We start from the raw sequence: 54,281 nt of genomic DNA, 5'->3' as shown, positions 1-54,281 counted from the left end.
GCCTTCCCGCGCCCTACAATGCGGGTGATCTCGACAACGGCCGTCGTGTATTTGCCCGCTGCCGGTCGTGTCACACCATCACCGATGGCGGTCCGAACATGACCGGCCCGAACCTGTACGGCCTGTTTGGCAGCACGGTCGGCACACATGAAAAATACCGCTACTCGGAGGCCCTGAAGACCGCAGACTTTGTCTGGGATGCCGAGAAACTGGATCACTGGCTGGAACGCCCGCGTGACTTCCTGCCCGGCAACAAGATGAGCTTTGTCGGCATTGCCGCCGAGCAGGACCGACGCGATGTCATCGCCTTTCTGAAGGTGGAAACCGGTTACGGGGCTCCGGCAACGCAAACACCGGCAGTGAACTGAACCATCGATCAGTGCCGGAACTAAAAAAGGGCGCTCCGAACAGGAGCGCCCTTTTCTGTCAGTGGCCCGGCGTCATGTCCGGTTCGCGGCCTGCGGCCTTTTCTTCGGCTTCCCACTTCTCGATCAGTCGACTGGTATATTCCGGCGACCGCGTGAAGCGGGCCAGAACGCCATAGATGACCGGCACAACGAACAGGGTCAGCAGCGTGGCGAACAAGGCCCCGCAGAAGATCACCGAACCGATCGTCTGACGGCTGCCCGCACCGGCACCCTGCCACAGCATCAGCGGCAAGGCCCCGAAGGCCGAGGCCAGCGAAGTCATGATGATCGGGCGCAGGCGCAGAGACGAAGCCTCTACGATCGCTTCGCGGACACTGCGGCCCTGGTCACGCAGCTGGTTGGCGAACTCCACGATCAGAATGCCGTTCTTGGCCGCGATACCGACCAGAATGATCAGACCGATCTGGCTGTAGATATTCAGGCTGGAACCGGTCATCAGCAAACCGAACAGCCCGCCCGCCGCCGCCAGCGGCACCGTAAGCATGATGACCGCAGGTGTAATCCAGCTTTCGAACTGGGCGGCCAGCACCAGGAACACCAGCATCAGCGCCAGAATGAAGGCCCACATCACAGCGCCGCCCGCCTCGGCCTGATCGCGTGCCGTGCCGCCCCAGCGGATGTTCACCACGCCCTGGGGTTGTTTGGCCGCCTCGTCGGTCAGGAACTGAACGGCGTCTGCAATGGTCATGCCGGGCGTCAGGTCTGCCGCAAGGGTGATGGCGCGCTGACGGTCAAGTCGGCGACGGTCAGGCGTATCGCCCGAGGTCTGCGTCGTCACCACCGACGACAGGGGCACCAGCTGGCCCGAACCCGTCGAGACATAGAGCCCCTCCAGATCCGAAATATTGCGGCGGTTGTCGCGGTCGGTTTGCAGGATGACGTCATATTCCTGACCACCCTTGATATAGGTGGTGGCACGACGCGAACCGAACATGGTTTCCAGGGTGCGGCCGATCTGCTGGCTGGATACGCCAAGCGCGGCGGCCTTTTGCGGATCGACATCCACCAGCAGGCGCGGCGCGTTCGGCTCATAGTTCAAGCGCGGACGCGACAGCCTGGGATTGGCCTGTGCCGCGGCCAGAACCGGCTGCAGCCAGTTGTAGATCTGGGCATAATCCGTACCGGTCACGATCATCTCGACAGAGTTGCTGCCGCCGCCGCCACCGCCGCGCTGGAAGGCACCGGGCGTGGAAGCATTGACCTGTGCGCCGGTCTGGCCGCGCAGACGACCGTTCAGTTCCTGCGCGATTTCGGAGGCCGCACGGTCGCGTTCGGACCAGTCGGCCAGATTGAGGATCACATTGCCCGAGTTGAACGAGCCGCCGCCAAAGCCCGGCGAGGTGATCAGGTAGTTATTGACCTCTCCGCTCTCGCGGTAATCCTCGAAGATCGGCTCCATGCCCAGCAGGATTTCGCGGATGTAGTCATAGCCCGCCCCTTCCGGACCCGAGACACGCACCATTACGCGGCCACGGTCTTCATCGGGCACCAGTTCGCTGGGCAGCAGCAGGGCCATGCCCACACCACCGGCACCGATCAAGACAACCGCCGCCACAACCCCGCCAATCGCCAGACGCCGTCCCATCAGCATGTTCAGCGAGTTGACGTAGGAGTTTTTCAGCCTGTCCATCGCATAATCGACCTTGCGGCCCAGCCAGCCGGTCGTGGTGGTCGGGCGCAGGATCTTCGACGACATCATCGGCGACAGGCTGAGCGCGAGGAAGGCCGAGAAGAAGACGGCCGCAGCAATCGCCGCCGCCAGCTCCACGAACAAACGGCCCACATAGCCCGGCAGGAACATCAGCGGTGCGAACACCGACAGCAGCACGATTGTGGTTGCCACAACGGCGAAGAACACCTGACGGGCCCCGCGCTCGGCGGCGACCAGCGGCGGCTCGCCCTGATCCAGACGGCGCTGGATATTCTCGACCACCACAATGGCGTCATCCACCACCAGACCGATCGCCAGCACCAGTGCCAGCAGGGTCAGCAGGTTCAGCGAGAAGCCCAGCGGAGCCAGAACGATGAACGTCGCCAGCAGACAGATCGGGGCCACCACCGACGGCACGATGGCCGCGCGCAGACTGCCCAGAAAGACGAAGTTGACCAGCGCCACCAGCGCCATAGCGATGCCGATGGTGATCCACACCTCGTCAATCGCGTGGGACGTAAAGACCGAGTTGTCAGAGCCGACTTCCAGCGTCGTACCCGCCGGCAGGCTGTCCTGAACCTCGTTCATAAGTTCGCGGACACCGGCGCTGATCTCAAGGTCGTTCGACTGGGCCTGACGGGTGATGGCAAGACCGATCTGGTCCACGCTGTTGCCGCGGAACAGACGGCGGTGCTCGACAGGACCTTCTTCCACGCGGGCGATATCGCCCAGGCGCGTCACATAGGTGGCCTGTCCCACCAGTTCGCCAGCCGCGGTCGAGGCCGACCCACGGGTGCCAATCGGCAGGTTGGCAAAGTCCTCGGGGCGCGAATAGTTACGCGCCACGCGGACGGTATAGTCCTTCTGGCTGGCTTCCAGCGAACCGGCGGGCAGCTCTACGTTCTGGCTCGACAGCGATTGCTCGACATCGGTCACCGTCAGCCCGCGCGCTGCGAGGGCCTGCGGGTCCAGCCAGATACGCATGGCATAGGTCTGGTCGCCGAAAATATTCACCTGCGCCACGCCCGGCACCGTCGCAAAACGGTCCACCAGATAGCGGTCGGCATAGTCCGTCAGTTCAAGACGGTTCAGCGTGGTCGAACGCAGGAACAGGATCATGATCGGCGACGAGTCGGAGTCGGCCTTCGACACCGTGGGCGGGTCGGCCTGATCCGGCAGACGCCCCATCACCCGCGAGACGCGGTCACGCACATCGTTGGCGGCATCGTCGATATTGCGGTCGAGAGAGAACTCGATGTTCACGTTCGAACGGCCGTCACGGCTGGTCGAGGTGATGCGTTCCACACCCTGGATACCGGCAATCTGCTGTTCGATCGGTTCGGTGATCCGGCTTTCGATAACCTCGGCAGAGGCACCGGCATAGCTGGTGCTGACCGACACCACCGGCGGATCGACGTCAGGAAGCTCGCGGACCGGCAGCATGAAGAAGGCCGCCACGCCGATCACACACAGCACAATGGCCGCAACCGCCGCAAATACGGGGCGGCGGACCGAAACATCCGACAGCATCATCGTGCAGCAGCCTTGGCCGGGGCCGCGCCCGCTGCGGGCGCAGCGCGACCGCGTCCGTTTCCACCGGTACCGGCCTCACGAACCGGAGCGCCCGGTTGGATGCGGTTCAGACCCGATGAGACGATACGGTCGTTCCCGCCAAGTCCCGAAACGATCTCGACAAAACCGTTTTCGACCGTTCCCGTTTCAACCTCGACGCGCTGGGCGATGGTGCCGTTATCCGCACCGGCCAGACGATAGACAAAGGCCCCCGCCCCTTCGTACTGGACCGCCGCTTCCGGCACGGCCAGCGCCTGACGCTGGCCGCGTTCAACGGCCACACGCATCATCATACCCGGACGGATACGACCACCGGGATTGGGGAACTCGGCCCGTGCCGTCACAGCGCGGGTCTGTTCGTTCACACGCACATCCATCAGGGCAATACGCCCCGAAAAAGTCTCGCCCGGATAGGCATCCGAGGTGGCGGTCAGCGGCGTACCGGACCGCAGATTGCCGAGATAACGCTCAGGCACCGCAAAATCGACACGCACGCTGCTGAGGTCATCCAGGGTGGTGATTACGGTCCCGGGACTGATCAGGGTTCCGGCGGTAACGGTGCTGAGCCCCAGCACGCCCGAGAACGGCGCACGAAGCACACGGTCGCCACGACGGGCCTCCGCGGCGGAAACCGCAGCACGGGCCGTTTGCAGGCGGGTTTCGGCCTGTTCGGCCAGAACGCGCGGGGCCACGCCACGCTCGCTGAGGATTTGATAGCGGTCGTATTCACGCTGCGCCTGCGTCAGCTCGGCACGGGCGCTGATGATAGCCGCATCCTCCTCACGGGCTTGCAGTTCGACCAGCGCCGTACCGGCGGCGACCTGCTGGCCGTCGGTGAACAGCACGCGGGTGACCAGTTCGGACGTGGAGGAAGTGATGTTGACCGAGCGCAGGCTGCGGGCCACGCCCAGCACCTTGAGCTGGTCGGCGAACTCGCGCGAAATCGGCGAGGTTACGGCCACTTCCTGACCACCACCGCGACCGCCACGCCCGCCGGGACCACCGGGGCCGCCCTGGGCGTCATTGCCGCCAAGCGTGATCTTCAAAAGAGCTGCAACAAGCATCAGTGCCACGACAGCACCGGCCACAATAATGAAAAAATGGCGCTTAAACACGCTCAAGACTCTCCCCGACGAACTGCGGTTTCGCATAGCGCCTGTGGCGACAGACGCAATTGAATCTCAATTAACGCGGGGAATACGCTTTTCCGTCGATTAAAAACGTCTCCACAAAGCCACAATGGGACCATCACCGGCATTGACCTTGCGGCCGGCTACGGTGGCCCTCCAGCCGAGTTGGGCCGACCATGCGTCCCAGTGGCGCACGGCCCCGATTTCCGCCGTCAGCCAGCGCGCACCTTTATCACCGGCCTCCTCATCACCCTGACCGGCATATATCTGGGATAAGAGCGTATAATCGTTAGATAAATGAACCCCGGCAGTGGCCTCGACACGCGTGTCGTCAGACAGGCTTTCGCGCCATCGGCGGGCCAATTGGACCTCGACAAACTTGGCTCGCCTGCCCTTGGTGAACGTGTGGCCCGCCAGTAGCCTGATATCCAATTCCTGCGCACCCTCGCCCGGCGATCCCCATGCGGCATTTCGCCCTTGGCTGTCCGAGACATAGGTTGACTGGACCGAGGCGACAGTCTGGCCGACGGACAGAAACTGCCAGCGGGCACCGATTTCTGTCGGACCGATACCGCGGTACGAGCGCACGCCGTCGTCCGCATCCTGCCAATCCGTTTTGAGCAGCAACGTCACCCGCTCGCTCAGGCCATACTCAGCCCACAGCGATACGACATGATCCACGCGCTCATGCTCCTGCATGAAACGGTCGCCGTCGGCATCAAAACGATGGATCGACCAGACCGGCTCGTATTTGACGATCAGCTGCCCCTGCCCCTTGGACTGGTTCCACGCGCCCGCCCGAACTGGATCCGCACCGAATGCCAGCACCGCCCCCAGCAGTGCAGAACACCACACCCCCCTGCGGTGTTTCATCAGGCATCGTAACCCGGCGACCGTCGGTCCAGCATGCGCAGTGCCCCCGGCCAGGCCAGGCTGGACACCATGCCGATGCCCTGTCCCTGATAGCGCGTCTCCTCCTGGGCCGCGTCCGGCGCATGCAAGACGTTTTCGACACCTGCCGAAAGCGCCGCGATCTGCTGGGCGCAGGCCCGTTCCAGGAAGAAGATGCGGACCCATGCCGCCGCGGCCGTCTCTCCGACCGTCAGCGTTCCGTGGTTTCTCAGCAGCATCATGTTCTTGTCGCCCATATCGGCGACCAGACGCTCACGCTCGTCATGATTGAGCGCAAGCCCCTCATAGCCATGATAGGCTACATCGTTCTGGAGCAGGCAGGCGTTCTGGCTGAGCGGCAGAAGACCATGTTTCTGGCCCGCCACGCCCACACCGGCCACGGTATGCAGATGGATGACGAAGTGGGCATCCGGGCGCGCGGCGTGGACGGCGGAATGGATGGTGAATCCTGCCGGATTGATGAAGCTGTCCGTTTCCTGGACGACGTTGCCGTCCAGATCGACCTTCACCAGGCAGGACGCGGTCATTTCCTCGAAATAATACCCGTAGGGATTGATGAGAAAGTGGGTTTCCGGGCCCGGCACGCGGGCGGATATATGGGTGAAGATCATGTCGTCCCACCCGTTCAACGCGACCAGCCGGTACAGCGCAGCCAGTTCCACCCGCGCGCGCCATTCCCCTTCTGAAACCGTGCTTCGGATGGTCGAAATCGCACCGTCGGCCATAACCGGACCTCCTATTGAAATATAGGTGAACAGTGTTCTGTGTTCTTCATGGCGTCAAGCCTCGGAAAGCTTTACAGTTAACCATGCTTTCACCGCCCGAATCGTAGCGTCATTCCCTGAACCTCGGAGTTTCGCGCGTTTGCCGTCCTCGACACCGCCATCATCAAAACCGGTTGATCCCCGCTCGCTGGACCAATTGGTTGTGGCGATAAGGTTACAGCCCGCGCCAGACCAGACGCGGTTGGTGATGACCGTTGCCGACCTCTATTCCCGACCGGACATCGAAGGTCCTGCTCTCGACAGGCTCGAGGCCATCTTCGTCGAGCTTGTGCGCACGGTCGAACAGCAAGTCCGGCGCGGCCTTTCCGAGCGCCTTGGGGCCTCCGACTGGCTGCCCCACCGACTGGTGCAGCTGCTGGCCAGCGACGAGATAGAGATCGCCCGCCCCGTCATCTCGGCCAGCCCGCTGTTGACCGACGAGGACCTGCTGAAACTGCTGGCCGAATGTTCGACCGAGCACAGACTGCAGGTCGCCCTGCGCCCCGGCGTCGGTCCTGTTGTCAGCGAAGCCATACTCAACACCGAGGAGCCTCTCTTGCTGGCGGCCCTGGCGGCAAACACCTGCGCTGTCCTGCCTCCGGACGGCATGTCACGGCTGGTGTCGGCCTCCGAACATGTGGTCAGTCTCAGACAGCCCTTGATCGACCACCCGGCCCTGACCGAGGAACTGGCCGAGCGTCTTTACGTCTGGGTTGGCGACGTGATGCAGCAGACCCTGTGCGCCCGCTTCCCCCATCATGCCGAACAGCTGAAACAGGCCATCAGCGATACGGTACAGACCCTGAATGACGCCCGTATCGCCCTGAAGCTTCACGACAGTGGCCGTCTGACACCTGCCAGCCTGCTGCGCTTCCTGCGCGAAGGCCGACATGGTCTGTTCCTGAACGGACTGGCCTTGCTGTCCGAGATCCGCGTGGACGAGGTGCGCATCATGATTTCGCGCCCGTCAGCACGCCAATTCTATCTGGTCTGTCTTGCCGCCGGTATCGATCGCGCAGCCTTCCCCGACGTTCTGGACGGTCTTCGCCGTTCAGGAATGAACGTACCGCCGCCCCTGATCGAAACCGAGCTGCGGCTTGGCGAACGCGACCGCTATCAGGCCAAGCTGGAACTGCGCGCCTTGGTGGACAGTCTCGGCACTTTTCCGATCATCCACTAGATGTCAGTACTATTTGACAGCCAGCCCAAGCTCGGCTTGCCTGTAGGGGTGACTCAGAACGCTCCTCTCCCGACCCTGCATTTCGTCGCCAGCGATCGCCCCGAAGCCCGCGAGGCATGCAAACGCCTCGAGGCACGCTATGGCGCGGTCCCTCTGGAGCAGGCTGACGTTATCGTGGCGCTGGGCGGTGACGGCTTCATGCTGGAAACCCTGCACACCAATCTGCATTCGCACAAGCCGGTTTACGGCATGAACTGGGGCTCGGTCGGCTTTCTGATGAACGACTTCGCTGAGGAAGACCTGCCCGCGCGGGTCGCCGATGCGGATCGCACCGTCATCCACCCCCTGCAGATGGATGCCTGGGTACAGACCGGCGAGGTCCACAGCGGATTGGCCATCAACGAAGTCTCCCTACTGCGACAAACCCGCCAGACAGCCAAAATCCGCGTCACTGTGAATGACCGGGTGCGTCTGGAGGAACTGACCTGTGACGGGTGTCTGGTCGCCACCCCCGCCGGATCCACGGCCTACAATCTGTCGGCGCACGGCCCGATCATTCCGCTGGATGCGCCCAGTCTGGCCCTGACCCCGATCAGTGCCTTCCGTCCGCGCCGCTGGCGCGGGGCGCTGCTGTCGCATACCGCCCGTGTCCGCTTCGATGTGCTGGAGGCCGACAAGCGCCCGGTTTCGGCAACAGCCGACAATTTCGAAGTGCGCAATGTCCGCACCGTCGAGGTACGCGAGCGTCGCGATATCAGCCTCGTCATGATGTTCGATGCGGGCCGCACCTATGAGGAGCGCGTGCTGGCCGAACAGTTCGCTGGCTAAGCTTACAGAAATTCTTAAGCCCGCTGGGCCATTGATTGTCAGGTGGAAACTGTAAGGATTGCGCCCGTGGCCCAACCGCCCGAATTGATCCGACGCCCTAACGCTCTGCGAAGCAAGCTTGGCGGGGGTTTTGGTGGCATTGATGCTGCGGCTGTTGCGCGCGCCGAAGAGGCTCTGAAGGCCCTCTCCAGCCAGTTCGACCAGTGGCTGCAGGACGAGATCGTCAAGCTGGACACGGCCGAGGCCGATATCCGCGCCGATGGCTACACCGAAAAGACAGCAGAGTACCTGTACCTGCGCGCCCATGACCTGAAAGGCCTGGGCACAACCTATCAATATCCGCTTGTCACCCGCATCGCGGGCAGCCTGTGCCGCCTGATGGACGATCCGTCACGCCGGATGGTGGCCCCGTGGCCCTTGGTCGAAGCCCATATCAACGCCATCCGCGCCGTTGTCCGTGACAGGATCCAGGCCGAGGACCATCCGGTCGGGACCGAGCTGGCCAATGCCCTCGAGGCCGAGGTTCGTGCCCTCGGCCTGTAATGTTTCAGGCGACGCGGCTCCTGAGTGCCACAGTGTCCGCTGAGGGCACCATATCCAGGCGCTCCATCAGATAGTCCAGATCGGCCCGTCCGAGGGTGTGTAGCTGGGTCATGAAGCGTTCCAGCATCCGCTGCCGGAACGCCTCGGCCTCCAGATTGGCCCCTTCGGCCTGTATCTCGCGCCATGTGTCCACGGCCGAGCGGAAGGCGGCAAACAGTCTGGGCGGCATCCCTGCCCGATCATAGATGGCACGCAGCCCCAACGGCCCCGCATCATGGATCATCAGCCACGCGCGATGGTGCGGCACATGGGCCAGCGCCGACAGTCCATGCTCGAACAAGGCCATTTGCCCACGGGCCACCGCCCTGAGCAGCAGCGAAGGCGTCAGAGCCTTGCGGGCATAAAGCCCCTGCACGAACTCGGGCAGGTTCTTGCTGCGAAACGCCTCGTCGATCAGATCCAGCGTCGCGCGCTCGCGTGCAAAGTCTGAAAGACGCACCGCCGTGGACAATGGCACCTGATGGCGTTCGATGAGGTGATGCTTCACCCTCTCGCTGGCCACAACCACCAGACGGTCCACGATGGACGGCGGCAGGATATGACGGTGCGCCAGATAGGTTACGAAGCCCTCGTCATGGGAGAAACGGTCAACCGCCAGACCCATCGCCCATTCCGAAAAATCGGCATTGTCATTGGCCGCAAGTGCACGAACAGCCTCGACGACAGCCTCGCCAGCAACGACTTCGGCCACATCGCGGCTGAGCGCGGGACGTGAAGCCACGGCAACCTGGGCATGGCTACGACCGGCCCGTACAATGGCGATCAGGTCATCATCCGAAAAAACCGGCGAGTTGCTGATGAGCGGAATGGCAATGGTCTCGACATCCTCGGCCATTCGCAGAGCCACATCATGTGGCATCAGGTCCGATGATCGAAGCGTAATCGCCAAGGCCCGCCGCACCAGTTCGGCGACATCGCGCGAAAGGAAGGCGATAATCTTTTGTGCCGCCGCGCGCTCCTCGGGGCTCAAATCAAGGCGCAGCATGCTGCGGCAGAGTTTGTGGGTTGCGGTGGCGCGCTCTTCTTCGACGTCCGAACGTATCAGGAGCGTCAGATCACTGTCGCTTAAAGCCAAGGCTTCATGGGTCATGATACCGCTCTCACACGGAAGGATGGGATCAAACCCTACCTTACCGATAACCATGTTAAGCGGTCGTTACGATTTGATACAGATAAAAACCTTAGTTTCATCTGTATCAAATCGGGACATTACGGGGCCTTGGCGCTATCGCTGAACGCCCCGCCAAAGTGGGAGCCGCCGTCCTGGCTCAGCAACAGCGACAGCAGTCCCTGATCCTGTTTCAAACGGTCCATACGTGCGGCCAGGGCCATGTCCTTGGCATCCATTGACGGCATGGCCGCAGCCTTGGACGGGTCCGGGGAAATGGATACAGAGCCGCCCGCCGTGCTCTGGAGATTGGCATAGACCTCGGCCACGGTCGCGGCCCTGCCCTGCCTGTAAAAGATGGATCGGTTCGCCGCCGCGGCTTCGGGAAACAGCGACGCGGCACTGCTGTTGGGGGACGAACGCATCGCCTCCATCAATTTGGCCGCGCCGGCAGGGCCCAGAAAATGCGCGGCGTACAGATCGCCCCCATTGGGCGTCATCCCTGTGCGCCCCCTGAGATAGGCGGCGTTGGATGCCGTCAGCTCCGCCGCCATGACCGAGGCCGCCTGAGGATCGAACCGCAGGTCCAGCACCACATTGCGGGCCGATCCCCTCACCTTCCAGCGGCCGTCGTTCCCCTGATAAATCAGGTCTGCATACTGGCCATAGCCATGCTTGGCACCATGCTGTTTGACGGTTGCCAGCCACGTCTGCTCGATGAACTGGAACAGGCCCGACGCCGATGAAGTCGGAGCCTTGGCGTCCGGGTTGAATCCGCTTTCACGACGCGCCGTCTTCATCAGGAAATCGAAATCGACTCCTGTCGTGGCAGAGGCCCGGCGAATGGCCGCCTCTACGCGAGATGAAGAAGGAATCGCGGTGACGCTCATGAAGTAACGGTCGCTAACCAAGGTTAACAGAACCCTAACACAGGACCGTGACCATTAACGAATCGGTATCTTCCCGACCAAGGTCGGCCACTTGTCCACAAAACGACGTAATTCAGGAAGCACCTTTGCCATAGGGCCCGGGGGGGCCTGCGATTGGAGGCGCAGATCATGATGATGATGACACGTGCCGCTGGCGGAGCCGACCTGTCGGCCCTGCTGGAGCCGAGACCGACTCAACTGTCTTCGCGCAAGACGTGGATTGCCGTGCTGTCTGTAGCACTGGCGGCTCACGTTGGCGTCGGCCTGTTCCTGTATCACCAGAAGTTCGAACTCGCGATGACGGCATCCGATGTGACCGAGGTGCCGCCTACAACGGTCATTCTGGATCGTCCGATCATCATACCGGAAACAAAACCGGAAACGCCGCGCCCCGCGGCGGCCCCTCCGCTGCACTGGCCGGACAATGTCATCGAGTCCGTAGTGCCGCCTCTGGTTGCCGTGCCGTCGCCGGTCACGACCGTCGATACGGGTCCGGTGTTCACGGTTACCGAACCGGCCACGACCTCCACACCGGGGGAAGTCGCCGCGCCTGCAGCCCCGCCAAGCAAGCCTTCGGTCATCACCAATCCCGACTGGATCAAACGCCCGACATCCGAACAACTGATGCGCGCCTACCCCGCCATCGCTTTGGAGAGGGGCCAGTCAGGCAGTGCTGATCTGAACTGTTCGGTGCGGGTGGACGGAACGCTGACCGATTGCCAGATCAGAAATGAAACGCCAGCGCGCATGGGCTTTGGCCGCGCGGCCATCAGCCTGTCGCGTCAGTTCAAAATGAGCCCGCGCACGGTTGACGGCGCCCCTGTTGACGGTGCCCGCGTGTCCGTCGCTATCCGCTTCAATGTGACGGATTAAACCGCAGAGGATCGAGGGCTGGCTCTGGCAGGGTCAGTCCCTCGATACCCGCCACCACCTGTCCGGCCACCAGCGGGGCCAACAGCCAGCCGTTGCGGCGCGGGGCCAGCGCCACATGCAGCCCATCGCCCACTGGACCTGCCATCGGCATGCCATCGGGCGATGCGCCACGGATACCCGCGCGCCATTTCATCTCGATCTCGACCGGCTCGTGTCCCAGCAGCGCCCACGCCGCGTTCATCATGCGCTCGCAGAGAGCCGCATCGGTGGCGAGTTCGCGCACACCCTCTTCCATCGTGGCCCCGACCACCGAGCCGCCCTCATAAGGGCCAGCGTTGACGGGCGCGATATAGGCCCCCGGTCCACGGATGACATGGTCGGAGAAACGCTCGTGCGTGATACCAATCTGGCCACGGATGGGCACGATCTTGCCGATCAGGTCCTTCACCGTTTCGGGCATGCCCTCGATGGCGGCTGCCGCGCCGCTGGCGATCACCATCTGCGGAGCCGAGGCCGCGCCCGTGCCGTAATCGACGGTCCAGACACCATCCTCGAACGCCACCGAACGGGCCAGCGCGTCGACACGCTCCACCCCCTCGGACAGCACCTCCAGCGCTGCCTCCGGATCCAGCTTGGCGTCCTCTTCGGTGACGATCCACTGGTGGTCGGGCATGTAGTTGTACTCGAACTCGTTGCGTTCCAGCGCGATGGCCAGACGGTCCGCCCCCTCGCCGCGCCATTCGGCGGGCATGTGCTGGAGATGAACACCCGTGCGCGTGGCAAAGTCCGCCCACAGGATGCGGCCCGCCTTCAGGATATTGGCCTGCTCGACCGACAGTCCGTCGATGGCCGTCTCGAACGCGGGCGCGATCATCCCCGCCGCCACCGCCGAGGCCGCACCGCCCCTGGGCGCGACCACCGCCACGCGATGTCCGCTCAGGCGCAGTTCCGCCGCTGTGGCCAGACCGAAGGCACCGGCACCGAGGATGATGAAGTCGAAACGGGTCATGGGAGAATTGATAAGGGGCACGGGCTGTCCTTCGACCTCCCGCGCCCCGATTTCAAGCCGTTTTTTGGTCGGACTTATTCTGCCGCCATACGCGCGGCACGGGCCTCTTCCAGACGCTTGGTCAGGGCGGCGTGCTGATCCCACAGAGCCTTCGGCAGGCGATCACCGAACTTCTCGTAGAAGGACGGGATCAGGCTGGCTTCCTCGGTCCAGACATCGGCATCGACGTCCAGCAGGGTCGAAAGCTGGGCTTCCGACAGCTCCAGACCCGACAGGTCCAGACCGTCACGGGCGGGCACATTGCCGACCGGTGTCGCGACCGCCGCGCCCTTGCCTTCCAGACGCTCGACGATCCACTTCAGCACGCGGGCGTTGTCGCCAAAACCCGGCCACACGAACTTGCCGTTCTCGTCCTTGCGGAACCAGTTGACGAAGAAGAAGCGCGGCAGCTTGGAAGCGTCCGATGCCGAAGCCCCGACCTTCAGCCAGTGACCGAAATAGTCACCCATGTTGTAGCCGCAGAATGGCAGCATGGCGAACGGGTCGCGGCGCAGCTCGCCGACCTTGTTCTCGGCGGCGGCGGTGCCTTCCGAAGCCACGGTCGAGCCGAGGAAGACGCCGTGTTCCCAATCGAACGCTTCGGTCACCAGCGGCACAGCCGAGGCCCGACGGCCACCGAACAGGATGGCGTCGATCGGCACGCCGGCGGGGTCTTCCCATTCCGGCGCGATGGACGGGCACTGTCCGGCCCAGACGGCAAAGCGGGCGTTCGGGTGGGCCGCAGGCTCGCCCGAGGCCGGGTCGTGCGGCTGGCCCTTCCAGTTGGTCATGCCTTGCGGCACTTCCTTGGTCAGACCTTCCCACCACACGTCGTTGTCGGCGGTCAGCGCCACGTTGGTGAAGATGGTGTCCTTCACCAGGGTGTCGAGCGCGTTCTTGTTGGTGTTGCGGCTGGTACCCGGTGCCACGCCAAAGAAGCCCGCTTCCGGGTTCACGGCATACAGGCGACCGTCCTGACCGAAACGCATCCAAGCGATGTCGTCACCGACCGTCTCGGCCTTCCAGCCGTCCAGCGCCGGTTGCAGCATGGCGAGGTTGGTCTTGCCGCAGGCCGACGGGAAGGCGGCGGCGACGTATTTCACCACGCCTTCCGGCGAGGTCAGCTTGAGGATGAGCATGTGCTCGGCCAGCCATCCCTCGTCGCGCGCCATGACCGAGGCGATACGCAGGGCGTAGCATTTCTTGCCCAGCAGGGCGTTGCCGCCGTAACCCGAGCCGTAGGACCAGATTTCGCGCGTTTCCGGATAGTGGACGATCCACTTGTCTTCGTTGCACGGCCAAGCGACGTCGGCCTGACCTTCGGCCAGCGGCACGCCCAGCGTATGGACCGCCGGAACGAACACGCCGTCGGTGCCCAGTTGGTCCAAAGCGCCCTTGCCCATACGGGTCATGACGCCCATCGATAGGGCCACATAGCCGCTGTCGGTGATCTCAACGCCCAGCGCCGAGATGTGGGAGCCCAGCGGGCCCATGCAGAACGGCACCACATACATGGTGCGGCCCTTCATGCAGCCGTCGAACAGCTTTTCCATGCGGTCGCGCATTTCGATGGGGTCGGCCCAGTTGTTGGTCGGGCCGGCATCGGCTTCATCTTCCGAGCAGATGAAGGTGCGGCTCTCGACGCGGGCGACGTCCTTGGGATCGGAGGCGGCATAGTAGCAGCCCGGACGCTTGGTCTGGTCCAGCGCCTTCAGCGTACCCTTGTCGATCAGGTCGGCAATGATCTGCTGCTTCTCGGCTTCCGAACCATCGCACCAGTGAACGCGGTCCGGCTTCGTCAGATTGGCGATCTGCTCCACCCAGGCCACAAGGCCCTGATGTTGCGTCGGGGCCGGATGAAGGCCGGGAATTGATTGGCTCACGTCTGCTCTCCTGGATCCTCTCCCCGGCCCGTACTCGGCCGTGGATCGCGTGCTGGATCACGCTTGGTTACGGGCGGAATGGCATTTTCATAAACGCTAGGTCAACCTCCGTAATGTCTTTCCGCAGCGCACCATTTATCAAAGGCTGTACAGGCTTACATTTTCCCGTTTTTCACGAGGCGTTTAGCTGCACGGTGGGGATAATCGGCCCATGTGGACAAGCGTGACAGTTACCGCTTGGCACAATGGCCGGTCTGGACCGCAGAGGGATTTGGCACTCCTGCAGCGCGCGAGATCACCGTTGCGACCATCACAAAACCCAGTACCACCAGCAGCGCCATCCGCAGGCCCCAGTGTTCGCCTGCAAGGCCCAGCAGGGGCGGCCCCGCCAGAAAGGCGCAATAGCCCATAACGGAAACCAGCTTCACTCGCTGTTCCGGATCGCCCGCACCCTGCCCCGCCGAAGAAATCGCCAGCGGGAAACTCATGGACACACCCAGCCCCCATGCCACGACGCCGGCAATCGCCATCCATGACTGGCTACCGAAGATGACCGCAACCATGCCGATTGCCGCCAGCACCGCGCCAAAGCCGATGACCCTGACCGGCCCCAGACGGTTCAGCACCGGCGTGCCCGCCAGTCGCCCCGTCGTTACCGAAGCGGCAAACATCACATAGACCAGAGAGGCCGCCGTTTTCGACACGCCGTACTCGTCCACCATCAGTATCGGCAGCCAGTCCGTGGCCGAGCCTTCGGCCAGCGCCACCGCCAGAACGATCAGGCCGATCAACAGCAAGCGTCCGTTGACCACCGACAGCATGGAGCCGCGCACCATGCCATCCGACGTCACCACACCTCTGCGTTGCCCCGTAGCGGGCGGCAGTTTGCGTACAAAGACCAGCACCACCGCCGCGAACAGCGCCGCGATAACCGACAGATGCAGTTCAAGCGGCACGCCAAGGCGTGTCAGCGCCAGTCCGACAAGCGCCCCGCCCAGCGTCCCCAGACTGAAACAACCGTGCAAAGTGTGCAGCACGTGCGTGCCCGTGGCACGCTCCACCGCTGTGCCTTCCAGATTGATGGCGATCTCGCACAGGCCGATGCCCAGCCCGAACAGGAACAGGCCCGCCATAGCCACATATTTGTCGCCGATAGACGTGCCGAGGCTCAGCACCAGAAGCGACAGGACCGCCGATGACATGCCGACAGCCGTGACCCTTCGTGCACCAAAATGACTGATGACCGGTCCAGCGCCCAATACGCCGGTCATGGCCCCAACAGACAGGCCGAACAGCACCATGCCCATCTCGGCCACATTGACCGACAGCATGTCGCGAATGGTGGGCGTGCGTGAAATCCACGACGCCAAGGCCACCCCCGGCATAAAAAACAAGACAAACAGCGACCACTTTATCTGGCGCATCTGTGTGGGCGGCATCGTGCGCTCCAGAACCATATGTACAAACGTACGCTTTAATGTACATATGTACACAATGGTTGCACGACAGGACACTGAAATGAACGCGCCTTCGACACGCACCCGACGCCATGACCCCAACCGCCGCGACCGCATTATCGCCTTGGCCCTCGATGTCATCGCGGAGACGGGCGTCGAAGGCGTGACACACCGCCATATCGCGTCTTTGGCCGATGTTTCACTGGGCTCGATGACCTATCATTTCCAGGGCATGGATGACCTGCTGGCATCCGCGTTCGCGCTCTATTCCCGGCAGGTTTCGGCCCACTATGCCCAGCATCTGGAAAGTGCCAGGAATGTCGATCAGGCCCGTGACGCAGTGGCCGACTATCTGTTCAGTCCCTTCTGGCAGGAAAAACGCAACTTCGTTCTGTTGATGGAGCTGTACAGCTATGTGGCCCGCCATCCGCCCATGCGCGAGCGGGTTCAGGACTGGCTCAGTGACGGCCGTGTCTTCCTGGAGCGCCATTTTGACAGCGTTACCGCCAAGATGCTGGACAGCTTTATCGAGGGCGTCACCCTGCACAGGGCCATTGATCCGGACCTTTTGGACCGCGAGAACGTACGCCGCTCCATTGAACGCCTCACATCATGAACGAGGCGGCAGTAGTCGCGCCTGCCCTTCCCGTTCTATCCTGAAGCCATGCAAACGATGGATTCCCTGGGCCTTGCCCCCACAGGCGCGCTGAACTCCCCGGCGGCAGAGCGCAATGCGCCGGCCATTCTGGCACGCCTCAAGCCCCATCTGCCTGCCAGCGGGCGCGTACTGGAGATCGCTTCCGGCTCGGGCCAACATGCCGTTGCCTTCGCCGGGGCACTGCCCGAAGTGGAATGGCACCCCTCGGACCCCAGCCCCGAAGCACGGCACAGCACCGATCTTTGGGCGGCACAGTCGGGTCTGAACAATCTGCGGCCCGCGCTGCATCTGGACATGCTGGACGAGGCCAGCTGGCCAGACGGAACCTATGACGCCATCGTGTGCATCAACATGGTGCACATAAGTCCCTGGGCCGCCACCGAAGGCTTGATGGCCCTCGCCCAAAGCCGTCTGGCACAGGGCGGGCTGCTGTATCTGTACGGCCCCTACCGCGAGCCCGACGTCGCGCTTGCCCCCTCCAATGCCGCCTTCGATGAGAGCCTGAAATCGCGCAATCCCGAATGGGGCCTGCGCGACCGCGATCAGGTCATCGAACTGGCCAAGCGTCACGGCCTGCGCTTCACGCTGCGCGCGGAGATGCCCGCCAACAACATCAGCCTGATGTTCCGGCGCTTCTGACGCTTTCTTTACAGGGCGGTACGGCCTAAACAGCCCGCCCTGACAGGAGACCCCGATGGCCTTTACCCGCACCTATGACGGCGACGAACCGGTCCGCATCAACAAGTGGCTGGGCCAGTCCGGCGTCTGCTCGCGCCGCGAGGCCGAAGGCCTGATCGCCGAGGGGCTGGTCAGCATCGATGGCGAGGTGGTCACCGATGCGGGTCGCAAGATCGAAAAGGGCCAGACGCTGACCCTGAACAACGACGCCGAGGAAGCTCTGGCGTCTGGCGTCACCATCCTGCTGCACAAGCCGGTCGGCTATGTCTCGGGCCAGCCGGAACCGGGCAAGATTCCCGCCGTGCGCCTGCTGTCCTTCAAGAACCGCGCGGACGAGGGCTATATCCCGCGTCGCGATGAATCCCTGCCGCCCATCGGTCGCCTCGACGAGGACTCGCGCGGGCTGCTGATGCTGTCGTCCGACGGCGTGGTGGCCAAGGCCGTGATCGGCCCGACATCCGAACTCGACAAGGAATACCTCGTTACCGTTTCGGGCACGATTACCGAGAGCAAGCTCGCCAAGCTGCGTCACGGTCTGGAACTGGATGGCCGCAAGCTGCGCCCCGCCAAGGTCACCCTGATCCGTGGCCAGAACCTGAAATTCATCCTGAAAGAAGGCCGCAAGCGCCAGATACGCCGCATGTGCGAACTGGTTGGGCTTGAGGTGACGGACCTGTTCCGCACCCGCATCGGCCCGATCCAGCTCGGCCCCCTGCCCGAAGGCCAGTGGCGCCACATCACCCCGGAGGAACGTGACGCCCTGATCAAGGCCAGCGCCGGTTAAACCGTCAGTTCGGCGGTGATCTTCACCAACCGCTCCAGCTCGGCCACATGGGCCTTGAACGCGGATTTGCCTTTGGCGGTCATGGACAGCCATGTCCGCGAGCGCCCCTCGAAGGGGGCCTTGCGGACGGCGACATAGCCCGCCTCTTCCAAAGCTTTCACGTGTTTGGACAGTACCGAGTCCGACACCTTGATGGCATCGCGCACCACCGCAAACTCGGCCTCTGCCGCAGACAGGATGGCGCAGATCTGCAACCGCCCCGGCGCGTGGATCAAAGGATCGAATACTGGCGCGGTCATTTCAGGTCCTTCACGTCTTTGCGGTACAGGGCCATCCAGACGCGCATGCCTGCCAGACCCAGAAGGCCCCCCAGTGCGCCGCACAGCAGCGGCACCCAGACCATGTCCTGCACACGGCCGAACCAGATGCTTATCCCCATCAGACCGATCAGCAAACCCGCCAGACCGAAAGCGGCCCAACGCGCCCGCTTGGGGGAATAACCGTTGACCCATACGCCGGTCTCTGACTGCCATTTGCGCATGATGATGACGAGAACGGCGATAGCGACTGCCGTACAAACCATACCAATGGCAGTGCCCAGCCCCTGCCCTGCGACCAGCAGCGCACACGACGCCGCATAGCCCGCATCGTACCACCAGGGCCAATAGTCCATCTTGCCCAGTGCCTGCGCACGCGTCTCGCGGATGCTGTTCAAAGCCTCCATCGCGCCAGCGCCATCAAACTTTTCATGGTCGTTGGTCATAGGCGTTTCCTCACTTTCCATATTGGAAAATGACACCTACTTTCCAACTTGGCAAGTCGTAAGTTTCCAGTTTGGAAAATAGCTACAGGTGACCTAACATTGTTCCATTCATTCACTCGGGGGAGATGAAAGAATGGCTATCAAGTGGAGCCCGGAAAAGCTGAAAGCCCTTTCGGTCCATGACCGCGGCGTGCTTTACAAAAATGCCTGTGCCAAGGCTGACAATCCTGAAGCCGCAGAACTCAAGGCCATGATCGAAATCGTGGGACTTCCTTATTCAGAGGAAGGCTCGGTCAGGATGGATGATCCACTGACGCTCAAGATGCAGGAGATCATCTATTCAGAAGCCGGAAAGGCGGCGGCAGTCAAAGGCGCAAAGGAGGGCATGCCTGCCCTCACCTATATCGATCCCATGCTGCAGGCCGCCCTTGGCGTGGATTACGGTGCACACAACCAGACCACCCACACCGCAGGGCTACTGGTCGCGCAACTCATGACATCTCTCGGCTACCGCAAGGACAGGTCCAAACTCTTGCCTTCCAACTGCGTGGCCAAGACTGCGGCGATGTGGAAATAGGCCCTCAGACGAGGGCCTTGAACCACTGCTCCAGCATTACCGTCTCGGCGCGTTGGGCGGCGGCGCGGGCGGCGGCTTCTTCGTCCACACCCCAGCGTTCTTCGGTAAAGGCTTCGTCCAGACGCGACAGATCATAGGCGGTCGCGCCGTCCAGTTCGCCCTGTTGCAGCGCCAGCCCCAGAATGGCCGAACCCAGAAGCGGCACAGCCATGGCCAGACCCGACAGCTGGAAGTGGTCCAGCGACAGGGCCAGCGCCTTTACCTTATCCAGCGAAGCCTGATCCTGCGGCTGGTGGACGATGCCCTGAACCGGAACCAGACGGATTCCGTGCTTGTCCTCGGCCCACTGACGCCATGCGCCCCATTCGCGTTCCTGACGCTCGATCAGGGACTGGGGAGCCTCGGCGAGGTAGCAGGTCAGGTCATTGCCCGCGTATGCGGTGATCTCATCGGCCACGGCCTCCATCACCTCGACCACACGGTCGATGGCGGTGGATGCGAGACGGGTGGCGGGCATGGTGCCCGGTTCCAGGTACTCGCCCTGCGCGGCCCATTCCGCCGCGACCATCCGTGCTGCCGCCTCGGTCGGCAGGATCATCTTGCGGTGCGCGGGCGTCTTGGGCGTGCGGCCATCCAGAACTACCGCCCAGCCATCATCGGTCCGCTCCACGCCCGCTTCCTTCCAGAAACGTTTGATACGCTCTTCGGATTCCTTGAAGCCTTTGCGGGCGGCGACGTTCGGGTCCAGCGGGGGAATGTGGCTCATGGGATAGTCTCGAACTCTCAGACCTTGGCGGCAAAGCGGTTCAGTGCCGCCTCAAGGTCGCTAAAATCATTGGCAACGTGGACGGCACCGGCAGCCAACTGTTCCTCCACCGTATGGAAGCCCCAGCCGACGCCCTGTCCCGTCACCTTGGCGTTTTTCGCCATCAGCATATCGTGGCTGGTGTCGCCGATCATCACCGTGCGTTCCAGCGTGGCACCGTTCCTGTATACAGCGGCCAGAAGCATGGACGGATCGGGCTTGCCCGGACCGTCCGAGGCACAGTGCGCCGAGGTGAACAGTTCGCTCCATTCAGGGCGCGCCATGTTGCGCGCCACGCCACGGCTGTTCTGGCCCGTAGCAATTGCCAGTTTCCAGCCGTCCTTCTTCAAATGACGCAGCGTGGGCATGACGCCGTCATATAGCGGCTCTTCGTGGCCCGCCTCATAGCGGTCGCGGAAGCTCTTTTGGAAGGCCGCCACGAACTCGGCCAGTTCGCCCATGGTCAGTTGCGGCTCCAGCGTATGCAGCGCCTTGTCCAGCGTCAGGCCGACAATCTGGCGCACACGGTCATAGCTGGGCTCCGGCAGACCCAGCACCTTGGCCGCCTCGCACGCGCCGATATGGATCGAGCTTCGGCTATCGACCAGTGTTCCGTCGACATCGAACACGGCCAGCGGAGCATCGGAAGCGGTCATACGGTCAGCAACTCAGACAGGGATCAGATCGAACGCGATGGTCAGGCGATGCCGCTCGTCCTCGAACGGCAGGGTTCCATGCCACATACAGGACGGAAACAATACCAGCTTGCCCGGTTCTGGCTTTTCGACCTTTAGCGGTTCCAGCGGGGTCGGCAGAGTATAGGGCGGCACACCGAACGCGATCCAGCCCTCTGTCCCGCCTCGATCTACGGCCTGCGGCAGGTCGATATAGCAGGCCGAGGACAACCATCCTCTTGAATGTATGTGCGCCTCGTGGAAACCGCCCGGATGCAGCCGCACAGACCAGCAGCCGACAATGCGATAATCGCCTGTATTGCGGCGGCGCACGGCATCGCTGCCCTGCCCCAGCGCAGCCAGATAATCGCGGATCGGCCCGTCTATCGCCTTGAAGAAGGCCTGTATGACCGGATCATCGACATGGCGCAGATCCACGGGCGTTTGTGATCCGTGCCTCAGGCTTTGACCGATGGGGTGGCGCGAAAAACTGTGCTGGGCCTCCAGCGCCTGCGTCAGTTCAGCCAGATAGTCGCTCAATGAGGACCAGCCCTCGGGCGTGTCGATCGTCGACGCGCGGATCAGACCGTTGGTATCATCCAGCCCCGTGGGATTGGTCCGTCCGGCCATACGGGCGGCCGTGGCATGGATCGCCAGCGTGGCTTGGTCCTGTCCTGTGGCGGCTACCAGCTTGTCCATAATGGCCAGCGCCTGTTCGGCCTCGCCTTTCACCAGATGGCATTTGGCCACAGCGGTCCATGCCGACAGGTCGGATGCCGCCAGCTCTACGGCCATCGCCGCATGGGACATGGCAAGATCGACATCGAAATCCAGTGCCAGATGCGACGCGGCCACCTCGACCGCAGGATCGCGCAATCCAGCCCGATCCGTCCGCTCGACCAGATCGGCATGGACCGCCCCGCCAGGCATGCCGACATAGGCGTTGAAGACCGCCAGCGCCCGTAGCAGGGGCGAGTTGGACGGATATGATACCAGGGCGGTTTCGAACGGCTCGCGGGCGGCCTCAACCGCCCCGCCCATCATCCAGATCTGCTGGGCCAGTTCACTGATGGCTTCAACATAGTCGGGCCTGCGGGCCAGCACTTCACGATAGGCGGCAACGGCCTCGTCCAGCTTGGAAACGGCCTGAAGCGACCGCGCCAGTACCAGCCACGTCTCGGGCGAATTGCTCCCCATCAACAGGGCCTTTCGGGCGCAGGCTTCCGCCTCGGCCTGCTTTCCGGCATCGCCCAGTGCGGCACCCAGATTATGGTGCGCGACCGCCGAGTTCGGCCGCTCCCCCACCTGCCGACGGCGCAGGGCGACCAGACCGTCAAAATCCTGACACGCACGCAGGAGACCGACTTCCAGATCGACCAGAGCCGCCCTCTCACGGTCGGATGCCCCGCGCACCATTGCCAGCGCCTCTACAAAACGCCCCTGCCCGGCAAGGCCTTGGGCCATCTGTCCGCGCTGTTGAAGCGACATCTCCCCCAAGAAGGCCTCTCCTGCGTTATTCCGTTACCGGATGCGTTTGACGTTGTGGAAGATGTCCTCGTCCGCCTCGTCTTCCGAGAAGCCGAAGTGGGCAAAGCCCGCCTTCATTTCCGGCGACAGCGGGGCCTCGACGATCAGCTTGCCACCGCCCGGATGGTCCAGCTCGATCCGGCGGGCGTGAAGCTGAAGCTTCAGCGTGCCCGACAGTTCTTTCGACTGGTCATTGCCGTATTTCGGATCACCGAGGATCGGGTGGCCGATGCCCGCCATGTGGGCACGAAGCTGGTGGGTGCGCCCGGTGAACGGACGCAGCGCCATCCATGCGGCGCGGTGCGCGGCGCGGCTGACGGTCACATAGGCGGTCTCGGCGGTTTCCGCGCCGTGCTCCTTGGGGTCGGCCGGACGCATGATCTCGAAGTCGTTGATGCCCGACTTCTTCAGCGGCATGTCGATCTGTCCCGCCGACGGTTTGGGGTTGCCGATGACGATGGCCCAATAGGTCTTTTTGGCGTGACGGCGGGCGAAGGCACCCGCCAGACGCTTCGCCGCTTCCGGTCCCTTGCCCAGCAGCAGGACGCCCGAGGTATCGCGGTCCAGACGGTGGACAAGGCGCGGACGCTCCATCCCCTCGCCCCATGCCGACAGCAGGCGGTCGACGTGCTTGGTCGTCTTGGTGCCGCCCTGAACCGCCAGACCCGCCGGCTTGTTGATGGCGATGACCATGTCGTCTTCGTACAGCACCAGCGACTTGGCATAGGCCACGTCGCGCTCGCTGATCTTGGGCTTTTCGCCCGGTACGCGCTCGACAGGCTCGGGGATCGGCGGCACGCGCACGGCGGCCCCTGCGGTCAGGCGCTCTTCGGGTTTGATGCGGCTGCCGTCCACGCGGATATTGCCCGCGCGGCACATCTTCTGGACCTGAATGTGCGACAGGTGCGGCCAGCGGCGCTTGAACCAGCGGTCCAGACGGATGCCGTCCTCGGCCTCAGCTACATACAGGATCTGAACTTCGCGGCTCATCCGAAAACCTTACGCATGATGATCAAGCCGACGAACACGGCGACCACCGAAAGAAAAACTGAAGCGAGCGCATATCCGGCGGCCGTGGCCATCTCGCGGCGCTCGAGCATTTGAACCAGTTCCAGCGAAAACGCCGAAAAGGTCGTGAACCCGCCCAATACCCCGACAACGGCAAAAAGGCGAACGGCTTCGCTCGTTCCCTGCGATTTCAGCGCGATCCATCCCGTCACCAGCCCGATCAGCAGGCCGCCGACAAGGTTCACCGCAAAGGTCCCCCACGGCCAGCCACCGCTGCCGAAGGCGCGAACCATGACCAAGCCTGTCGCATAGCGTGCCATAGCTCCCAGAGCACCGCCCGCCGCCACCATCAGAAAAGGGTTCATAGACAACCGAATAGCCTTTTCCACGGCGTTTGCGAAGCATGCGCCCCGATAGACAAAGGCCCCACCGACCCGTTCGTCGGTGGGGTCTTTTCAGCTTCCTGACTTGTGCGGATTAGAGACGGTGGCCGATGGATTCCATCACGCCACGTGCGGAATAGGCTTCGGGATGCTCGGGTTTGGCACCGCGACCCATGATGATCTCAAGCGTGGTCGAGGTGGGCGACGGGCCATTGAGGTTCAGTCCTACGCCGACACCCACGCCCGAGGTTGAAAAGCCGCCATAACGACCACCGCCCGCGCCGATCGAGACATTGGGACGAACACCCCCCGCACTGTCGGGGCGACCGTCGATCCAACGTTGGGTGACCTCGAACCAGTCATAGCCGCGCTGGGTCGTCAGCTCGGCAGCGCGATAGAGCGCACGGTCCGCCACCGGCCCTGCTGCGCCCACCCCCGAATAGGTAACCCGGAAACGGTTGCTCTCGATCTGTTGCTCGGCATAGCCCTGTCCCCGCGCCGCCATCTGCGGTCCATAGGGCGCAAGACTGGCGCAGGCCGTCAAAGCCAGAGCCGAAACGGCCAGCACAGAGGCGGTCAGGGTCTTTCTCGAAAAAACAGCCGTCACGGCGATACTCCCGAACTGTTCACAGGGATTCAGCGGATTTCACACGCCATTGTTCCGCCATACACCTGAACGGGAGATGAAGTGGATTACAAGCCCGCTGCGGCCCTGAGGTCGGCAAAGTCCTGCGGCTCGGGGGCTTCGATGGTCATGCGACCGCCCTCGGGGTGCGGAAATGTCAGCTTGGCCGCGTGCAGCATCAGGCGCGGCGCGCCGCGTCCCGCAAATGTCAGCGCCCCGCCGTAACGCACATCCCCCACCAGTGGGCGACCGATATGGGCCATGTGGACGCGAAGCTGATGCATGCGTCCGGTCAGCGGCTCCAGCTCGACCACCGCGCCCTCTTCATTGGCCGTCAGGGTGCGATATCGGCTCTGCGACGCCTGTGCGCCCTCGGCGTCATCGGCCACCACGCGCATATAGGCCTCGCGCCCGATTTCCTCGCGGCGCAGGGCGGCCTCGATCATCCCCTGCTTTGGCTCGGGGGCCGAAGAGAGGATGGCGCGATAGGTCTTCTGGAATTTGCGCGCCTGCATCGCCTTGCCGAGGAAGCTGGCGGCGGGCTTGGTCTTGGCGATCAGGATGACGCCCGAGGTATCGCGGTCGAGGCGGTGCACCAGTTCGGGGCGTTTGCCGTTCGAGCGTTTGAACGCCCACAACAGGTCATCCAGCGTATGGGCCTGAATACGCCCGCCCTGACTGGACAGCCCCGCGGGCTTGTTCACCACCATCACATGCGAGTCCTGAAACAGAACCAGCGAACGCATGAAGGCGACGTCTTCGGGGGGCAGGTCTAGGGGCTGGCGCTTAGTCATCGCGCGCTCTTAGCCCAGTCCCCCCGAATGGTCGATTGGATTAGCGGATAATGCCGCGCGAACGGGCGAAATGGGCATAGGCCGCAGAGGCAGCCGCCACCACGATCACGGCAATCCCGGCATACAGGGTACCGACGCCGAACACCTCGCGGCCATTGGACATGACCTGCATATAGACAGTGTTGGCCAGCACGGCGATCAGGCTGGCAACAAAGGCGTTGAACGCCAGCTTGCGGCGCAGCAGCAGCATCAGCGCCCCCAGCACACCTGTCCAGACGCCGACGCCGAACACGATCTCGACCCACACCGGCTGGGCCTGAATGAACTGGACCTGTTCCAGCGTCATATCCGCATAATAGCTGCGGACCTTCATCACCTGCATATACCACTGGGACGCGCCAAAGCCGTTCCACAGCAGGGTGATGACGCCCACGGCCCACAGATGCCACGGTGCTTTTACGTTGCCGTTCATAGGTTTGGCTCCCAGCCCTTGAAGTGCCGCTTCAGTATGGCAGGCAGCGCCCCCTTGGCAATGGACTTAACTGCCGGCCACGCGCCACGGCGGGTTGGTGCGGTTCACCCCCGCGAAATACAGGCAGATGCGGTTGCCGTCCGGATCGCGCAGCCATGCCTCGCGCCAGTTCCAGTCCTGATCGACCGGCCCACTGTCAAAGACGAAGCCCGCGGCCTTCAACGCCGCCACCCGCGCGTCCAGATCGTCGCACTCGAAATAGACGCCGCCCATATTGGGCCGCACCTGATCGGCGATATGGATCGAGAAGGTCGAGCACAGGTCCTCGTCCTCGCCCGGACAGATGAAGCGGGCATAGTGGTTGCTGGACACGATCATCTTCAGACCCAGCGCCTGATAGAAGGCCTTGGCGCGCGGGATGTCCGAAACCTCGACGGTGACCTGGTTCAGCTTCATCCGGCTCTCTCCTTGCGACATATCATCGATAGGCCGCAACTATGCCGTGCGAAGGCGAAAACAAGGGCAAGCGCCCTTTAAAACCACGTCACATTACAGGGGCTATTGGATGCCCCAGTCGTCATCCCCGGTGCCGCCTGACTTCTGCGCCTGAATGCGGGCGCGCATCTGGGCCCAGCGCTCCATACGCTGTTTGACCTTCTCCTCATGCCCCTCGCCTTTCGGACGATAGAAGCTCTGGCGCGGCATGCCTTCGGGGAAGAAGTTGTCGCCGGAAAAGCCCTCGGGCGTGTCCGGGTCGTAGTTATAGCCCTTACCGTAACCCAGCTCTTTCATCAGCTTGGTCGGGGCATTGCGGATATGGGCGGGCGGGATCAGCGAGCCCGTCTCGGCGGCCGCCTTTCGCGCCGCCTTATAGGCCTGATAGACGCCGATGGACTTGGGCGCGGTCGCCAGATGCACCACGCATTGCGCCAGCGCCAGCTCCCCCTCGGGCGAACCGAGGAAGTCGTATGTATCCTTGGCGGCATTGGCGACCAGAATGGACAGCGGGTCCGCCTCGCCGATGTCCTCCACCGCCATGCGGACCAGACGCCGCGCGATGAACAATGGGTCTTCGCCGCCGTGCAACATGCGCGCGAACCAATAGAGGGCCGCATCCACATCCGATCCCCGCACGGACTTATGCAGGGCCGAGATCAGGTTGTAATGCTCTTCGCGGCTCTTGTCGTAGGCAGGGGCGCGTTTCTGCAGGATGGCGGACATGCCCTGCACATCCAGCTTTTCGCCATCAGCCAGATTGAACAGCACCTCGGTCATGGTCAGCAGATACCGGCCATCACCATCGGCCATGACAAACAGGGCCTGACGCGCTTCGGGAAGTAGCGGCAGCGGCTTGCCCATATGGGCCTCCGCCCGTTGCAGCAGCAACTCCATCGCCGCATCGTCAAGCCGCTTGAGCACGTAGACCTGCGAGCGCGACAGCAATGCGCCGTTCAACTCGAAACTGGGGTTCTCGGTCGTCGCCCCGACCAGCGTCACGACGCCCGCCTCGACGAACGGCAGGAAGCTGTCCTGCTGGGTGCGGTTGAAGCGGTGGATTTCGTCGACGAACAGCAGGACCGAACGGCCCGACGCGCGGATGGCCTTGGCCTGTTCAAACGCCTTTTTCAGATCGGCCACGCCGGAAAACACGGCGCTGATCTGCATGTATTCATAGCCCGCGGCCTTGGCCAGCAGGCGGGCGATGGTGGTCTTTCCGGTACCCGGCGGCCCCCACAGGATCATGGAGCCCAGACGCCCCGCCACCGTCATGCGCCAGATCGGGCCGCCCTCGCCCAGCAGATGGTCCTGCCCCACCACTTCATCCAGCGTCGTGGGACGCAGACGGTCGGCCAGAGGCGCGTCAGGGGGATGGATGCCGGCGGCTTCGAACAGATCACTCATGCTCTATCCATAAGCCGTCCGGCATCCGATTTCACCTTATTAGGACCAGTTCCTTAGGGGATACGGCCATTCAGCTGGCGGCCACTGCGGATGATGGTCAGTTCCGACCCGCGCGCGGCACGGTTCAGCGCCGAAACCGATGTCACCGCGCGCCCGTCGATCGACCGGATCACGTCATTGGGACGCAGACCGATGCGCTGGGCGATGCTGCCGCGCTGGATGCCGGTGATGAAAACGCCGGTCATGAACGGATCACCGCCCAGGCTCTCGGCACGGGCCGGATTCAGGTCAAAGGCGGTGATACCGGCAAGCGCCCCCTGGGTGACGGCCTGACCCTTGTCCACGGTGGCATCCCCCGGCAGGGCGGTAACGCGGGCGTTCACATTCACCTCGCGGCCATCACGCAACAGGGTCACGCGGACAGTGTCATTCGGCGACTTGGTGCCGACCTGATAGTTCAGGCCACCCTGATCGTTGATCTCCACACCGTCGATGGCCGTGATCACATCGCCCTGCTCGATCGAGGCCCTGTTGGCCGGACCGCCCGAATAGACATCGGTGACCAAAAGCCCTTGCGGACGTGACAGCCCCAGACTGCGGGCCATATCGCCCGACAGGGTGTCACCCTTCACGCCCAGCCAGGGACGGATGACGCGGCTCTCACCGCCGACGGCCGATTCCAGAACTCGGCGGACCATAGCCGCCGGCACGGCAAAGCCGACGCCCGAGGCACCGCCACTGCGGCTGAAGATGGCGGTGTTGATGCCGATCAGCTCGCCATCCATATCCACCAGCGCCCCGCCCGAGTTACCGGGGTTGATCGGCGCATCGGTCTGGATGAAGGAACCGGAATCGCTGATGCCGGTATCGGTACGGTTCAGGGCCGAGATGATGCCGTTGGTCACGGTCTGGCCGACCCCAAAGGGGTTGCCGATGGCCAGCACAAGATCACCGACCTGTTGTTCTTCCTGATCATCCAGACGGATGGTCGGCAGGTCGCCCTCCACGTTTTCAAGTTGAAGCACGGCAATGTCGGAGCGTTCATCCGCCAGAAGCACCCGCGCCGGAAACTCGCGGCGGTCATTCAGGGTGACGCGGATTTCGCTCATGTTCTTGATGACGTGGGCATTGGTGATGACGACGCCATTCGGACGCACGATCACACCCGAACCGATAGACCCCGTCTGGCGGGCGGTCGGAATACCCCAGAAGGGATCACGCCCCTGCTGAACGCCACGCGCCGAAATATTGACCACAGCCGGAGCCGCCTTGCGAACCACGGGTGCAAAGCTCGTCTTCATCGCACCGGCATCTGTCGGTGCCACACGCGGCTGCTCGGCAAACACGCCTTCCTGCGCCTTGGAGGCCTGCGGCTGTCCGCATGCCGCGACCATCAGTGCGGCCATGATAGCAAGCTGTGAAGTCTTCATATCGTTCCTAAATCTTCAGGCCCGTCAGGGTATTGGCAGACATTCCGCAGCGAAACTGGGACAAGAACAAGGCAGGCTGCGAACCGCCGGTTTTCTATTGTCATTTAGAGAACCCGCCCGCCCCTTCAAGTCGCCAGCCTCGAAGCCGTCCCGGCCCCATTAGGTGCCGCGCATGAAAAAACGGGCGGTCGGAAACCCAACCGCCCGTCCCTATCGGGTAACGACCGCGCCGTGACTTAGTTCTGCGTCACCGGCAAGGTATCCGCGGCATTGCCGTCGCCCTTTGGCACTTCAATGCCCAGCAGACGGCCCAGCAAGGGCTGCACATCCACACTGTCGATGTTCTGCAGCTGTCGGCCAGCCGCCACGCCCTTGCCGTGGGCGATGAAGATGGCGTGCATGTCCGACCACTCATTGTCATAGCCATGCGCACCGCCCGGACGGGTCATACGGCGGTCACTGGTCCCGACCAGCCAGCCATTCTCGGCCAGACAGACAAAATCTGTCACGCGGCGGTGCGTACCCAGAGCAAAGCGTGCCGGAATATCGGCCTTTCGCCAGCACTCATAATGGTCATGCTTGCCGACAATGGCAGAAGCGACCTCGGCGTCGCGGCCCGGAGCGGCGTTCACAAAGGCCACTGGACCGGAATAGACCACGTTCAGGGCATCGGCAGCGACACGCTCATCCAGATAGCTGACACGATCGGGTGACGTCGCGGCCATACCGTGGTCCGACACCACAAGCACAACTGCATTCTTGTCCAGACCGCGCGCCTTCAGGCCCTCCATCAGACGGCCGATGCTGGCATCGGTAGATACGATCGCTTCGGTTACCTCGGCGGAATCCGGCCCGTGGCGGTGGCCCATTGTGTCCACCAGATCGAAATACAGGGTGTTCAGACGCGGACGCTGCTCTTGCGGCAGGTCCAGCCATTCCAGCAGGCGGTCGACACGCACATCCCCCGGCATGGACTGGTCGAACACCGCCCAGTGGGTCGGACGAACGCCGCGCACATCGGCCTCGGAGCCCGGCCAGAACATGGTGCCTGTCACAATGCCCTGTTTTTCTGCCGTCACCCAGATCGGCTCGCCGTCATCCCACCAGCGGCGGTCGGTAACAGCCGCACGGTTCCCCAGAGAGAACGAACCCAGTTCGGCATCACGCATATTGTTGCCGACGATGCCGTGGTGATCGGGGTGCAGGCCCGTTACCAGTGTGTAGTGGTTGGGAAAGGTCACCGTCGGGAAGGACGGCTTCATCGCGCCCGACGCCCCCTCTGCCGCCAGACGCGACAGGTTCGGCGTAATGCCGCGGTTAAGGTATTCCGCACGGAAACCATCAATCGACACCAGAATGACTGTGGTCGGTTGCTCGGCTTGGGCCCGGGCGACAACAGCCGTCCCCTGGCTTTGCACCGTACCGGTCGCACACCCGCCGACCAGAAGACCCAACCCCATTGCTGAACCCAGCAAAAGATTACGCAACATCGAGGGGGTGGCCATGCTTTTTACTCCGGCGACTCATTAAACCGGCGATACTGCTAAGCCGTTTGTGTCACAGGTTGAAGACACCGTTGCGCGATTATAGCGCTTGCGGCGAAGCTGAAGTGGCTTCAGTCTACAAATATGAACGCTGTTATATCAGTTGATCGACTCACCAAATCCTTTGGTGACGTCCGCGCACTGGATGCGCTGTCGCTGGAAATCCCCCAAGGCGGCGTTTACGGAATTCTAGGCCCCAATGGCGCGGGAAAATCGACCTTTTTCCGCATATTGCTTGGCCTCGTCCATCCGACCGGCGGCAGTGGCAGCATGCTGGGTTTTCCGATCAGCCATACGGAGACCCTGCGTCGCATCGGTTCGATGATCGAGACGCCGCGCTATCCGGCCTATCTCACGGCCCGCGACAGTCTGTTGTGGCTGGCGACCGCGCATGGTCAGGTCGGGTCCATCGATATGGATCACTGGATCAGGCGCGTCGGTTTGGCCGATGCGGCGGACCGGCCTGTTCGCGGGTTTTCCGTGGGGATGATGCAGCGCCTCGGCGTCGCGGCGGCGCTGATGAACCGTCCAGACCTTGTCATTCTGGATGAACCCACAAGCGGTATGGACCCGCCCGGCATCCACGAGATGCGCTCTGTCATCCGCGACCTCGCTGAGAACGACGGCGTGACCGTCATTCTGGCCAGCCACCAGCTGCTCGAGGTCCAGCGCATCTGTGATCGGGTCGCCATTCTCAATCGGGGGAAACTGGCTGCCGAAGGCAAGGTCAGCGACCTGACCGGCGCGACGGAATATCTCCACCTTGAGGCCTCCCCTCTCCTCAGGGTCAAGGCCATCGTGGGGGAAGCCGCCGAGATCGTTGGCGATGCCGTGCTGGTGAATATCCGCCGCGAGGATACCGCGGCCCTGATCCGCCATCTGGTCAGCAACGACATCGATATCATGGAGGCACGCTGGGTCGGCGGAGATCTGGAGGCTGTGTTTATGTCCGAGACCTTGGGCGAGCCGCAGACACAGGACGCCTCGAATGCTGCTTGATGCCGTTCGCGCCGAACTCTTCCGTTTTTCACGCAATACGACAGCATGGTTATGGGGCCTGCTGGTCATACCGCTGGGGTCTGCGCTAACGGGCATATTCGCCCGCCAATTTCTGCAGACCTCTCTATCCAAGGCGACACAGGATCTTCCCGCCAATCTGGGCCTGGTCAAAAGCCCACTGAATATCGGCGACGTCATCACCGACCAGACGGCACAATTGGCCGGTGCCAATCTACTGGCCTTCTTCCTTTTCGCCGCCGCCGTCATTGCGGCATCGGACTATCGCTGGGAAAGCTGGCGCCTGATCCGACCGCGTAACAGCCGCCGCAATCTGATACTGGGCAAGGCGATCGCCATTGCCATCATCGCCCTTATTCCGCTGGGGCTGTTCCTGCTGTGCGAAACCATCGGACGCATCATCAGCGCCAGTCTGGAAAACCGCCCCCTCGCTATCGGCTTTGACTTCCAACAGGCCTTGGCAACAGTGGCCATGTTCGTCGTATCGTGGCTCAGGACCATACAGATAGCCGGATTGGCGGTGCTGGCCGGTGTGATGACGCGCTCGGTTTTCGGAGGCTATGTGCTTCCGCTGGCCCTCTCGGTCGGCACATTCATGGTCGCGGGAATGCTGTTCGCCTTTGGCTGGACTGACGACCAATGGCGCACCCTTCTCCTCTTCCCGGCCAAGGCCTATGGCGCTTTGCAGACCGCGCTTGCAGGAGGACCCGTGACTGCCGCGACGACCGTCAAGGCGATCATCGGCCTCGGGCTGTGGCTCGCCCTGCCGCCCGCGCTCGCTGTCTGGGTCTTCGAAAGACAGGACCTGTCGAAGGAATAGCCCTCAACCCAGAGGCTTTTCCATAAACACGTCCGCACGGGCATAAGGCGTCTCTCGTGTCGGCAGATAGGTGAAGCCAGAGCTTTCATAGAGTTTCAGCGCAGGTTTGAGTCCGGAGTTCGTTTCCAGATACAGCCGCGATGCCCCAAGCTCTCGGGCCTTGTCCTCGCATGATTGGATCAGGATTTTTGACAGACCCAGACCCCGCGCGGACGGCGCGACGGTCATCTTCGCCAGCTCATAGCCCCCGTCGTCCATTTTCTGGATCGCACAGCAACCTACGACCACGCCTTCCGGGTCTTCGACCATGAAGATGTACCCGCCCTTGTCGAGAACAGTCGCCTGCGGATCGGACAAAACAGCCCTGTCCTTGGCTTCCAGCGCAAAGCCGCCCTCACGGATCCAGGCCTCATTGAGCTGTCGCCACGCCAACGCGTGGGCAGGACGATACGGAACAACGCAATACTGAAGCTTGGCCATCCCGGTTCTATGTCGAGAAACCGCATAACAGGCAAGCCGGTGCCGAATACGCAAAGGGGCGGCTGGCCATACGGCCAACCGCCCCTTGGGATCAGTTAGATCAGGGAACGAAGATTAAGCTTCGTCGCCTTCGATCTCGACAACCGGACCGGAGTCCTTGCCCTTGGCCGAGACGTCGCGATCGACGAACTCGATGACGGCCATCGGGGCGTTGTCGCCGTGACGGAAGCCAGCCTTCATGATGCGGATGTAGCCACCTTGGCGGTCTGCATAGCGAGCAGCCAGGGTGTCGAACAGCTTGCCGACTTGCGGCACATCACGAACGGCGCTGATGGCCTGACGACGAGCGTGCAGGTCGCCGCGCTTGGCGAGGGTGACCAGCTTCTCGACGAAAGGACGCAGTTCCTTCGCTTTCGGCAGGGTGGTGGTGATCTGCTCGTGCTTGATCAGCGAGGCAGCCATGTTGGCGAACATGGCCTGGCGGTGGCTGACCGTACGGCCGAGCTTACGATAGGCGGCGCCGTGGCGCATCGGGGTCTCTCCTACTCAACCCTGGTTTCCTGCCCGAACTCTATGTGGGCGAAGGACCTAGGGCCTCTCATTCTAACCGCCCCAACCAATCCTGCTTAAGGACCTGGGCGGAGGGTTGATGATCAGATCTGGTCGTCGAACTTCTTGGCCAGATCTTCGATGTTTTCCGGCGGCCAGTTCGGCACATCCATGCCGAGGCTCAGGCCCATGGTCGCCAGCACTTCCTTGATCTCATTCAGCGACTTGCGGCCGAAGTTCGGGGTGCGAAGCATTTCGCCCTCGGTCTTCTGGATCAGGTCACCGATGTAGACGATGTTGTCGTTCTTCAGGCAGTTGGCCGAACGAACCGACAGTTCCAGTTCGTCCACCTTCTTCAGCAGGGCCGGGTTGAACGGCAGGTCGGGCTTGCCGTCCGACTGCTCGACAGCCTTGGTCGGCTCTTCGAAGGTGATGAAGATCTGCAGTTGGTCTTGCAGGATGCGAGCAGCGAAGGCTGCTGCGTCAACCGGCGAAACCGCACCGTTCGTCTCGATCTCGAGGATCAGCTTGTCATAGTCCAGCGACTGACCTTGACGGGTCGGCTCGACGCGATAGGCAACGCGCTTGACCGGCGAGTAAAGGGCGTCAACCGCGATCAGGCCGATCGGGGCGTCTTCCGGACGGTTAAACTCGGCTGCGACATAGCCCTTACCGTTCTGGACGGTCAGTTCCATGCGGATCGAAGCACCGTCGTCCAGCGTGCAGATAACGTGATCCGGGTTAAGGACCTCGATATCGGCCGGGACATCGATCTGAGCTGCGGTCACGACACCGGGGCCGGTGGCGCGCAGCGTCATACGCTTCGGACCTTCCGCATGCATGCGGAGAGCCAGTTGCTTGATATTCAGGACGATGTCGACAACGTCCTCACGAACGCCTTCCAGCGAGGAGAACTCGTGGACAACGCCGTCGATTTGGATGGCGGTGACTGCTGCGCCCTGAAGCGAAGACAGCAGAACGCGACGAAGCGCGTTGCCAAGCGTCACACCGAAGCCACGCTCGAGGGGTTCGGCGACCAGACGCGCTTTGCGCTGCGGGTCAGAGCCGGCCTCGACCTGGGGCTTCTCGGGACGGATCAGCTCTTGCCAGTTTCTTTCGATCATTAGTGTCCCTCGAACGGGTTTCGCTGACCCCACCTGTGTGCACTCAGGCTAGTAGGGGCCAGCAAGAAAAGAGTCAGGCGGCGATTAGACGCGACGACGCTTGGGCGGACGGCAGCCGTTGTGCGGCATCGGGGTGACGTCACGGATGGTGGTGATCGTCATGCCAACAGCTTGCAGAGCGCGCAGCGCCGACTCACGGCCCGAACCCGGACCCGAGACGTTGACTTCGAGGGTCTTGACGCCGTGTTCAGCAGCCTTCTTGCCAGCATCCTCGGCAGCCATCTGGGCAGCATACGGGGTCGACTTACGCGAACCCTTGAAGCCCATGTGACCAGCCGACGACCACGAGATCGCGTTGCCTTGGGCATCGGTGATCGTGATCATGGTGTTGTTGAAAGAGGCATTCACGTGGGCGACGCCCGAGGTGATGTTCTTACGTTCGCGGCGCTTTACGCGACCCGGTTCCTTAGCCATAGCTCAGGCCTCTCTCTTACTTCTTCTTGCCGGCGATCGGCTTGGCCGGACCCTTGCGGGTGCGTGCGTTCGTGTGCGTGCGCTGACCGCGGACCGGCAGGCCCTTACGGTGACGCAGGCCACGATAGCAGGCCAGGTCCATCAGACGCTTGATGCTCATCGAGGTTTCGCGACGCAGGTCGCCCTCGACGGTGTAATCACGGTCGATGGTTTCACGGATTTGCAGGATTTCGGCATCGGAAAGTTGGTTCACGCGACGGGCCGGCTCGATGCCTACCTTCGCAGTGATTTCCTTGGCGGTGTGCGCGCCAATGCCGTGAATGTACTGAAGCGCGATTTCAACGCGCTTGTTGGTCGGAATGTTGACGCCAGCGATACGGGCCACGAAATTCTCCAGGTACGCGTTAGTCAGACGCAAAAAACCGTTCCGGTTAACAAACCTGGAACGTGTGCGCCCTTCGCGGAAGACCGCCCTTATACATGGGATTCCTTTCCCGTCAACGCTTGCTGGCGGGAAAGAGGGATTAACAGAAAGTTTCCTAAGGCCATTCAACCCCGACTTGGATTTCTGCCCCATCGATGGGGCGGCCATCGCGGGTCCCAGGACGAAAGCGGAAATACTGCGCGGCTGCAAGGGCTGCTGTGCCGAATCCCATCTCGCGCGGCGATTCATTTGCGACGCGGCATCCACTCAACCGCCCGTCCGCACCCAGACGACAGGCCAACAGAACCGATCCACCCTGACGCTTTCGAAAAGCCTCACGGGGGTGCAGGGCGCGAAGTTCATTCTGGGTCGGCCCGCGGATGATGCGCGGGCCTCCACCGTCACCATCGCCTGAACCGCTGCCACGGCCGCGTCCTGTGCCAGTCCCCTCGCCGCCCTGCCCCATGCCGGGCGAGGGCGTAGCCTCGGGAGCCACGCCGACAACCAAGGGGGGATCGGGCGTAGGCGTCGGCGGGGCCAGCACCTCTGGCGGCGGAGGATTGGGACGGGGCGGCGGTATACGCACAGCCGAGGTCGAGGCCGGTGCCCCTCCCCCTTCCGTCCGCGTCGGCCTTTCAGGGGGCGGAGGCGGTGGAGGAGGCGGAACCGTCGGCGGAACCAGATCGACCAGGATTGACGGAACGGAAACCGTCGGCGGCGCATCTACCGTCCAACGCCCGACCAACAGCCCCAATCCGCCATGCAGGACAATCACCCCTGCGACCGCAGCGATACGTGTCCATCGGCGTGGCGTGCTAGTCCAACGGCTCGGTCGTGTTTCCAGTGACGGCATCCTGCATAAACGCACAAGGCAAAGAAAAAGGGCCGATGCCAATGCATCGACCCTTAAACTGCATGACCGAGCCTGAAGGCTGGCTGAACGTCTTAGGCGAGAGCCGCGTCGATGGCCGCGGCCACCGTGGCGATATCACCCATACCGTCCACTTCAGTCAGCTTGCCCTGCGCTTCGTAGTACGGAAGCAGCGGAGCGGTGTTGGCGTTGTAGACGGCCAGACGATCCTTAAAGGTGTCAGGATTGTCGTCAGCACGGCCCTGGTCCTCAAAGCGCTTGGTGATGCGTTCGGTCAGAGCGGCGTCGTCAACCTTGAGGCGGACCACGGCGTCGATCTGGCTGCCACGCTTTTCGAGCATGGCGTCCAGAGCCTCGGCCTGGGCCACCGTACGCGGGAAGCCATCGAAGATGGCGCCGCCAGCAGCCTCGGCTTCCGGCAGGCGGGCTTCGATCAGGGCGATGACGATCTCGTCGGTGACGAGGTCACCGCGAGCCAGCACGTCCTTGACCTTGAGGCCCAGCTCCGAGCCCGAAGCGATCGCTGCACGCAGCATGTCGCCGGTCGAGAGCTGAACCATGCCGCGGGTTTCGACCAGGCGCTTGGCCTGTGTGCCCTTGCCTGCAGCCGGCGGTCCGAAAAGGATCAGATTCATAGTCAGATTATCCCCAGCACCTGAACCTTAGCGACGCACAACCGGCGTGCCGCCACGACCGCCACGGCCGCGCAGCTTCGCCTTCTTGATCAGACCCTCGTACTGGTGAGCCAGCAGGTGGGACTGGATCTGCGAAACCGTATCCATCGTCACCGACACCACGATCAGCAGAGAGGTACCGCCAAAGTACATGGCATTACCCATGCCTGCGACCATGAACTCCGGCAACAGACAGACGGCGGTGATGTAGGCCGCGCCGATGACCGTCAGACGGGTCAGCACATAATCCAGATACTCTGCAGTGCGCTTGCCCGGACGGATACCCGGCAGGAAGCCGCCGTATTTGCGCAGGTTCTCGGCCGTCTCTTCAGGGTTGAAGGTGATCGAGGTGTAGAAGAAGCAGAAGAAGATGATCAGGGCGGCATAAAGCACCATGAACACCGGCTTGCCGTGCGTCAGCTGGGCCGTCACGACCGGCAGCCATGCCATCCACTCCGGCAGGTTGGCCGTCGCGGTGAACTGGGCCACCGTGGTCGGCAGCATCAGCAGCGACGAGGCGAAGATGGCCGGGATAACACCGGCGGTGTTCACCTTCAGCGGCAAGAACGAACGTTCGCCACCGGTCACGCGGTTGCCTTCCTGACGCTTCGGATACTGGATCAGAAGACGGCGCTGGGCGCGTTCCATGAAGACGATGAACATGACGGTCGCCACGGCCAGAATGGCCAGACCCATCAGGGCGAAGGCCGACATCTGGCCTTGCTGGGCCAGACCCAGCAGACGGGCGATCGTGCCCGGCAGGACCGCGACGATACCGGCGAAGATGATCAGCGAGATACCGTTACCGACACCGCGGGCCGTCACCTGCTCGCCCAGCCACATCAGGAACATGGTGCCGCCCGTCAGGGTGACGACCGTAGTCGCGATGAAGAACAGGCCCGGGCTGTCAACGAGGCCCTGCGAGGCGTTCAGGCCTACGGCGATACCGAAGGACTGTGCCAGCGCCAGAACAACCGTCAGATAGCGGGTGTATTGGTTCAGCTGCTTGCGGCCGGCCTCGCCGCCCTCTTTCTTCAGCTTTTCCCACGGCGGATAGACCGCGCCCATCAGCTGGACGATGATCGAGGCCGAGATGTAGGGCATCACGTTCAGTGCGAACACAGCCATACGTTCGACCGCGCCACCGGAGAACATGTTGAACATGTCCAGGATGCCGCGCTGACCGTCCGGGTTCTGGAAGAACTGGAGGAAGGCTTGCGAATTGATGCCCGGGATCGGCACGTAAGTGCCCAGGCGATAAACAAGCAAGGCGCCCAGCGTGAACAGCAGGCGCTTGTGCAGCTCGGTCGCCTTGGCGAACGAGCCCATGTTCATATTTGCTGCGAGTTGTTCGGCGGCCGAAGCCATCAGATGGTCCCCACGAATATTCGTGTCATCAGATAAGGTGAAAGCGGCCCCCATGCGAGAGCCGCTTTCGAAAAATCGTCATCCCTATCCGAGAAGATCCCGAATTACGCCCGTTTCGGAGCGAATTCGGGATGACGAACTAGCTATTAGGCCTTGGCAGCCGTGCGCTTGGCGCGAGCCGACACCTTGTTGGCGTCGCCCTTCGGAGCCTTGGGCTCCGGAGCCTTGCCCTTGGCAGCTTCGCGCTTGGCAACGCGGGCAGCAGCCTTGGCTTCAGCTTCGATGCGCTGTTGCTCGACCTTGCCGCCAGCAGCTTCGATGGCCTTGATGGCACCCGAGGTTGCCGACCAGACGACCAGGTTCAGCTTGGCCTTCAGTTCGCCTTCGCCCAGAACGCGGACGCCGTCTTTTTCACGACGGATCACGCCAGCGGCGACCAGAGCGGCACCGTTGATCTCAGCCTTGGCGTCCAGCTTGCCGGCGTCGATGGCTTCCTGGATGCGCCACAGGTTCACTTCAGCCAGCTTCAGAGCGTTTGCATTGTTGAAGCCACGCTTCGGCATACGCATGTACAGCGGCATTTGACCGCCTTCGAAGCCGCCGATAGCGACGCCCGAACGCGACTTCTGACCCTTGACGCCACGGCCAGCGGTCTTGCCCTTGCCCGAACCCGGGCCACGGCCGACGCGCAGACGGGCTTTGTGTGCGCCTTGATTGTCGCGGATTTCATTCAGTTTCATGTGCCTGATCCTTTCGGGTGCTAAGCGCCAGACGCAATGCGGCTGACTCGGCGTTTAAAAACGAAGGGTCGCTTCTAGGCGACCCGCTGGCGCACTGCAAGACGCAAACGCAAATCTTGGTATGCGACCGAACGAAAGAAGGCCCTGCACCATCCGATGCAGAGCCCCCTTAATAAGCAAAACGCCCCTCCCCGTTTCCGAGGAAGGGCGTCTGAGCTTTTAGGCTTCGACCACTTCAACCATGTGGGCGACCTTGGCGATCATACCACGGACAGCCGGGGTATCTTCCAGGGTAGCCTCACGGCCGATTTGGTTCAGGCCCAGACCGATCAGGGTTGCGCGCTGATCTGCCTTGCGGCGGATCGGGCTGCCAACCTGACGAACGGTCACGGTCTTCTTTTCGCTCTTGGCCATTGATTAGCCCTCCACAGATTCCGGTGCCGAAGCACCATCGTTGCGGCGGCCCATCAGGTCAGCGACCTTCTTGCCGCGCTTGGCAGCAATCTGACGCGGCGACGACTGAACCTTCAGAGCTTCGAAGGTTGCGCGGATCATGTTGTAGGGGTTCGACGAGCCGGTCGACTTGCCCACGACGTCTTGAACGCCGAGGGTTTCGAGGACGGCACGCATCGGACCACCTGCGATGACGCCGGTACCCGGAGGTGCAGCGCGCATCATGATCTTGCCAGCGCCCCAACGGCCATTGCCGTCGTGGTGCAGAGTGCGGTTTTCGCGCAGCGGAACGCGGATCATCGTCTTCTTGGCTTCTTCGGTCGCCTTGCGGATGGCTTCCGGCACTTCACGTGCCTTGCCATGACCGAAGCCCACACGACCCTTGCCGTCACCGACAACCATCAGGGCAGCGAACGAGAAACGACGTCCACCCTTAACGGTCGCGGCAACACGGTTGATGTGTACCAGCTTCTCGATGATGTCGCTTTCAGCAGCGTCTACTGCCGGAGCGTTGCGGTCGCGACGATTGCGATCGCCGCCGCCGCGTTGGGGTTCACGAGCCATGTCTGTCGTTCCCTTAGAAGTTCAGACCGGCTTCGCGCGCGGCTTCCGCCAGCGCCTTGACCCGGCCGTGATAGATGTAGGCACCGCGGTCGAAAACGACGTCTTTGACGCCCTTTTCGATGGCACGTTCGGCGATCAGCTTGCCAATCTTGGCAGCGGCTGCGACGTCCGAGCCCTTCGAACCCTTGCCACCTTCCAGCGACGAAGCCGAAACGACAGTGATGCCCTTCGAGTCGTCGATGATCTGTGCCGAGATGTTCTTGTCCGAACGGTAAACCGACAGACGCAGGCGGCCGTTGGCGACTGCACGCAGACGACGACGGTTGCGCTCTGCGCGACGCTTGGCTTGTTGTTGAAGAGAAAGAGCCATGACTTACTTCTTCTTGCCTTCCTTGCGTCGGACGGTTTCGCCCTGGTAGCGCACACCCTTGCCCTTATAGGGTTCCGGCGGACGCATCTTGCGGATGACTGCGGCGATTTCACCAACGGCTTGCTTGTCGATGCCCGAGATCTTGATCTCGGTTTGCTTCGGCACAGCGAAGGTGATGCCAGCCGGCGGAGCGATGTCCACGTCGTGCGAGAAGCCCAGTTGCAACGACAGAGCGTTGCCCTTCAGGGCGGCGCGGTAACCCACGCCGACCAGTTCCAGGGTCTTCTCGAAGCCGTCGGTCACACCGGTCACCATGTTGGCGACCAGGGTGCGCGACAGGCCCCACATAGCGTTTGCGCGTTGGCTGTCCGAACGCGGGGTCAGGGTCAGCTCGTCGCCTTCCTGCTTGACCTCGATTTCTTCGGCCACGGTCCAGGACAGTTCGCCCTTCGGACCCTTCACGGTGATGTCCTGGCCGTTGAGCGTGAGAGTCACGCCCTTCGGCACGGTGATGGTTTTCTTGCCGATACGAGACATATCAGTAGACCCTGCACAGGACTTCGCCGCCGACGTTAGCGTCGCGGGCAGCGGCGTCAGACATAACGCCCTTCGAAGTCGAAAGGATCGAGATGCCGAGACCATTCTTGACCGGCTTCAGATCGCCGATGGCCGAATAGACGCGACGGCCCGGCTTCGACACGCGGGCGATCTCTGCGATCACCGGCTGGCCGTCGAAGTACTTGAGCTCGATCTCGAACTGCGGGAACTCACCCGGGTTTTGAACCAGGTTGTAGCCGCGGATGTAGCCTTCCGACTGCAGCACGTCCAGGACGCGCTGGCGCAGGCGGGAAGCCGGGGTGAGCACCTTCGAACGCTTGCGGGTCGCAGCGTTCTTGATGCGAGCGATCATATCGCTCAGGGGATCGTTGATCATCATAACTGTTCGTTCCCCTTACCAGCTCGACTTGGTCAGGCCCGGGATTTGACCCAGGTTGCCCAGTTCGCGCAGAGCGACACGGCTCATCTTGAGCTTGCGGTAGTAAGCCCGCGGACGGCCCGTGACTTCGCAACGGTTGCGAATACGGGTCGGAGCGGAGTTACGCGGCAGGGCTGCCAGCTTGAGGCGAGCTTCGAAGCGCTCCTCCAGCGGCAGGCTTTCGTCGTTAGCGATCGCCTTGAGGGCTTCACGCTTCGCGGCATACTTCGCAACCAGAGCCTTGACGGCTTCGTTACGGTTTACGGCGCTTTTCTTAGCCATTGTTCTTTCCCTTTCCCGATCAGTTCACGAACGGGAACTTGAACTCGGTGAGGAGAGCCTTGGCTTCCTCATCGGTCTTGGCCGTGGTGCAAACGACGATGTCCATGCCCCACATCTGGTCGATCTGGTCGTAGTTGATCTCCGGGAACACGATGTGCTCCTTCAGACCGGTGGCGTAGTTGCCACGACCGTCGAACGAGGTGCCCTTCAGACCACGGAAATCCTTCACGCGCGGCAGCGCGATCGTGATGAACCGGTCCAGGAACTCGTACATTTGGTCGCCACGCAGGGTGACCTTACCGCCGATGACCATACCTTCACGCAGCTTGAAGCCAGCGATCGAGTTACGGGCCTTGGTGGCAACGGCCTTCTGACCGGCGATGGCCGTCAGATCCTTGAGGGCTGCAGTAGCCTTCTTGGAGTCAGCAACAGCTTCACCGATACCCATGTTCAGGACGATCTTGTCCAGCTTGGGGACCTGCATTTCGTTCGTGTAACCGAACTTTTCCTTCATGACCGAACGGATACGCGAAACGTACTCGGTCTTCAGGCGCGGGGTGTATTTCTCGGTAGCCATCAGATGACGTCTCCGGTCGTCTTGGCGAAGCGGACCTTTTGGTCACCTTCAACCTTGAAGCCGACGCGGGTTGCCTTGCCGTTAGCGTCGACAATGGCGACGTTCGACAGGTGCAGCGAGGCTTCCTTGTTCTTGATGCCGCCTTGCGGATCAGCTTGGGTCGGGCGCGTGTGGCGCTGAACCATGTTGATACCTTCAACGACGACGCGGTTCTCAGCCGGGAGGACCTTGAGCACCTTGCCGGTGCGGCCCTTATCCTTGCCGGTCAGGACGACAACGTTGTCGCCCTTTTTGATCTTGGCAGCCATGGTTACAGGACCTCCGGAGCCAGCGAGATGATCTTCATGTGGTTCTTAGCGCGAAGCTCACGCGGAACCGGGCCGAAGATACGGGTGCCAACCGGCTCGTTGGACTTGTTGACGATGACAGCAGCCGACTTGTCAAAGCGGATGACCGAACCGTCTTTGCGTTGGATGTCCTTGGCGGTGCGAACGACGATGGCGCGAACGACATCACCCTTCTTAACGCGACCGCGCGGGATTGCTTCCTTCACAGAGGCGACGATGGTGTCGCCGATCGAGGCGTAGCGGCGCTTAGAACCGCCGAGCACCTTGATGCACATGACCCGGCGGGCGCCCGAGTTATCGGCCACTTCCAGGTTAGTTTGCATCTGGATCATAAGATCAGATCCTTCTGATTACGAGGCCGAAGCCGGGGAAAGGACTTCCCAGCGCTTCAGTTTGGACTTGGGGGCGCACTCGACGATGCGAGCGACGTCGCCGACCTTGAGGGCATTGGCTTCGTCGTGCGCGTGATATTTCTTCGAAAGACGAACCGTCTTCTTCAGAACCGGGTGGAGCAGCGTGCGCTCCACCTTGACCACGACGGTTTTGTCGCCCTTGTCGGACACGACCACGCCTTCGAGAATTCGCTTGGGCATATTCGTTTCCTTACGAAGCGCGCTTCTCACGCAGAAGCGTGGAGATGCGAGCGATATCTTTGCGCACTTCACCCACGCGGTGGGTTTTTTCCATTTGGCCGGTAGCCGCTTGGAAGCGCAGGTTGAACTGTTCCTTCTTGAGCTTCAGGAGCTCTTCGGACAGTTGGTCGACGGTTTGCGACCGGAGATCAGCGATCTTGGTCATTATGCGGCTTGCTCCATTACGATGCCGGCATCCAGGCGGGTGACCACCTTGGTACGGATCGGCAGCTTGGCTGCGCCGAGACGCAGAGCTTCACGAGCGATATCGTCCGGCACGCCGTCGATTTCGAACATGATGCGGCCCGGAGCCACGCGAGCGGCCCAGTAATCCACGGCGCCCTTACCCTTACCCATACGAACTTCGGCAGGCTTGCCGGTGACCGGCAGGTCTGGGAAGATACGGATCCACACGCGGCCTTGACGCTTCATGTGGCGGGTGACGGCACGACGGCACGCTTCGATCTGACGAGCAGTGATGCGTTCCGGCTCCAGTGCCTTCAGGCCGTACGAACCGAAGTTCAGCGAGAAGCCGCCCTTCGACGAACCGCTGATGCGGCCCTTAAAGGCCTTACGGTATTTGGTCTTTTTAGGTTGCAGCATGGTCTAATCAGCCCTCACGACCGCGACGCTGACCGCGATCACCGCGGGGACCACGTTCACGGCCTTCGTTGGACGACGGACCCGAGGCTTCCTGGGCCCAACGCTTGTCCTGAGCCATCGGGTCGTGCTCGAGCACTTCACCCTTAAAGACCCAGACCTTCACGCCGATGATGCCGTAGGTCGTCTTAGCTTCATAGAAGCCGTAGTCGATGTCGGCACGCAGGGTGTGAAGCGGAACGCGACCTTCACGGTACCATTCCATACGAGCGATTTCAGCACCGCCGAGACGGCCCGAAACGTTGATACGAACGCCCTTTGCGCCGAGACGCATGGCCGATTGCATCGAACGCTTCATAGCGCGACGGAAAGCCACGCGGCGTTCCAGTTGCTGAGCGATGTTTTCAGCGATCAGCTGGGCGTCGGTTTCCGGCTTACGGACTTCGACGATGTTCAGGTGAACTTCGCCTTCGGTACGGGCCGCAATGTCCTTGCGCAGCTTGTCGATGTCAGCGCCCTTCTTGCCGATCACGACACCCGGACGGGCGGCGTAGATCGTCACGCGGCACTTCTTGTGCGGACGCTCGATGATGACGCGGGCGACGCCAGCAGCCGAAAGACGTTCCTTCAGCCACGCACGCAGCTTCAGGTCTTGGTGAAGCAGCTTGGCGTAGTCAGCACCGCCGGCGAACCAGCGGCTGTCCCACGTGCGGTTCACGCCGAGGCGCAGACCGATCGGATTGATTTTCTGACCCATTAGGCGGCCTCACCTGCTTCACGAACCACGATGGTGAGTTCGCTGAACGGTTTCAGAATGCGCGACGAGCGACCACGAGCGCGGCTCGCAAAACGCTTCATCACCAGGTTCTTACCAACATAAGCTTCGGCAACGACCAGGTTGTCGATGTCGAGGTTGTGGTTGTTCTCGGCGTTCGAGATGGCCGAATACAGGGCCTTGCGAACGTCGATGGCGATGCGCTTGCGGCTGAACTCGAGCTCGTTCAGAGCCTTTTGCACCGGCAGGCCGCGGATCGATGCGGCCACCAGGTTCAGCTTTTGAGGGCTGATGCGAACGTTGACCAGCTTAGCGCGGGCTTCGTTCGCAGCAACACGACGGGTGTTCTTGGTCTGGGCCATGGATTATTTCCTCTTGGCCTTCTTGTCCGCAGCGTGACCCGGGAAGTTACGGGTCGGCGCGAACTCGCCGAACTTCATGCCAACCATCTCTTCCGAGACGGAGACCGGAACGTGCTTCTGGCCGTTGTAAACGCCAAAGGTCAGACCGACGAACTGCGGCAGGATGGTGGAGCGACGCGACCAGGTCTTGATCACATCTTTACGGCCCGACGATTGAGCGGCGTCGGCCTTCTTGAGCAGATACCCGTCGACAAACGGGCCTTTCCAGGAGGAGCGGGCCATTCTTAGCGAGCCTTCTTCACGTGACGGCTACGGATAATGTACTTGTCCGTGGCCTTGTTCTTGCGAGTACGGGTACCCTTGGTGTCCTTACCCCACGGCGTAACCGGAGTACGACCGCCCGAGGTACGACCTTCACCACCACCGTGCGGGTGGTCGATCGGGTTCATGGCAACACCGCGGACGTGCGGACGCCAGCCCATGTGACGCTTGCGGCCAGCCTTACCGAGGTTTTGGTTCATGTGGTCCGGGTTCGACACGGCACCAACGGTAGCCATGCAGCCGTCCAGAACCATGCGCAGTTCGCCCGAACCCAGACGGATCTGAGCGTAACCTTGGTCGCGACCGACCAGCTGGGCGTAAGCACCAGCCGAACGGGCCAGCTGAGCGCCCTTGCCCGGCTTCATCTCCACGTTGTGGATGATGGTGCCGACCGGCATCGAGCGCAGCGGCATCGCGTTGCCCGGTTTCACGTCAACCTTTTCGCCAGCGACGATGGTGTCGCCAGCCTTCAGGCGTTGCGGAGCGATGATGTAGGTCTTCTCACCGTCGGCATAGGTCACCAGAGCGATGAAAGCCGTACGGTTCGGGTCGTACTCCAGGCGCTCGACGGTGCCGATAGCGTCGAACTTGCGACGCTTGAAGTCGATCTTACGGTACAGGGTCTTCGCGCCACCGCCGCGGAAGCGGACAGCAACACGACCACCTTGACCGCGACCGCCCGACTTGGTCAGGCCTTCGGTCAGCGACTTCTCCGGGCGGCCTTTGTGCAGCTCGGAACGGTCAACCAGCACCAGGGCGCGGCGGCCCGGCGACGTCGGATTGTAATGCTTCAGAGCCATCTGATTAGAGCCCCGTCGTCACGTCGATCGACTGGCCTTCAGCCAGCGTCACGATTGCTTTTTTGATGTCCACGCGACGGCCGTTGATGCCACGGAAGCGCTTGGTCTTGCCCTTTTGAACCAGGGTGTTGACCTTGAGGACGTTGACTTTGAACAGGGCTTCAACCGCAGCAGCGATTTCGTCCTTGGTCGAGGTACCGGCAACGCGGAAGACGACCTTGTTCTGTTCCGACAGGATCGTGGCCTTCTCGGTGATGATCGGGCTCAGGATGGTGTCGTAGTGCTTAGCGGTAGGTTGAGCGGCGGCCATTATGCGGCTTCCTTCTCAGCAAAGCGCGCCTCGATTGCTTCAACAGCAGCCTTGGTCAGCACCAGTTTGTCAGCACGCAGGATGTCATAGACGTTCAGGCCGGCGTTCGGCAGGACGTCGATGTGCGGGATGTTGCGAGCAGCCAGACCGAAGTTGGTTTCAACTTCCGGACCAGCAATGATCAGAGCCTTGGTCCAGCCCAGCTTGCCGAAGGTGGCCCGCAGGGTTGCGGTCTTGGCTTCCTTGACGGTCAGGTTGTCAACGACAACCAGATCGCCGGCTTTGACCTTCGAGGACAGGGCGTGACGCAGAGCCAGGGCGCGGACCTTCTTCGGCAGCGAGAAGCCGTGGTCACGGACAACCGGACCGAAGGCGCGCGAACCGCCGACGAACTGCGGTGCACGGCGCGAACCGTGACGAGCGCCGCCGGTGCCCTTTTGCTTGTACATCTTCTTACCCGTACGAGAGTTCTCGTTGCGGGTCTGAACCTTGTGCGTGCCAGCGCGACGCTTGGCCAGCTGCCAGTTCACGGTACGGGCCAGCAGGTCGCCGCGGATGTCGGTCAGGCCAAAAACGGCGTCCGACAGCTCAACGTCGCCAGCAGCCTTGCCGTCGAGTTTGATGACAGAGAGTTTCATTACGCTTCACCGCCTTCGTTGGCTTCAACGGCCGGAGCAGCAGCTTCGGCAGCAGCAGCCGACTTCACAGCACCCGGGAACGGGGCTTCAGCCGGACGAGCCTTCTTCACAGCGTCGGTTACCTTGAGGTAGGTGCCGTCGTGGCCCGGGACAGCGCCCTTGACCAGGATCAGACCACGCTCAGCGTCAACGCGGACGACGGTGAGGTTCTGTTGGGTGACAGTTTCCTGGCCGTAGTGACCAGCCATCTTCTTACCCGGGAACGTACGGCCCGGATCTTGACGGTTACCCGTCGAACCGTGCGAACGGTGCGAAACCGACACACCGTGCGTGGCACGCAGACCGCCGAAGTTCCAACGCTTCATCGCACCGGCAAAACCTTTACCGATGGTCAGGCCTTGGACGTCGATCTTCTGACCTGCGACGAAGTGGTCAGCCGACAGTTCGGCACCGACTTCCAGCAGGGCATCCTCGTTCACGCGGAACTCGGTCACGTATGCCTTGGGTTCAACTTGAGCCTTCGCGAAAGCTTCGCGTTGCGGCTTGGCCGTATTTTTGGCCTTCTTAGAGCCAGCGCCCAGTTGGAGCGCGACGTAACCGTCACGTTCCTTGGTACGTTGGCCGACGACTTGGCAGCCGTCGAGCTGGAGTACAGTAACCGGCACGTGTGCACCATCATCGGCGAACACGCGGGTCATACCCAGCTTTTTGGCGATCACGCCCGTGCGCATCGGATCCCGCCTCTTCTTTCTTTAGATCTTGATCTCGACGTCCACGCCAGCCGACAGGTCGAGCTTCATCAGCGCGTCCACAGTCTGCGGGGTGGGGTCGACGATATCGAGCACGCGTTTGTGCGTGCGGATTTCAAACTGCTCGCGCGACTTCTTGTCGACGTGCGGCGAGCGGTTCACGGTGAATTTCTCGATCAGGGTCGGCAGCGGGATCGGACCACGAACGGTCGCGCCCGTGCGCTTAGCGGTGTTGACGATTTCGCGCGTCGAGAAGTCGAGGACGCGATGATCGAAGGCCTTGAGCCTGATGCGGATGCTTTGATCCATATCGGTTGTTATTCCCATGCGGCCGGAGCCGCGTCCCTGTGAACCATTTCAAAGACCGAAGCCTCAGGGCCTAAACCCCAGGGAACGCAAATCCGCAAAAACGAACGGCCCACACGGTTCCCCGTCTGAGCCAAAAAATCCCAAGAAGCTGCAAAAAGAACAGTAACTTAGGTCGTCCCTGCGAACCGCGTCTGCATCCGGAGATGCACAGCCGGTCCAACAAGAGTGGTGCTTATGCCTTCCGAATCCATTCGGGTCAAGCACCAAATCCCAAGTCCCATAAGTGTTTGAGCCTCATGAGTTGACGCCTCATAGCCGCCCCTCCCCCCACTTTTCAAGACCCCATTTTGGCCATTTGCGACTCGCCTCAGGGCCATTGGTGAAAAACTTGTTTCCAAAACAATCTTCTCGACAGCCTGCCATTCAGCAGCTCCCGCAGGGCGATCCAGGGGCATATAGTTAAAATCACTTAACGGCTAAGGCGAACTGTGACGACAAATCGGCACTAAAGAATGATTGTTCGCCCAAACGTCGGATAACGACGTAATATTGCCGTAATGCGTAACCTTGGCGCAACATGCTGCTAACACAGACGCAATAATGACAAGTTCGTTACAGCAGAAATGCGGTTTTGAGACTAAGTGCGCTCCAGACGCCCTTTCCTCCCCGGACAGGTCGCTTCCAAGTCTCAAAAGGACAAAAATAATGAAAACCGTTTTCTTCGTTTCGGCTGCTGCTGCTGCCCTGATCGCCGCTCCGGCAATGGCTCAAACCGCTGGTTCGGCTAGCGTTTCGTACAAGTACAGCGACACCGACATCGCTTCGGTCAAGGGCATCGACACCGACGCCTTCGCTCTGGAAGGCGCTGTTGCTACCCCGATCTTCGGTGACTGGACCGTGACCGCCGAAGCAGCTGTCACCAACGTTGAATCGGACCTGGCTGCCAGCGAAACCAACCTGTCGGGCGCTGCTGCCCTGACCAAGGTCATCGGTTCGTACCGCGTCGGCGGCTTCTACGCTGCTTCGGAAATGCCGGGTTCGACCCTGAACACCATCGGTGCCGTCGCCCAGAAGTACTTCGACCGCGCTACCGTTTCGGGCGTGGCTTCGTACGGCTCGGTTTACGACGCCGACATCTACACCGTGAAGGCTGACGTTGCTTACTACGCAACCTCGGACCTGCGCCTGAACGCTGGCGTTTCGTACCAGAACGCTGACTTCGGTCGTGAAGACGTTGACGCCATCGCCGGCACCATCGGCGCCGAGTACCAGTTCGCCAACTCGCCGTACGCTGTCTACGGTTCGTACACCTACACGGACTCGGACGACCTGGGCATGGAAGACAACGCCATCAAGATCGGCGTGCGCTACAGCTTCGGCGGTGGCCTGCAAGCCCGTGACCGCGCCGGTGCCCGTATGGACCTGAGCAACAACGTGTTCGTTCCGTTCTTCAACTAAGCTCTGCTTGGTTAGGTCGTAAGACACACGGAAAAGCCCCGGAGGATATCCTCCGGGGCTTTTTTGTGCCTGCCTTAAAACCTAGTAGGTCCGGATCTGGCCTACGAAGTCAAAACGCTGGACCATGAAGTCGCGGAAGAACTCCACACGACGCCATTCGGTGGGCGAACGCTCCAATTCCACCAGACGGCGCTCTACGCGATCGATGTAGTGATCGACATACTCTGCCGCGCGGCGCTCTATCGCGATGTCATCGCGCATATTGGCGCGCTTCTGTTTGATCTGCGCCAGCAGATCCAGCGCCTCGGCCATCGCTTGGTCATCGCGCGCAATAGGCACGATATTCACGGCATTGATGCCATTGATCGCAAACAGCGCCAGATATTGGTTGTAGTCGAAATAGTCACCGACCGAGTAGCGGCCATAGTGGCCACGCGCCTCGTACAGCTCCTGCGCGTCGAACCTGTTCAGCAGTGACAGGCCAAACTCGCGGTTGTGGCACTCCATCAACACCTGCCCCAGCGACAGATAGTTCGGAACAGTCACATAGCAGCGCGACTGTTCATTCATCGCCTCTGCAATCGTGTAGATCAGACGATGGCTGTCCGGGACATGCTCGAGCACATTGTCGCAAATAACCAGATCGTATTTGCCCAACGACGCCATGAACTCGATGTCGTCCGCGTCGCCAAAGGTGATGTTGACCACATCCTTAACACCGTTGTCCTCGAGGTTCAGTTGAAAGTGCTCAAGCTCTGACGAACCGACCTCGATGCCACGGGCAAAAGCTCCGTGCTTGGCTGCCGAAATGCACACGCCACCATAACCGCAGCCGATATCCAGAACACGGCGCCCCTCAAGAGGGCCGACAAAATGGTTGACCATCTTGTCTACGATCTCTGCGCCGCGCTCGTTACCGCTCAGAATATATTTGAGGTGCTCCCCCCAGAGATGATCCCCACCGGATATCTGTCTCAAAGCGGCCTCGAACTTACCCATATGGCCCATAGCTCCCCCCAACCATCAAGAATCGATATTCTTCGAACTTGACTATATGACTGGGGCAAGCTTGGCTATCAATGGAATTTACAGCCGTGTCACCAGTTATCTGTTGCGGTTCAGCACTCTAACCTTGCCTGAGCCCAGTACGCGCTGGCTGACATTTCCCGTCACACGATGCACGACCACATCACCCGAGCCGGCGACGGTCGCAGACACATCGTTGACGACACCGCCGACCTCAACCTCGCCTGAACCCATAATGTTCACCTGCAGGGTATTGATCCGGCCATCCCCGATTTCGACATCGCCCGACCCGGCAACGCTGATGGAGACGTCACCCTCAGCCCTCTGGACATTCACATCGCCAGAGCCGCCGATGCGAATGCGCAGATCTTTGACCGTCGTTGCCCGCACATCGCCGGAACCGCCAATATTGATACGCAAGCTCTCGGTCGCGCCTGACCAGATGTCGCCCGAACCGCCGATGTTCACATCGGTGTTGCCCGTCACATTGGCGATCACCCAGTTACCGCAGCCTGACGACGTCAAACGCACATCGTTAGCCCCTCGGCCAATGGCACCGTGAACAGCGCCATCGGTGCCGATGTTGGCATCACGCGGACCGCGGATGATGATCAAGGGCGCATCGGACAGCGCAACCCGCGACATGCCAGGCACCGATGCATAGGCCCCTTCACCCGGACGCGACGGCGGCTGAGAGGTGCGGCCGTCCTGACAGTTGAGCGAACGCACACGACGGGTGTTGCGGCTGATATTGCCATTAATCGTCACCACACCCTGACTGCGGCGGATATCCAGCGGCGGCAGGTTGGCAGAGCCGTTCTGGACTTCGACATCCACATCCGAACGGTTCTCCGGGATATAGACCACGCGGGCGATGGCGTTCTCGACACGGACGCTCTGGGCGCTGGCAACGCCGCCGAACAGAACGGCACCAGCAGCGGCAGCAAAAACGATGCTAACGGGTTTGGTCATAGCCTTGGTTCCTTCGGCTTGGCTTGTCTCTTGAAACCATGCTGGCCCAGTCACCGGCCAAAGTCCGCTTAAAAGCCTGTCATGAAGCCCTTTTAATCTTGGGGTCAGTTCGCACGTCCGGATTACCGGCCTGTTTCAGGCACGAACTCGCGCGGGATTTCGCCAATCCGGTTGCCCAGTACACGCAGGCGTCGCAGCGGTACCGAAACGGCCCATTTCAATGCCAGACTGGCCCCCTTCACCCTATCGACCGATGGCGGTGTCAGCCCCCGCTCACGCAGATAGGCATGGGTATAAAGCGCGCCTGTACGGGCACGGCTTTCCCAGGTCTGGTACTCCATCGAAAGGCTGACACACAGGCCGTCCACGTTCTCGACGCGGTGCGGCGAATAGAGCGGCCATGCCAGTGCCTCGCCGGGGTGCAGCTCGAAAACCTGCGCATCCGACTCGAAGCCCAAGTCATAGGGCAGTTCCTCGGTGCTACGGCGGGCCACGACACCTTCCATCGCCTTCTCGGGCAGATGGGTTTCGTCAGCGGGATAGACGAACATGCGCTTGATGCCCCGCATATGGAACAGCACCACACCTGCGGGATCGAAATGATAGGGCACCCGCGTCGCAGGAGACGAAATGATCAGCTGCCCGGCCCGCTTTATCGCCCGCATGGTGGGATAGGCCGCGGCGATATCGCTGAAAGCATCGCTGGCCCGTGCCCACAAAGGCTGCCACTGGTCCTCGATACCGCGCAGATTGATCCAGAGCCGCGACTGCCGCACCGCCGCCAGCAGTTCACAGCCACTCAGGTCACCGCGTGCACCGGCGCGCAGGCTCACCTGACCATTGGCGTCATAGCTATACTCATTGATATCAATCAGTTCGGATGGATATCGATCCAACAGCGCAGCCAAGGCCTCGTCACTGGTAAAGTCCGCGCTTTCCAGTCCGTGGCTGAAGACAGCACATTTCTGGATAGGGCCAAGGGCCCTTCCCTGTTGCCAAGTGCTCACTCTCAGGACTCCCCCGTCCGTTGGCGTGTGACAAAACTAGATGCCGCGCGCGCTACTCCCCGCGCGCGGCCTACCCAATCTGTTTCAACAGCCTCGATGGCGGCCCAGCGGTGTCTGGCACTGCGGGCTGTCGCGGGGCTGCCTATCACAGGCACCAATCGGTCAATCCAACCGGGTCTGCCTGCCACCCCCTCGGTGACCTCACGGACCTGGTTACAGAAATACTTCTTATAGGCTTCACCGACGAAGCCGTAATCGAACTCTGAAATCCCAGTTTCGCTCTCTATGCGGATGGTTTCAAGACTTAACCATATGCCGGGCGAATATCTGGCCCCCTCCATCAGATAAGCGGGAAACCAGAAATGCCAGACCCCGTCAGCATGAAGGCTGAGCTCCAGAGCCAGCAGGCGCTCTCCGGCATGAAGCGTCGCAATCGATGCCTGCAATCCTGTGTCGGATTTCAATAGCTCTGCCAGCAGTTTCCGCGTCCATTGGACGCCAAAAATATCGTGCAGACCGCTTGAGCCGTACTGCGCACTCTTGAGTGCGATCAACTGATCCAGCAGGTGCGGATCACGCTGTCGGGTTTTGACCTGAACGGGACCAAGGTTTGCCTCCATCCCTCTCAGGCTACGCATCTTGTCTTTGAAATATTTAGGAAAGCTTGTTCGCTGCGCTGCGAACCAGGCCTCGTACCCCCCCTCACCCAAAAACACCTGGCAGGTTTGACGCTGTGGCAGCCGACTTTGGCCGACCCAGCTGTTCACACTGATCCTCCGCGCCCCCAGCAGTCGGGTGAGTTCCTCAAGGTCAATGGATACGCCGTCCTTTGTGATGACCCCGTGGTAGTCATTCATCGGCGCTGCGACCGGATAGACCGTCCCACTACGGATCTGGAATGGCCAGTATCCGATGATCTCCTGTCCTTCACTGATGCGGGCCATCCGCACCCCCGGCACGGCCGATGCTGCCGCGCGTGTGAAATCCGGGTGGAAGAAGGGGTTATGGAAGTCTCTGTTTTGCAGCTGCCACGCGCGCCAACGCGCGACATCCTCTGCGGATAGCGCATCCACGCGCATGATATCCGCTTTTCGTACCATTCCCCGAGCCCCCACTCGTTTGACGAACACTGTAAAGTTTAATTCCAACCAAAATCCAAACGCCGGAAACAAAAACGCCCCCCTGGCGGACCAGGGGGGCATCTTGTCTGTCGTCACTGACG

General features: G+C 61.8%; 68 protein-coding genes (1 of these 68 running past the window's edge). 12 read left to right on the top strand and 56 right to left on the bottom strand.

Features of this window, described 5'->3' with window-relative positions; translation table 11 throughout:
- Window positions 1-368: the 3' portion of a c-type cytochrome gene (locus B3H86_RS13150; protein ID WP_292054640.1), read on the top strand. Its footprint begins 160 nt before the window's first position; only the last 368 of its 528 coding nucleotides appear in the window; its start codon lies beyond the left edge, outside the window; it ends in the stop codon at window positions 366-368.
- A 58-nt stretch (window positions 369-426) separates the two neighbouring features.
- Here the strand turns inward: B3H86_RS13150 and B3H86_RS13145 are convergent, their stop codons facing one another.
- From B3H86_RS13145 to B3H86_RS13130, 4 genes are all read right to left on the bottom strand, one after another.
- Window positions 427-3,609 carry an efflux RND transporter permease subunit gene (locus tag B3H86_RS13145; protein ID WP_292054664.1) on the bottom strand — a complete coding sequence of 1,061 codons (3,183 nt, stop codon included), beginning with the start codon at window positions 3,607-3,609 and terminating at the stop codon, window positions 427-429.
- Window positions 3,609-4,766, bottom strand: a complete 1,158-nt coding sequence (locus B3H86_RS13140) for an efflux RND transporter periplasmic adaptor subunit (RefSeq protein WP_292054662.1) — start codon at window positions 4,764-4,766, stop codon at window positions 3,609-3,611. Before B3H86_RS13140 ends, B3H86_RS13145 begins: the two co-directional genes overlap by 1 nt.
- A 99-nt stretch (window positions 4,767-4,865) precedes the next feature.
- Window positions 4,866-5,636 (bottom strand): hypothetical protein, encoded by a 771-nt coding sequence (locus tag B3H86_RS13135; RefSeq protein ID WP_292054638.1) that lies wholly within the window; start codon window positions 5,634-5,636, stop codon window positions 4,866-4,868.
- 17 nt (window positions 5,637-5,653) lie between these two features.
- The gene (locus B3H86_RS13130) at window positions 5,654-6,418 is read right to left on the bottom strand and encodes a class II aldolase/adducin family protein (protein WP_292054636.1); all 765 of its coding nucleotides are present in this window, start codon (window positions 6,416-6,418) and stop codon (window positions 5,654-5,656) included.
- A gap of 247 nt (window positions 6,419-6,665) precedes the next feature.
- Here B3H86_RS13130 and B3H86_RS13125 point away from each other — a divergent pair, with 247 nt between their 5' ends.
- From B3H86_RS13125 to B3H86_RS13115, 3 genes are all read left to right on the top strand, one after another.
- Window positions 6,666-7,637, top strand: coding sequence for a DUF2336 domain-containing protein (locus B3H86_RS13125; RefSeq protein WP_292054635.1), 972 nt, complete (start codon window positions 6,666-6,668; stop codon window positions 7,635-7,637).
- Between the two features lie 48 nt (window positions 7,638-7,685).
- Window positions 7,686-8,465, top strand: coding sequence for an NAD kinase (locus B3H86_RS13120; protein WP_409450236.1), 780 nt, complete (start codon window positions 7,686-7,688; stop codon window positions 8,463-8,465).
- Between the two features lie 66 nt (window positions 8,466-8,531).
- A complete protein-coding gene (locus B3H86_RS13115) occupies window positions 8,532-9,008 on the top strand; it encodes an Hpt domain-containing protein (RefSeq protein WP_292054632.1) in 477 nt (158 codons plus the stop codon).
- A gap of 4 nt (window positions 9,009-9,012) precedes the next feature.
- On the opposite strand, the gene B3H86_RS13110 is transcribed toward B3H86_RS13115, so the two are convergent.
- The gene (locus B3H86_RS13110) at window positions 9,013-10,158 is read right to left on the bottom strand and encodes a DUF2336 domain-containing protein (RefSeq protein ID WP_292054627.1); all 1,146 of its coding nucleotides are present in this window, start codon (window positions 10,156-10,158) and stop codon (window positions 9,013-9,015) included.
- Window positions 10,159-10,277: 119 nt separating this feature from the next.
- Window positions 10,278-11,066, bottom strand: a complete 789-nt coding sequence (locus B3H86_RS13105) for a transglycosylase SLT domain-containing protein (protein WP_292054625.1) — start codon at window positions 11,064-11,066, stop codon at window positions 10,278-10,280.
- Between the two features lie 168 nt (window positions 11,067-11,234).
- On the opposite strand from B3H86_RS13105, the gene B3H86_RS13100 reads away from it, so the two are divergent.
- Window positions 11,235-11,978: an energy transducer TonB gene (locus B3H86_RS13100; protein ID WP_292054623.1), complete on the top strand. Its 744-nt coding sequence runs from the start codon at window positions 11,235-11,237 to the stop codon at window positions 11,976-11,978.
- Here the strand turns inward: B3H86_RS13100 and B3H86_RS13095 are convergent.
- The 3 genes from B3H86_RS13095 to B3H86_RS13085 form a co-directional block, all read right to left on the bottom strand.
- On the bottom strand, window positions 11,962-12,987 hold the full coding sequence (locus tag B3H86_RS13095; protein WP_292054621.1) for an NAD(P)/FAD-dependent oxidoreductase: 1,026 nt from the start codon (window positions 12,985-12,987) through the stop codon (window positions 11,962-11,964). The genes B3H86_RS13100 and B3H86_RS13095 overlap by 17 nt on opposite strands.
- Window positions 12,988-13,061: 74 nt before the next feature.
- On the bottom strand, window positions 13,062-14,909 hold the full coding sequence (locus B3H86_RS13090; RefSeq protein ID WP_292054619.1) for a phosphoenolpyruvate carboxykinase (GTP): 1,848 nt from the start codon (window positions 14,907-14,909) through the stop codon (window positions 13,062-13,064).
- A 230-nt stretch (window positions 14,910-15,139) separates the two neighbouring features.
- The gene (locus B3H86_RS13085; RefSeq protein WP_292054616.1) at window positions 15,140-16,348 is read right to left on the bottom strand and encodes an MFS transporter; all 1,209 of its coding nucleotides are present in this window, start codon (window positions 16,346-16,348) and stop codon (window positions 15,140-15,142) included.
- Window positions 16,349-16,427: 79 nt separating this feature from the next.
- On the opposite strand from B3H86_RS13085, the gene B3H86_RS13080 reads away from it, so the two are divergent.
- From B3H86_RS13080 to B3H86_RS13070, 3 genes are read left to right on the top strand one after another with little or no spacing between them, the layout of a single operon-like run.
- Window positions 16,428-16,982 carry a TetR/AcrR family transcriptional regulator gene (locus B3H86_RS13080; RefSeq protein WP_292054614.1) on the top strand — a complete coding sequence of 185 codons (555 nt, stop codon included), beginning with the start codon at window positions 16,428-16,430 and terminating at the stop codon, window positions 16,980-16,982.
- A gap of 57 nt (window positions 16,983-17,039) precedes the next feature.
- Entirely contained in the window at window positions 17,040-17,663 is a 624-nt protein-coding gene (locus tag B3H86_RS13075; protein ID WP_292054611.1) for a DUF938 domain-containing protein, read from the top strand.
- A 55-nt stretch (window positions 17,664-17,718) separates the two neighbouring features.
- Window positions 17,719-18,486 (top strand): pseudouridine synthase, encoded by a 768-nt coding sequence (locus B3H86_RS13070; protein ID WP_292054610.1) that lies wholly within the window; start codon window positions 17,719-17,721, stop codon window positions 18,484-18,486.
- On the opposite strand, the gene B3H86_RS13065 is transcribed toward B3H86_RS13070, so the two are convergent.
- Together B3H86_RS13065 and B3H86_RS13060 are read right to left on the bottom strand one after the other, a co-directional pair.
- On the bottom strand, window positions 18,483-18,785 hold the full coding sequence (locus B3H86_RS13065) for a winged helix-turn-helix domain-containing protein (RefSeq protein ID WP_292054608.1): 303 nt from the start codon (window positions 18,783-18,785) through the stop codon (window positions 18,483-18,485). The genes B3H86_RS13070 and B3H86_RS13065 overlap by 4 nt on opposite strands.
- Window positions 18,782-19,249 (bottom strand): hypothetical protein, encoded by a 468-nt coding sequence (locus tag B3H86_RS13060; RefSeq protein ID WP_292054607.1) that lies wholly within the window; start codon window positions 19,247-19,249, stop codon window positions 18,782-18,784. Before B3H86_RS13060 ends, B3H86_RS13065 begins: the two co-directional genes overlap by 4 nt.
- Window positions 19,250-19,382: 133 nt before the next feature.
- On the opposite strand from B3H86_RS13060, the gene B3H86_RS13055 reads away from it, so the two are divergent.
- Window positions 19,383-19,826, top strand: coding sequence for a hypothetical protein (locus B3H86_RS13055; protein ID WP_292054606.1), 444 nt, complete (start codon window positions 19,383-19,385; stop codon window positions 19,824-19,826).
- Window positions 19,827-19,830: 4 nt separating this feature from the next.
- Here the strand turns inward: B3H86_RS13055 and B3H86_RS13050 are convergent, their stop codons facing one another.
- From B3H86_RS13050 to B3H86_RS12995, 12 genes are all read right to left on the bottom strand, one after another.
- Window positions 19,831-20,592, bottom strand: a complete 762-nt coding sequence (locus B3H86_RS13050) for an ATP12 family chaperone protein (RefSeq protein WP_292054604.1) — start codon at window positions 20,590-20,592, stop codon at window positions 19,831-19,833.
- Window positions 20,593-20,609: 17 nt separating this feature from the next.
- Window positions 20,610-21,287 (bottom strand): HAD-IA family hydrolase, encoded by a 678-nt coding sequence (locus B3H86_RS13045; protein ID WP_292054603.1) that lies wholly within the window; start codon window positions 21,285-21,287, stop codon window positions 20,610-20,612.
- 12 nt (window positions 21,288-21,299) lie between these two features.
- On the bottom strand, window positions 21,300-22,793 hold the full coding sequence (locus tag B3H86_RS13040; protein WP_292054660.1) for a putative 2OG-Fe(II) oxygenase: 1,494 nt from the start codon (window positions 22,791-22,793) through the stop codon (window positions 21,300-21,302).
- Between the two features lie 33 nt (window positions 22,794-22,826).
- A complete protein-coding gene (locus tag B3H86_RS13035; protein WP_292054601.1) occupies window positions 22,827-23,822 on the bottom strand; it encodes an RluA family pseudouridine synthase in 996 nt (331 codons plus the stop codon).
- Entirely contained in the window at window positions 23,819-24,205 is a 387-nt protein-coding gene (crcB, locus tag B3H86_RS13030; protein ID WP_292054599.1) for a fluoride efflux transporter CrcB, read from the bottom strand. The genes B3H86_RS13035 and crcB overlap by 4 nt, the downstream gene beginning before the upstream one ends.
- 112 nt (window positions 24,206-24,317) lie before the next feature.
- A complete protein-coding gene (locus B3H86_RS13025) occupies window positions 24,318-24,830 on the bottom strand; it encodes a CC0125/CC1285 family lipoprotein (RefSeq protein WP_292054597.1) in 513 nt (170 codons plus the stop codon).
- 86 nt (window positions 24,831-24,916) lie between these two features.
- Window positions 24,917-25,642 carry an RluA family pseudouridine synthase gene (locus B3H86_RS13020; protein WP_292054595.1) on the bottom strand — a complete coding sequence of 242 codons (726 nt, stop codon included), beginning with the start codon at window positions 25,640-25,642 and terminating at the stop codon, window positions 24,917-24,919.
- 40 nt (window positions 25,643-25,682) lie between these two features.
- Window positions 25,683-26,114, bottom strand: a complete 432-nt coding sequence (locus B3H86_RS13015) for a hypothetical protein (RefSeq protein ID WP_292054592.1) — start codon at window positions 26,112-26,114, stop codon at window positions 25,683-25,685.
- A 66-nt stretch (window positions 26,115-26,180) separates the two neighbouring features.
- Window positions 26,181-26,570, bottom strand: coding sequence for a VOC family protein (locus B3H86_RS13010; protein ID WP_292054591.1), 390 nt, complete (start codon window positions 26,568-26,570; stop codon window positions 26,181-26,183).
- Window positions 26,571-26,672: 102 nt separating this feature from the next.
- Window positions 26,673-28,016, bottom strand: a complete 1,344-nt coding sequence (locus B3H86_RS13005; RefSeq protein WP_292054590.1) for a replication-associated recombination protein A — start codon at window positions 28,014-28,016, stop codon at window positions 26,673-26,675.
- Between the two features lie 53 nt (window positions 28,017-28,069).
- Window positions 28,070-29,446, bottom strand: coding sequence for a trypsin-like peptidase domain-containing protein (locus B3H86_RS13000; protein WP_292054588.1), 1,377 nt, complete (start codon window positions 29,444-29,446; stop codon window positions 28,070-28,072).
- A gap of 236 nt (window positions 29,447-29,682) precedes the next feature.
- Window positions 29,683-30,951: an ectonucleotide pyrophosphatase/phosphodiesterase gene (locus B3H86_RS12995; protein WP_292054587.1), complete on the bottom strand. Its 1,269-nt coding sequence runs from the start codon at window positions 30,949-30,951 to the stop codon at window positions 29,683-29,685.
- 123 nt (window positions 30,952-31,074) lie between these two features.
- Here B3H86_RS12995 and B3H86_RS12990 point away from each other — a divergent pair, with 123 nt between their 5' ends.
- Both B3H86_RS12990 and B3H86_RS12985 read left to right on the top strand, forming a co-directional pair.
- Window positions 31,075-31,989 (top strand): ABC transporter ATP-binding protein, encoded by a 915-nt coding sequence (locus B3H86_RS12990; RefSeq protein WP_292054586.1) that lies wholly within the window; start codon window positions 31,075-31,077, stop codon window positions 31,987-31,989.
- The gene (locus B3H86_RS12985) at window positions 31,979-32,827 is read left to right on the top strand and encodes an ABC transporter permease subunit (RefSeq protein ID WP_292054584.1); all 849 of its coding nucleotides are present in this window, start codon (window positions 31,979-31,981) and stop codon (window positions 32,825-32,827) included. Before B3H86_RS12990 ends, B3H86_RS12985 begins: the two co-directional genes overlap by 11 nt.
- A gap of 3 nt (window positions 32,828-32,830) precedes the next feature.
- Here the strand turns inward: B3H86_RS12985 and B3H86_RS12980 are convergent, their stop codons facing one another.
- The 29 genes from B3H86_RS12980 to rpsJ all read right to left on the bottom strand — a co-directional run bounded on the left by B3H86_RS12980 (window position 32,831) and on the right by rpsJ (window position 48,596).
- Complete coding sequence (locus tag B3H86_RS12980; protein WP_292054582.1) at window positions 32,831-33,307, bottom strand: GNAT family N-acetyltransferase; 477 nt, start codon at window positions 33,305-33,307, stop codon at window positions 32,831-32,833.
- A 114-nt stretch (window positions 33,308-33,421) separates the two neighbouring features.
- Window positions 33,422-33,838, bottom strand: coding sequence for a 50S ribosomal protein L17 (rplQ, locus tag B3H86_RS12975; protein ID WP_292054581.1), 417 nt, complete (start codon window positions 33,836-33,838; stop codon window positions 33,422-33,424).
- Window positions 33,839-33,960: 122 nt separating this feature from the next.
- Window positions 33,961-34,980, bottom strand: coding sequence for a DNA-directed RNA polymerase subunit alpha (locus B3H86_RS12970; protein WP_292054579.1), 1,020 nt, complete (start codon window positions 34,978-34,980; stop codon window positions 33,961-33,963).
- A gap of 84 nt (window positions 34,981-35,064) precedes the next feature.
- The gene (rpsK, locus tag B3H86_RS12965) at window positions 35,065-35,454 is read right to left on the bottom strand and encodes a 30S ribosomal protein S11 (RefSeq protein WP_242914264.1); all 390 of its coding nucleotides are present in this window, start codon (window positions 35,452-35,454) and stop codon (window positions 35,065-35,067) included.
- 16 nt (window positions 35,455-35,470) lie between these two features.
- Window positions 35,471-35,839, bottom strand: coding sequence for a 30S ribosomal protein S13 (gene rpsM, locus B3H86_RS12960; RefSeq protein ID WP_292054577.1), 369 nt, complete (start codon window positions 35,837-35,839; stop codon window positions 35,471-35,473).
- A gap of 154 nt (window positions 35,840-35,993) precedes the next feature.
- Window positions 35,994-36,464 (bottom strand): energy transducer TonB, encoded by a 471-nt coding sequence (locus B3H86_RS12955; protein ID WP_292054575.1) that lies wholly within the window; start codon window positions 36,462-36,464, stop codon window positions 35,994-35,996.
- 359 nt (window positions 36,465-36,823) lie between these two features.
- A complete protein-coding gene (locus B3H86_RS12950; protein WP_292054573.1) occupies window positions 36,824-37,384 on the bottom strand; it encodes an adenylate kinase in 561 nt (186 codons plus the stop codon).
- Window positions 37,385-37,411: 27 nt separating this feature from the next.
- Window positions 37,412-38,791 carry a preprotein translocase subunit SecY gene (gene secY / locus B3H86_RS12945; RefSeq protein WP_292054570.1) on the bottom strand — a complete coding sequence of 460 codons (1,380 nt, stop codon included), beginning with the start codon at window positions 38,789-38,791 and terminating at the stop codon, window positions 37,412-37,414.
- Between the two features lie 146 nt (window positions 38,792-38,937).
- Window positions 38,938-39,531 carry a 50S ribosomal protein L15 gene (gene rplO, locus B3H86_RS12940; RefSeq protein WP_349679862.1) on the bottom strand — a complete coding sequence of 198 codons (594 nt, stop codon included), beginning with the start codon at window positions 39,529-39,531 and terminating at the stop codon, window positions 38,938-38,940.
- Window positions 39,532-39,750: 219 nt separating this feature from the next.
- Complete coding sequence (gene rpmD, locus B3H86_RS12935) at window positions 39,751-39,945, bottom strand: 50S ribosomal protein L30 (RefSeq protein WP_292054569.1); 195 nt, start codon at window positions 39,943-39,945, stop codon at window positions 39,751-39,753.
- Window positions 39,946-39,948: 3 nt separating this feature from the next.
- Window positions 39,949-40,548, bottom strand: coding sequence for a 30S ribosomal protein S5 (rpsE, locus tag B3H86_RS12930; protein ID WP_292054567.1), 600 nt, complete (start codon window positions 40,546-40,548; stop codon window positions 39,949-39,951).
- 13 nt (window positions 40,549-40,561) lie between these two features.
- Complete coding sequence (rplR, locus tag B3H86_RS12925) at window positions 40,562-40,918, bottom strand: 50S ribosomal protein L18 (RefSeq protein ID WP_292054566.1); 357 nt, start codon at window positions 40,916-40,918, stop codon at window positions 40,562-40,564.
- A gap of 3 nt (window positions 40,919-40,921) precedes the next feature.
- Window positions 40,922-41,455 carry a 50S ribosomal protein L6 gene (rplF, locus tag B3H86_RS12920; RefSeq protein ID WP_292054563.1) on the bottom strand — a complete coding sequence of 178 codons (534 nt, stop codon included), beginning with the start codon at window positions 41,453-41,455 and terminating at the stop codon, window positions 40,922-40,924.
- A gap of 1 nt (window position 41,456) precedes the next feature.
- Window positions 41,457-41,855 (bottom strand): 30S ribosomal protein S8, encoded by a 399-nt coding sequence (gene rpsH, locus B3H86_RS12915; RefSeq protein WP_292054562.1) that lies wholly within the window; start codon window positions 41,853-41,855, stop codon window positions 41,457-41,459.
- Window positions 41,856-41,870: 15 nt separating this feature from the next.
- On the bottom strand, window positions 41,871-42,176 hold the full coding sequence (rpsN, locus tag B3H86_RS12910) for a 30S ribosomal protein S14 (RefSeq protein ID WP_292054560.1): 306 nt from the start codon (window positions 42,174-42,176) through the stop codon (window positions 41,871-41,873).
- 19 nt (window positions 42,177-42,195) lie between these two features.
- Window positions 42,196-42,753: a 50S ribosomal protein L5 gene (rplE, locus tag B3H86_RS12905; protein ID WP_292054557.1), complete on the bottom strand. Its 558-nt coding sequence runs from the start codon at window positions 42,751-42,753 to the stop codon at window positions 42,196-42,198.
- A complete protein-coding gene (gene rplX, locus B3H86_RS12900; RefSeq protein WP_292054555.1) occupies window positions 42,753-43,061 on the bottom strand; it encodes a 50S ribosomal protein L24 in 309 nt (102 codons plus the stop codon). The genes rplE and rplX overlap by 1 nt, the downstream gene beginning before the upstream one ends.
- Window positions 43,062-43,063: 2 nt before the next feature.
- Window positions 43,064-43,432 (bottom strand): 50S ribosomal protein L14, encoded by a 369-nt coding sequence (gene rplN / locus B3H86_RS12895; RefSeq protein WP_167178083.1) that lies wholly within the window; start codon window positions 43,430-43,432, stop codon window positions 43,064-43,066.
- Between the two features lie 18 nt (window positions 43,433-43,450).
- On the bottom strand, window positions 43,451-43,693 hold the full coding sequence (gene rpsQ / locus B3H86_RS12890) for a 30S ribosomal protein S17 (RefSeq protein ID WP_292043435.1): 243 nt from the start codon (window positions 43,691-43,693) through the stop codon (window positions 43,451-43,453).
- Between the two features lie 10 nt (window positions 43,694-43,703).
- Window positions 43,704-43,898: a 50S ribosomal protein L29 gene (gene rpmC, locus B3H86_RS12885; protein ID WP_242914278.1), complete on the bottom strand. Its 195-nt coding sequence runs from the start codon at window positions 43,896-43,898 to the stop codon at window positions 43,704-43,706.
- Window positions 43,898-44,335 carry a 50S ribosomal protein L16 gene (gene rplP / locus B3H86_RS12880; protein WP_292054551.1) on the bottom strand — a complete coding sequence of 146 codons (438 nt, stop codon included), beginning with the start codon at window positions 44,333-44,335 and terminating at the stop codon, window positions 43,898-43,900. The genes rpmC and rplP overlap by 1 nt, the downstream gene beginning before the upstream one ends.
- Before the next feature lie 7 nt (window positions 44,336-44,342).
- Window positions 44,343-45,089, bottom strand: a complete 747-nt coding sequence (gene rpsC / locus B3H86_RS12875) for a 30S ribosomal protein S3 (RefSeq protein WP_292054549.1) — start codon at window positions 45,087-45,089, stop codon at window positions 44,343-44,345.
- Entirely contained in the window at window positions 45,089-45,469 is a 381-nt protein-coding gene (gene rplV, locus B3H86_RS12870) for a 50S ribosomal protein L22 (RefSeq protein ID WP_292054545.1), read from the bottom strand. Before rplV ends, rpsC begins: the two co-directional genes overlap by 1 nt.
- A gap of 3 nt (window positions 45,470-45,472) precedes the next feature.
- On the bottom strand, window positions 45,473-45,751 hold the full coding sequence (rpsS, locus tag B3H86_RS12865; RefSeq protein WP_292054543.1) for a 30S ribosomal protein S19: 279 nt from the start codon (window positions 45,749-45,751) through the stop codon (window positions 45,473-45,475).
- A gap of 2 nt (window positions 45,752-45,753) precedes the next feature.
- Window positions 45,754-46,590 (bottom strand): 50S ribosomal protein L2, encoded by an 837-nt coding sequence (gene rplB, locus B3H86_RS12860; RefSeq protein WP_292054542.1) that lies wholly within the window; start codon window positions 46,588-46,590, stop codon window positions 45,754-45,756.
- A gap of 4 nt (window positions 46,591-46,594) precedes the next feature.
- Entirely contained in the window at window positions 46,595-46,900 is a 306-nt protein-coding gene (locus B3H86_RS12855; protein ID WP_292054541.1) for a 50S ribosomal protein L23, read from the bottom strand.
- Window positions 46,900-47,538 (bottom strand): 50S ribosomal protein L4, encoded by a 639-nt coding sequence (gene rplD, locus B3H86_RS12850; RefSeq protein WP_292054539.1) that lies wholly within the window; start codon window positions 47,536-47,538, stop codon window positions 46,900-46,902. Before rplD ends, B3H86_RS12855 begins: the two co-directional genes overlap by 1 nt.
- Complete coding sequence (gene rplC / locus B3H86_RS12845) at window positions 47,538-48,269, bottom strand: 50S ribosomal protein L3 (RefSeq protein ID WP_292054537.1); 732 nt, start codon at window positions 48,267-48,269, stop codon at window positions 47,538-47,540. Before rplC ends, rplD begins: the two co-directional genes overlap by 1 nt.
- A gap of 21 nt (window positions 48,270-48,290) precedes the next feature.
- Window positions 48,291-48,596, bottom strand: a complete 306-nt coding sequence (gene rpsJ / locus B3H86_RS12840) for a 30S ribosomal protein S10 (protein WP_003164367.1) — start codon at window positions 48,594-48,596, stop codon at window positions 48,291-48,293.
- A 705-nt stretch (window positions 48,597-49,301) separates the two neighbouring features.
- Here rpsJ and B3H86_RS12835 point away from each other — a divergent pair.
- Window positions 49,302-50,054 carry a hypothetical protein gene (locus tag B3H86_RS12835; RefSeq protein WP_292054534.1) on the top strand — a complete coding sequence of 251 codons (753 nt, stop codon included), beginning with the start codon at window positions 49,302-49,304 and terminating at the stop codon, window positions 50,052-50,054.
- Between the two features lie 81 nt (window positions 50,055-50,135).
- On the opposite strand, the gene B3H86_RS12830 is transcribed toward B3H86_RS12835, so the two are convergent.
- From B3H86_RS12830 to B3H86_RS12815, 4 genes are all read right to left on the bottom strand, one after another.
- Entirely contained in the window at window positions 50,136-51,062 is a 927-nt protein-coding gene (locus tag B3H86_RS12830) for a class I SAM-dependent methyltransferase (protein WP_292054532.1), read from the bottom strand.
- Between the two features lie 96 nt (window positions 51,063-51,158).
- Window positions 51,159-52,052, bottom strand: coding sequence for a GIN domain-containing protein (locus tag B3H86_RS12825; RefSeq protein WP_292054530.1), 894 nt, complete (start codon window positions 52,050-52,052; stop codon window positions 51,159-51,161).
- 122 nt (window positions 52,053-52,174) lie between these two features.
- Entirely contained in the window at window positions 52,175-53,059 is an 885-nt protein-coding gene (locus B3H86_RS12820) for a transcriptional regulator (RefSeq protein WP_292054528.1), read from the bottom strand.
- 2 nt (window positions 53,060-53,061) lie between these two features.
- The coding region (locus B3H86_RS12815; RefSeq protein ID WP_292054525.1) for a GNAT family N-acetyltransferase at window positions 53,062-54,281 on the bottom strand (1,220 nt) is incomplete at its 5' end.

The sequence above is a fragment of the Brevundimonas sp. UBA5866 genome, assembly GCF_002432125.1.
Classification (GTDB): Bacteria; Pseudomonadota; Alphaproteobacteria; order Caulobacterales; family Caulobacteraceae; genus Brevundimonas.
Note: the sequence above shows the minus strand (reverse complement) of the source record. Positions and strands in the feature narration are given on the sequence as shown.

Coding starts and splice junctions, on each gene's coding strand:
- rplF (WP_292054563.1), bottom strand. CDS start 41,455: ATGTCTCGTATCGGCAAGAAAACCATCACCGTGCCGAAGGGCGTGACT.
- rplQ (WP_292054581.1), bottom strand. CDS start 33,838: ATGCGCCACGGCGCCGCCTATCGTAAGCTCGGCCGTACGGTCAGCCAC.
- B3H86_RS13010 (WP_292054591.1), bottom strand. CDS start 26,570: ATGAAGCTGAACCAGGTCACCGTCGAGGTTTCGGACATCCCGCGCGCC.
- B3H86_RS12970 (WP_292054579.1), bottom strand. CDS start 34,980: ATGATCGAAAGAAACTGGCAAGAGCTGATCCGTCCCGAGAAGCCCCAG.
- B3H86_RS13015 (WP_292054592.1), bottom strand. CDS start 26,114: ATGAACGGCAACGTAAAAGCACCGTGGCATCTGTGGGCCGTGGGCGTC.
- rplV (WP_292054545.1), bottom strand. CDS start 45,469: ATGGCCCAGACCAAGAACACCCGTCGTGTTGCTGCGAACGAAGCCCGC.
- secY (WP_292054570.1), bottom strand. CDS start 38,791: ATGGCTTCGGCCGCCGAACAACTCGCAGCAAATATGAACATGGGCTCG.
- B3H86_RS12950 (WP_292054573.1), bottom strand. CDS start 37,384: ATGAATCTGATCCTTTTCGGACCGCCGGCTGCAGGCAAGGGCACACAG.
- rpsC (WP_292054549.1), bottom strand. CDS start 45,089: ATGGGTCAGAAAATCAATCCGATCGGTCTGCGCCTCGGCGTGAACCGC.
- rpmD (WP_292054569.1), bottom strand. CDS start 39,945: ATGGCCAAGAGCGAAAAGAAGACCGTGACCGTTCGTCAGGTTGGCAGC.
- rpsK (WP_242914264.1), bottom strand. CDS start 35,454: ATGGCTAAGGAACCGGGTCGCGTAAAGCGCCGCGAACGTAAGAACATC.
- B3H86_RS13110 (WP_292054627.1), bottom strand. CDS start 10,158: ATGACCCATGAAGCCTTGGCTTTAAGCGACAGTGATCTGACGCTCCTG.
- rplR (WP_292054566.1), bottom strand. CDS start 40,918: ATGGCTCTTTCTCTTCAACAACAAGCCAAGCGTCGCGCAGAGCGCAAC.
- B3H86_RS13075 (WP_292054611.1), top strand. CDS start 17,040: ATGGATTCCCTGGGCCTTGCCCCCACAGGCGCGCTGAACTCCCCGGCG.
- B3H86_RS12825 (WP_292054530.1), bottom strand. CDS start 52,052: ATGACCAAACCCGTTAGCATCGTTTTTGCTGCCGCTGCTGGTGCCGTT.
- B3H86_RS12985 (WP_292054584.1), top strand. CDS start 31,979: ATGCTGCTTGATGCCGTTCGCGCCGAACTCTTCCGTTTTTCACGCAAT.
- B3H86_RS12855 (WP_292054541.1), bottom strand. CDS start 46,900: ATGGCCGCCGCTCAACCTACCGCTAAGCACTACGACACCATCCTGAGC.
- B3H86_RS13105 (WP_292054625.1), bottom strand. CDS start 11,066: ATGAGCGTCACCGCGATTCCTTCTTCATCTCGCGTAGAGGCGGCCATT.
- B3H86_RS13055 (WP_292054606.1), top strand. CDS start 19,383: ATGGCTATCAAGTGGAGCCCGGAAAAGCTGAAAGCCCTTTCGGTCCAT.
- B3H86_RS13095 (WP_292054621.1), bottom strand. CDS start 12,987: ATGACCCGTTTCGACTTCATCATCCTCGGTGCCGGTGCCTTCGGTCTG.
- B3H86_RS13145 (WP_292054664.1), bottom strand. CDS start 3,609: ATGCTGTCGGATGTTTCGGTCCGCCGCCCCGTATTTGCGGCGGTTGCG.
- B3H86_RS13065 (WP_292054608.1), bottom strand. CDS start 18,785: ATGACCGCGCCAGTATTCGATCCTTTGATCCACGCGCCGGGGCGGTTG.
- B3H86_RS12835 (WP_292054534.1), top strand. CDS start 49,302: ATGAAAACCGTTTTCTTCGTTTCGGCTGCTGCTGCTGCCCTGATCGCC.
- B3H86_RS13100 (WP_292054623.1), top strand. CDS start 11,235: ATGATGATGATGACACGTGCCGCTGGCGGAGCCGACCTGTCGGCCCTG.
- rplO (WP_349679862.1), bottom strand. CDS start 39,531: ATGAAACTGAATGAAATCCGCGACAATCAAGGCGCACACAAAGCCCGT.
- rpmC (WP_242914278.1), bottom strand. CDS start 43,898: ATGACCAAGATCGCTGATCTCCGGTCGCAAACCGTCGACCAACTGTCC.
- rplD (WP_292054539.1), bottom strand. CDS start 47,538: ATGAAACTCTCTGTCATCAAACTCGACGGCAAGGCTGCTGGCGACGTT.
- B3H86_RS12830 (WP_292054532.1), bottom strand. CDS start 51,062: ATGGGCCATATGGGTAAGTTCGAGGCCGCTTTGAGACAGATATCCGGT.
- B3H86_RS12990 (WP_292054586.1), top strand. CDS start 31,075: ATGAACGCTGTTATATCAGTTGATCGACTCACCAAATCCTTTGGTGAC.
- rpsE (WP_292054567.1), bottom strand. CDS start 40,548: ATGGCTCGTGAACCCCAACGCGGCGGCGGCGATCGCAATCGTCGCGAC.
- rplB (WP_292054542.1), bottom strand. CDS start 46,590: ATGGCTCTGAAGCATTACAATCCGACGTCGCCGGGCCGCCGCGCCCTG.
- B3H86_RS13060 (WP_292054607.1), bottom strand. CDS start 19,249: ATGACCAACGACCATGAAAAGTTTGATGGCGCTGGCGCGATGGAGGCT.
- crcB (WP_292054599.1), bottom strand. CDS start 24,205: ATGAACCCTTTTCTGATGGTGGCGGCGGGCGGTGCTCTGGGAGCTATG.
- rplC (WP_292054537.1), bottom strand. CDS start 48,269: ATGCGCACGGGCGTGATCGCCAAAAAGCTGGGTATGACCCGCGTGTTC.
- rpsS (WP_292054543.1), bottom strand. CDS start 45,751: ATGGCCCGCTCCTCCTGGAAAGGCCCGTTTGTCGACGGGTATCTGCTC.
- B3H86_RS13130 (WP_292054636.1), bottom strand. CDS start 6,418: ATGGCCGACGGTGCGATTTCGACCATCCGAAGCACGGTTTCAGAAGGG.
- rpsN (WP_292054560.1), bottom strand. CDS start 42,176: ATGGCTAAGAAAAGCGCCGTAAACCGTAACGAAGCCGTCAAGGCTCTG.
- B3H86_RS13000 (WP_292054588.1), bottom strand. CDS start 29,446: ATGAAGACTTCACAGCTTGCTATCATGGCCGCACTGATGGTCGCGGCA.
- rplX (WP_292054555.1), bottom strand. CDS start 43,061: ATGGCTGCCAAGATCAAAAAGGGCGACAACGTTGTCGTCCTGACCGGC.
- B3H86_RS13020 (WP_292054595.1), bottom strand. CDS start 25,642: ATGACTAAGCGCCAGCCCCTAGACCTGCCCCCCGAAGACGTCGCCTTC.
- B3H86_RS13125 (WP_292054635.1), top strand. CDS start 6,666: ATGACCGTTGCCGACCTCTATTCCCGACCGGACATCGAAGGTCCTGCT.
- rplE (WP_292054557.1), bottom strand. CDS start 42,753: ATGGCTACCGAGAAATACACCCCGCGCCTGAAGACCGAGTACGTTTCG.
- B3H86_RS13040 (WP_292054660.1), bottom strand. CDS start 22,793: ATGTCGCTTCAACAGCGCGGACAGATGGCCCAAGGCCTTGCCGGGCAG.
- B3H86_RS13045 (WP_292054603.1), bottom strand. CDS start 21,287: ATGACCGCTTCCGATGCTCCGCTGGCCGTGTTCGATGTCGACGGAACA.
- rpsQ (WP_292043435.1), bottom strand. CDS start 43,693: ATGCCCAAGCGAATTCTCGAAGGCGTGGTCGTGTCCGACAAGGGCGAC.
- rplP (WP_292054551.1), bottom strand. CDS start 44,335: ATGCTGCAACCTAAAAAGACCAAATACCGTAAGGCCTTTAAGGGCCGC.
- rplN (WP_167178083.1), bottom strand. CDS start 43,432: ATGATCCAGATGCAAACTAACCTGGAAGTGGCCGATAACTCGGGCGCC.
- B3H86_RS13080 (WP_292054614.1), top strand. CDS start 16,428: ATGAACGCGCCTTCGACACGCACCCGACGCCATGACCCCAACCGCCGC.
- B3H86_RS13070 (WP_292054610.1), top strand. CDS start 17,719: ATGGCCTTTACCCGCACCTATGACGGCGACGAACCGGTCCGCATCAAC.
- B3H86_RS13085 (WP_292054616.1), bottom strand. CDS start 16,348: ATGCCGCCCACACAGATGCGCCAGATAAAGTGGTCGCTGTTTGTCTTG.
- B3H86_RS13035 (WP_292054601.1), bottom strand. CDS start 23,822: ATGAGCCGCGAAGTTCAGATCCTGTATGTAGCTGAGGCCGAGGACGGC.
- B3H86_RS13050 (WP_292054604.1), bottom strand. CDS start 20,592: ATGAGCCACATTCCCCCGCTGGACCCGAACGTCGCCGCCCGCAAAGGC.
- rpsH (WP_292054562.1), bottom strand. CDS start 41,855: ATGATGATCAACGATCCCCTGAGCGATATGATCGCTCGCATCAAGAAC.
- rpsJ (WP_003164367.1), bottom strand. CDS start 48,596: ATGGATCAAAGCATCCGCATCAGGCTCAAGGCCTTCGATCATCGCGTC.
- B3H86_RS12980 (WP_292054582.1), bottom strand. CDS start 33,307: ATGGCCAAGCTTCAGTATTGCGTTGTTCCGTATCGTCCTGCCCACGCG.
- B3H86_RS13005 (WP_292054590.1), bottom strand. CDS start 28,016: ATGAGTGATCTGTTCGAAGCCGCCGGCATCCATCCCCCTGACGCGCCT.
- B3H86_RS12995 (WP_292054587.1), bottom strand. CDS start 30,951: ATGGCCACCCCCTCGATGTTGCGTAATCTTTTGCTGGGTTCAGCAATG.